Origin of the sequence: Curtobacterium sp. MCLR17_039 (assembly GCF_003234745.1) — a bacterium.
Taxonomy (GTDB): domain Bacteria; phylum Actinomycetota; class Actinomycetes; order Actinomycetales; family Microbacteriaceae; genus Curtobacterium; species Curtobacterium flaccumfaciens.
This window is the reverse complement of sequence record NZ_QKTF01000004.1, coordinates 111,584-169,254: the sequence shown is the minus strand read 5'-3', so window position 1 is coordinate 169,254 and position 57,671 is coordinate 111,584. Positions and strand designations below refer to the sequence as shown.

General features: G+C 70.6%; 49 protein-coding genes (2 of these 49 running past the window's edge). 13 read left to right on the top strand and 36 right to left on the bottom strand.

Annotation, left to right across the window (positions count from 1 at the left end; translation table 11 throughout):
• A protein-coding gene (locus tag DEJ00_RS06425; RefSeq protein ID WP_111056764.1) for an AEC family transporter crosses the window boundary here: on the bottom strand, positions 1–790 show its 5' portion. 134 nt of this gene lie to the left of the window's left edge; the window shows 790 of its 924 coding nt (coding positions 1–790); its start codon is at positions 788–790; its stop codon lies off the left edge, out of view.
• Positions 791–874: 84 nt separating this feature from the next.
• On the opposite strand from DEJ00_RS06425, the gene DEJ00_RS06420 reads away from it, so the two are divergent.
• The 3 genes from DEJ00_RS06420 (at position 875) to DEJ00_RS06410 (ending at position 2,829) form a co-directional block, all read left to right on the top strand.
• The gene (locus DEJ00_RS06420; RefSeq protein ID WP_027464865.1) at positions 875–1,471 is read left to right on the top strand and encodes a nitroreductase family protein; all 597 of its coding nucleotides are present in this window, start codon (positions 875–877) and stop codon (positions 1,469–1,471) included.
• Positions 1,472–1,553: 82 nt separating this feature from the next.
• Positions 1,554–1,988, top strand: coding sequence for an acyl-CoA thioesterase (locus DEJ00_RS06415; protein ID WP_017886352.1), 435 nt, complete (start codon positions 1,554–1,556; stop codon positions 1,986–1,988).
• An 82-nt stretch (positions 1,989–2,070) separates the two neighbouring features.
• Complete coding sequence (locus tag DEJ00_RS06410; protein ID WP_111056763.1) at positions 2,071–2,829, top strand: HAD-IIB family hydrolase; 759 nt, start codon at positions 2,071–2,073, stop codon at positions 2,827–2,829.
• A 100-nt stretch (positions 2,830–2,929) separates the two neighbouring features.
• Here the strand turns inward: DEJ00_RS06410 and DEJ00_RS06405 are convergent, their stop codons facing one another.
• Both DEJ00_RS06405 and DEJ00_RS06400 read right to left on the bottom strand, forming a co-directional pair.
• On the bottom strand, positions 2,930–3,550 hold the full coding sequence (locus DEJ00_RS06405; RefSeq protein ID WP_027464868.1) for a phosphoribosylanthranilate isomerase: 621 nt from the start codon (positions 3,548–3,550) through the stop codon (positions 2,930–2,932).
• A 55-nt stretch (positions 3,551–3,605) separates the two neighbouring features.
• Entirely contained in the window at positions 3,606–4,658 is a 1,053-nt protein-coding gene (locus DEJ00_RS06400) for a serine/threonine-protein kinase (RefSeq protein ID WP_071246475.1), read from the bottom strand.
• A gap of 198 nt (positions 4,659–4,856) precedes the next feature.
• Between DEJ00_RS06400 and DEJ00_RS06395 the strand changes: the two genes are divergently transcribed.
• Positions 4,857–5,060 (top strand): DUF2945 domain-containing protein, encoded by a 204-nt coding sequence (locus DEJ00_RS06395; RefSeq protein ID WP_027464869.1) that lies wholly within the window; start codon positions 4,857–4,859, stop codon positions 5,058–5,060.
• Between the two features lie 3 nt (positions 5,061–5,063).
• Here DEJ00_RS06395 and DEJ00_RS06390 read toward each other — a convergent pair whose 3' ends face one another.
• Positions 5,064–5,834: a DedA family protein gene (locus DEJ00_RS06390; protein WP_232536580.1), complete on the bottom strand. Its 771-nt coding sequence runs from the start codon at positions 5,832–5,834 to the stop codon at positions 5,064–5,066.
• Between the two features lie 51 nt (positions 5,835–5,885).
• Entirely contained in the window at positions 5,886–7,076 is a 1,191-nt protein-coding gene (locus tag DEJ00_RS06385; protein ID WP_181440096.1) for an ROK family transcriptional regulator, read from the bottom strand.
• Positions 7,077–7,120: 44 nt separating this feature from the next.
• Here DEJ00_RS06385 and DEJ00_RS06380 point away from each other — a divergent pair, with 44 nt between their 5' ends.
• Positions 7,121–8,818 carry a beta-N-acetylhexosaminidase gene (locus tag DEJ00_RS06380; RefSeq protein WP_111056761.1) on the top strand — a complete coding sequence of 566 codons (1,698 nt, stop codon included), beginning with the start codon at positions 7,121–7,123 and terminating at the stop codon, positions 8,816–8,818.
• 189 nt (positions 8,819–9,007) lie between these two features.
• Here DEJ00_RS06380 and DEJ00_RS06375 read toward each other — a convergent pair whose 3' ends face one another.
• From DEJ00_RS06375 to DEJ00_RS06290, 18 genes are all read right to left on the bottom strand, one after another.
• On the bottom strand, positions 9,008–11,095 hold the full coding sequence (locus DEJ00_RS06375) for a fructose-specific PTS transporter subunit EIIC (protein WP_111056760.1): 2,088 nt from the start codon (positions 11,093–11,095) through the stop codon (positions 9,008–9,010).
• Positions 11,096–11,169: 74 nt separating this feature from the next.
• Positions 11,170–12,165, bottom strand: coding sequence for a 1-phosphofructokinase family hexose kinase (locus tag DEJ00_RS06370; protein ID WP_111056759.1), 996 nt, complete (start codon positions 12,163–12,165; stop codon positions 11,170–11,172).
• The gene (locus DEJ00_RS06365) at positions 12,162–12,950 is read right to left on the bottom strand and encodes a DeoR/GlpR family DNA-binding transcription regulator (protein WP_027464875.1); all 789 of its coding nucleotides are present in this window, start codon (positions 12,948–12,950) and stop codon (positions 12,162–12,164) included. The genes DEJ00_RS06370 and DEJ00_RS06365 overlap by 4 nt, the downstream gene beginning before the upstream one ends.
• Before the next feature lie 261 nt (positions 12,951–13,211).
• Entirely contained in the window at positions 13,212–14,099 is an 888-nt protein-coding gene (locus DEJ00_RS06360; RefSeq protein WP_258373564.1) for a carbohydrate ABC transporter permease, read from the bottom strand.
• Positions 14,096–15,184: a carbohydrate ABC transporter permease gene (locus DEJ00_RS06355; RefSeq protein ID WP_220038843.1), complete on the bottom strand. Its 1,089-nt coding sequence runs from the start codon at positions 15,182–15,184 to the stop codon at positions 14,096–14,098. Before DEJ00_RS06355 ends, DEJ00_RS06360 begins: the two co-directional genes overlap by 4 nt.
• A 3-nt stretch (positions 15,185–15,187) precedes the next feature.
• The gene (locus tag DEJ00_RS06350; protein WP_220038842.1) at positions 15,188–16,513 is read right to left on the bottom strand and encodes a sugar ABC transporter substrate-binding protein; all 1,326 of its coding nucleotides are present in this window, start codon (positions 16,511–16,513) and stop codon (positions 15,188–15,190) included.
• 287 nt (positions 16,514–16,800) lie between these two features.
• Positions 16,801–17,988, bottom strand: coding sequence for an ABC transporter permease (locus DEJ00_RS06345; protein WP_181440095.1), 1,188 nt, complete (start codon positions 17,986–17,988; stop codon positions 16,801–16,803).
• Positions 17,985–18,731 carry an ABC transporter ATP-binding protein gene (locus tag DEJ00_RS06340; RefSeq protein ID WP_258373563.1) on the bottom strand — a complete coding sequence of 249 codons (747 nt, stop codon included), beginning with the start codon at positions 18,729–18,731 and terminating at the stop codon, positions 17,985–17,987. Before DEJ00_RS06340 ends, DEJ00_RS06345 begins: the two co-directional genes overlap by 4 nt.
• A complete protein-coding gene (locus tag DEJ00_RS06335; RefSeq protein ID WP_146247882.1) occupies positions 18,728–19,864 on the bottom strand; it encodes a peptidoglycan-binding protein in 1,137 nt (378 codons plus the stop codon). The genes DEJ00_RS06340 and DEJ00_RS06335 overlap by 4 nt, the downstream gene beginning before the upstream one ends.
• On the bottom strand, positions 19,861–20,364 hold the full coding sequence (locus tag DEJ00_RS06330; RefSeq protein WP_146247881.1) for a hypothetical protein: 504 nt from the start codon (positions 20,362–20,364) through the stop codon (positions 19,861–19,863). Before DEJ00_RS06330 ends, DEJ00_RS06335 begins: the two co-directional genes overlap by 4 nt.
• An 8-nt stretch (positions 20,365–20,372) precedes the next feature.
• Entirely contained in the window at positions 20,373–21,587 is a 1,215-nt protein-coding gene (locus DEJ00_RS06325) for a HAMP domain-containing sensor histidine kinase (RefSeq protein ID WP_111056755.1), read from the bottom strand.
• Positions 21,584–22,237: a response regulator transcription factor gene (locus tag DEJ00_RS06320; protein ID WP_027464882.1), complete on the bottom strand. Its 654-nt coding sequence runs from the start codon at positions 22,235–22,237 to the stop codon at positions 21,584–21,586. Before DEJ00_RS06320 ends, DEJ00_RS06325 begins: the two co-directional genes overlap by 4 nt.
• Positions 22,238–22,282: 45 nt before the next feature.
• Positions 22,283–22,837: a DUF2231 domain-containing protein gene (locus DEJ00_RS06315; protein ID WP_111056754.1), complete on the bottom strand. Its 555-nt coding sequence runs from the start codon at positions 22,835–22,837 to the stop codon at positions 22,283–22,285.
• A 74-nt stretch (positions 22,838–22,911) separates the two neighbouring features.
• Complete coding sequence (locus tag DEJ00_RS06310) at positions 22,912–25,080, bottom strand: ATP-dependent Clp protease ATP-binding subunit (protein ID WP_081827211.1); 2,169 nt, start codon at positions 25,078–25,080, stop codon at positions 22,912–22,914.
• Positions 25,081–25,133: 53 nt separating this feature from the next.
• Entirely contained in the window at positions 25,134–26,552 is a 1,419-nt protein-coding gene (locus tag DEJ00_RS06305; protein ID WP_111056753.1) for an MFS transporter, read from the bottom strand.
• 104 nt (positions 26,553–26,656) lie between these two features.
• Positions 26,657–26,941: a twin-arginine translocase TatA/TatE family subunit gene (gene tatA, locus DEJ00_RS06300; RefSeq protein WP_111056893.1), complete on the bottom strand. Its 285-nt coding sequence runs from the start codon at positions 26,939–26,941 to the stop codon at positions 26,657–26,659.
• 151 nt (positions 26,942–27,092) lie between these two features.
• Positions 27,093–28,700, bottom strand: a complete 1,608-nt coding sequence (locus DEJ00_RS06295; protein ID WP_111056752.1) for a sugar transferase — start codon at positions 28,698–28,700, stop codon at positions 27,093–27,095.
• Between the two features lie 111 nt (positions 28,701–28,811).
• Positions 28,812–31,511 (bottom strand): glycoside hydrolase family 2 protein, encoded by a 2,700-nt coding sequence (locus DEJ00_RS06290; protein ID WP_111056751.1) that lies wholly within the window; start codon positions 31,509–31,511, stop codon positions 28,812–28,814.
• 238 nt (positions 31,512–31,749) lie between these two features.
• Here DEJ00_RS06290 and DEJ00_RS06285 point away from each other — a divergent pair, with 238 nt between their 5' ends.
• Both DEJ00_RS06285 and DEJ00_RS06280 read left to right on the top strand, forming a co-directional pair.
• A complete protein-coding gene (locus DEJ00_RS06285; protein ID WP_111056750.1) occupies positions 31,750–32,169 on the top strand; it encodes a pilus assembly protein CpaE in 420 nt (139 codons plus the stop codon).
• A 73-nt stretch (positions 32,170–32,242) separates the two neighbouring features.
• Positions 32,243–33,073, top strand: coding sequence for an aldo/keto reductase (locus DEJ00_RS06280; protein WP_111056749.1), 831 nt, complete (start codon positions 32,243–32,245; stop codon positions 33,071–33,073).
• A gap of 61 nt (positions 33,074–33,134) precedes the next feature.
• On the opposite strand, the gene DEJ00_RS06275 is transcribed toward DEJ00_RS06280, so the two are convergent.
• Entirely contained in the window at positions 33,135–34,280 is a 1,146-nt protein-coding gene (locus DEJ00_RS06275; protein ID WP_258373562.1) for a class I SAM-dependent methyltransferase, read from the bottom strand.
• Positions 34,281–34,401: 121 nt separating this feature from the next.
• Here DEJ00_RS06275 and DEJ00_RS06270 point away from each other — a divergent pair, with 121 nt between their 5' ends.
• Positions 34,402–36,456, top strand: coding sequence for an Ig-like domain-containing protein (locus DEJ00_RS06270; RefSeq protein ID WP_111056747.1), 2,055 nt, complete (start codon positions 34,402–34,404; stop codon positions 36,454–36,456).
• A 66-nt stretch (positions 36,457–36,522) separates the two neighbouring features.
• Here the strand turns inward: DEJ00_RS06270 and DEJ00_RS06265 are convergent, their stop codons facing one another.
• The 4 genes from DEJ00_RS06265 to dnaK all read right to left on the bottom strand — a co-directional run bounded on the left by DEJ00_RS06265 (position 36,523) and on the right by dnaK (position 40,631).
• On the bottom strand, positions 36,523–36,933 hold the full coding sequence (locus DEJ00_RS06265) for a heat shock protein transcriptional repressor HspR (RefSeq protein ID WP_027464889.1): 411 nt from the start codon (positions 36,931–36,933) through the stop codon (positions 36,523–36,525).
• A gap of 124 nt (positions 36,934–37,057) precedes the next feature.
• On the bottom strand, positions 37,058–38,062 hold the full coding sequence (locus DEJ00_RS06260; protein WP_017886377.1) for a DnaJ C-terminal domain-containing protein: 1,005 nt from the start codon (positions 38,060–38,062) through the stop codon (positions 37,058–37,060).
• 41 nt (positions 38,063–38,103) lie between these two features.
• Positions 38,104–38,763: a nucleotide exchange factor GrpE gene (locus DEJ00_RS06255; protein ID WP_083404289.1), complete on the bottom strand. Its 660-nt coding sequence runs from the start codon at positions 38,761–38,763 to the stop codon at positions 38,104–38,106.
• Between the two features lie 2 nt (positions 38,764–38,765).
• On the bottom strand, positions 38,766–40,631 hold the full coding sequence (gene dnaK, locus DEJ00_RS06250; protein ID WP_071404963.1) for a molecular chaperone DnaK: 1,866 nt from the start codon (positions 40,629–40,631) through the stop codon (positions 38,766–38,768).
• Positions 40,632–40,894: 263 nt separating this feature from the next.
• Here dnaK and DEJ00_RS06245 point away from each other — a divergent pair, with 263 nt between their 5' ends.
• On the top strand, positions 40,895–44,698 hold the full coding sequence (locus tag DEJ00_RS06245; protein WP_146247880.1) for an Ig-like domain-containing protein: 3,804 nt from the start codon (positions 40,895–40,897) through the stop codon (positions 44,696–44,698).
• A gap of 102 nt (positions 44,699–44,800) precedes the next feature.
• On the top strand, positions 44,801–45,226 hold the full coding sequence (locus tag DEJ00_RS06240; protein ID WP_111056745.1) for a DUF3060 domain-containing protein: 426 nt from the start codon (positions 44,801–44,803) through the stop codon (positions 45,224–45,226).
• A gap of 212 nt (positions 45,227–45,438) precedes the next feature.
• Here the strand turns inward: DEJ00_RS06240 and DEJ00_RS06235 are convergent, their stop codons facing one another.
• The 5 genes from DEJ00_RS06235 to DEJ00_RS06215 form a co-directional block, all read right to left on the bottom strand.
• Positions 45,439–46,530 carry an NAD(P)-dependent oxidoreductase gene (locus DEJ00_RS06235; protein ID WP_111056744.1) on the bottom strand — a complete coding sequence of 364 codons (1,092 nt, stop codon included), beginning with the start codon at positions 46,528–46,530 and terminating at the stop codon, positions 45,439–45,441.
• The gene (locus DEJ00_RS06230) at positions 46,527–47,393 is read right to left on the bottom strand and encodes a glycosyltransferase family 2 protein (RefSeq protein ID WP_111056743.1); all 867 of its coding nucleotides are present in this window, start codon (positions 47,391–47,393) and stop codon (positions 46,527–46,529) included. The genes DEJ00_RS06235 and DEJ00_RS06230 overlap by 4 nt, the downstream gene beginning before the upstream one ends.
• The gene (locus DEJ00_RS06225; RefSeq protein ID WP_181440094.1) at positions 47,390–48,535 is read right to left on the bottom strand and encodes an O-antigen ligase; all 1,146 of its coding nucleotides are present in this window, start codon (positions 48,533–48,535) and stop codon (positions 47,390–47,392) included. The genes DEJ00_RS06230 and DEJ00_RS06225 overlap by 4 nt, the downstream gene beginning before the upstream one ends.
• 110 nt (positions 48,536–48,645) lie before the next feature.
• On the bottom strand, positions 48,646–49,689 hold the full coding sequence (locus DEJ00_RS06220) for a glycosyltransferase family 4 protein (RefSeq protein WP_181440093.1): 1,044 nt from the start codon (positions 49,687–49,689) through the stop codon (positions 48,646–48,648).
• Positions 49,690–49,730: 41 nt separating this feature from the next.
• Positions 49,731–50,483: a WecB/TagA/CpsF family glycosyltransferase gene (locus DEJ00_RS06215; protein WP_027464898.1), complete on the bottom strand. Its 753-nt coding sequence runs from the start codon at positions 50,481–50,483 to the stop codon at positions 49,731–49,733.
• Positions 50,484–50,565: 82 nt separating this feature from the next.
• Between DEJ00_RS06215 and DEJ00_RS06210 the strand changes: the two genes are divergently transcribed.
• Positions 50,566–51,828, top strand: a complete 1,263-nt coding sequence (locus DEJ00_RS06210; RefSeq protein ID WP_111056740.1) for a hypothetical protein — start codon at positions 50,566–50,568, stop codon at positions 51,826–51,828.
• Between the two features lie 76 nt (positions 51,829–51,904).
• On the opposite strand, the gene galE is transcribed toward DEJ00_RS06210, so the two are convergent.
• From galE to DEJ00_RS06195, 3 genes are all read right to left on the bottom strand, one after another.
• Complete coding sequence (gene galE / locus DEJ00_RS06205; RefSeq protein ID WP_111056739.1) at positions 51,905–52,861, bottom strand: UDP-glucose 4-epimerase GalE; 957 nt, start codon at positions 52,859–52,861, stop codon at positions 51,905–51,907.
• 76 nt (positions 52,862–52,937) lie between these two features.
• Positions 52,938–54,356 carry a polysaccharide biosynthesis tyrosine autokinase gene (locus DEJ00_RS06200; RefSeq protein WP_111056738.1) on the bottom strand — a complete coding sequence of 473 codons (1,419 nt, stop codon included), beginning with the start codon at positions 54,354–54,356 and terminating at the stop codon, positions 52,938–52,940.
• Positions 54,356–55,462, bottom strand: a complete 1,107-nt coding sequence (locus DEJ00_RS06195; protein ID WP_111056737.1) for a polysaccharide pyruvyl transferase family protein — start codon at positions 55,460–55,462, stop codon at positions 54,356–54,358. Before DEJ00_RS06195 ends, DEJ00_RS06200 begins: the two co-directional genes overlap by 1 nt.
• An 83-nt stretch (positions 55,463–55,545) precedes the next feature.
• Here DEJ00_RS06195 and DEJ00_RS06190 point away from each other — a divergent pair, with 83 nt between their 5' ends.
• Positions 55,546–56,730, top strand: a complete 1,185-nt coding sequence (locus tag DEJ00_RS06190; protein ID WP_111056736.1) for an acyltransferase — start codon at positions 55,546–55,548, stop codon at positions 56,728–56,730.
• Positions 56,731–56,816: 86 nt separating this feature from the next.
• A protein-coding gene (locus tag DEJ00_RS06185) for an ankyrin repeat domain-containing protein (protein WP_146247879.1) crosses the window boundary here: on the top strand, positions 56,817–57,671 show its 5' portion. 333 nt of this gene lie beyond the right edge of the window; only the first 855 of its 1,188 coding nucleotides appear in the window; it begins with the start codon at positions 56,817–56,819; the stop codon falls past the right edge of the window.

Below are 57,671 nucleotides of genomic sequence, written 5' to 3'. Positions count from 1 at the left end.
GCAGGGCGCCGAGGGTGGTGAGCACGAAGACCTCCTGGTCACCGAGCCCGAACACGAAGCGTGCGAACACGAACGCCACGGCCGGCATCACCACGAGCTTGATCGACGACGCGACGATGACGTCGGTGCGGATCGCCGGGTCCCGCAGCGGGGTCGCACCGTGCAGGCTCATCCCGAACGACAGCAGCACGACGGGCACCGCGGCCGCGCCGACGAGCGAGAACGGCTCGAGCACCGGGTCGGGCAGCGTGATCCTCGTCGCCGAGCACACGAGCCCGACGAGCGAGGCGATGATGATCGGGTTCCGGAACGGCCCCGCGATCCGCCGACCCCACCCGCCGCCGCCCGCGGTCGCAGCGTCCAGGATCGTCAGCGCGATCGGGGCCATCACGACGAGCTGCAGCAGGATGACGGGCACGACCGCGGTCGCCTGGCCGAGCACGTACACGGCCACCGGCAGTCCGATGTTGTTCGCGTTGACGTAGCTGGACGCCAAGGCGCCGACGGTGGTCGTGGTGACGGGGCGACGCAGCACGAGGCGGAACACGGCCGCGGCACCGAGGGCGACCACGGCGGCACTCAGCAGCGAGACCCAGAGCATCGACGACAGCAGCGACGCGATGTCGGCGGTCGCGATGGTGTGGAACAGCAGGCACGGCATCAGCACGAAGAACGCGAGCCGACTCATCACGAACTGCGCGTGCGGGCCCAGCAGACCGATGCGTCCGACGACGTACCCACCGGCGATGATCGCGCCGATGATCGCGAAGCCGGTCAACACGCCACCCATCCCGTCCATCCTGGCACCTGCCGGCAGTGATGTGACGTCACTCAGGTCGGAAATGCGTACGCATCGAATACCGTTGAGCGCATCATGACCTCGACGAACGCCGACACCCTCACCCGGTCCACCGACTCCAGCCAGCCGCTCGTGCCGCTGCTCGAGGAACGCTGGAGCCCCCGCTCCTACGACGAGACCGCGACGATCTCGGACGACCAGCTCGACGCCGTCCTCGAGGCCGCTCGCTGGGCCCCCTCGGCCATGAACTTCCAGCCCCGCCGCTTCATCGCCGGCCGCCGTGGCACCGAGACCTTCCGGAAGATCAACGAGAACCTGCTCGGCTTCAACGCCGCCTGGGCCTTCCGCGCCAGCGCCCTCGTCGTCGGCGTGCTCGAGACCGTGACCGCCGACGGTGAGGAGCGCCCCTTCGCGCAGTACGACCTCGGCCAGTCGCTCGCCGCTCTGACCGTGCAGGCGCACGCCGAGGGGCTGCACGTGCACCAGATGGCGGGCATCGACGCCGCCGGGCTCCGCGCCGCGTTCGACCTGCCCGAGCGGTTCCTGCCGTACACGGTCACGGCCGTCGGCACCGTCGCGCACCCGTCGCAGCTCGACGACAAGGCCGCCGAGCGCGAGGTCGCCCCGCGCACCCGCATCCCCCTCGACGAGGTCGTCCTCGTCAAGGAGTGAGCACCGGCGGCACCGCCGCCCGCGATCGCCACGACGGCCGCGTCCCTGCGGGGGCGCGGCCGTCGGCGTACCATGACGTGACATGGATCAGCACCAGGACGACGCCCCGCCGGAGATGAACTTCTACACCCGGAAGTGGGTGCGACCCGAGGACCTCAACGCCAACGGCACCCTGTTCGGCGGCAGCCTGCTCCGCTGGATCGACGAGGAAGCCGCGGTCTACGCGATCATCCAGCTCGGCAACGGCAAGGTCGTCACGAAGTACATGTCGGAGATCAACTTCCTGTCCTCGGCGAAGGAGGGCGACATCGTCGAGATCGGCCTCGTCGCCACCCGGTTCGGCCGGACGTCGCTGACCATGCGGGCCGAGGCGCGCAACCTCTTCACGCACCGCAGCATCCTGACGATCGACGAGGTCGTCTTCGTGAACCTCGACGAGGACGGCAACCCCGCACCGCACGGCTACACGGACATCACCTACGCCCGCGACCGGGTCCCCGCCACGCACCGCGCGTGACCCCGCAGACATCGCGCACCACCCGGGCACCCGGGTGGTCGCACCCTGCGGGTGGTCGGCGGGCTCTGGCAGGATCGGTGGCATGACCACGCCCCGCCTCGTCGCCTTCGACCTGGACGACACGCTCGCCCCGTCGAAGTCCTCCCTCGACCCCCGCATGCTCGAGACCTTCGCGTCCCTGCTCGAGGTCGTGCCGGTCGCGGTCATCTCCGGCGGCAACTTCACCCAGTTCGAGCAGCAGCTGGTCACCCCGCTCCGGCAGCGCGAGGGCCTGACGCTCGACGCCCTGCACCTCCTGCCGACCTGCGGCACCCGGTACTACCGCTGGGAGGACCAGGACTGGGCACTGCAGTACGCCGAGGACCTCACCGACGAGCAGAAGGACCGCGCCCTCGCCGCGGTCGAGGCCCGTGCGAAGGAAGCCGGGTACTGGGAGTCCGAGACCTGGGGCGCCATCCTCGAGGACCGCGGGTCGCAGATCACGTTCTCCGCCCTCGGTCAGTCGGCCCCGGTGGACGTCAAGAAGCAGTGGGACCCGACCGGCGAGAAGAAGGACCACCTGCGCCGCCTGGTGCAGCAGGACCTGCCCGACCTCGAGGTCCGCTCGGGCGGCTCCACGAGCATCGACATCACCCGCAAGGGCATCGACAAGGCCTACGGCATGCAGCGTCTGGCCGAGATCACCGGCATCGCGCTCGACGACATGCTCTTCGTCGGCGACCGGCTCGACCCCGAGGGCAACGACTACCCGGTCAAGGCGCTCGGCGTCCCCTGCCACGCGGTCGAGGGCTGGGAGGACACCGACGCGTTCCTGACGGAGCTCATCCCCACCCTGCGCTGAGCGCGCGGCGGACGGGAGGCCCGTGGCGGGCCCGCACCGAGCCTCCTGTCCGTCCGCGGTCGCGTCCAGAGCCGCGAACGCGACCGACGCAGCCGGGCACTCAGCCCAGGCTGCGGACGGCCTCGACGAAGGCGCGGATCTTCGCGGGGTCCTTGACGCCGCGCTCGGACTCGACGCCGCTCGACACGTCGACGCCGTCGGGGTCGAGTGCCTCGACCGCGGCGACCACGTTGGCCGGGGTCAGCCCACCGGCGAGGATCCAGGCCTCGTCCACGCCGTCGATCGTGGCCGGGTCGACGAGCCGCCCGCTGCCGGGCACGGCGGCGTCGAGCAGCAGCAGGTCGTGGTCGAACGCAGCGCGCTGTTCGGGCGTCTCGCGCAGGTAGTCCTCGGCCGCGATGGCCCGGATGGTGAAGAAGCCGGCATCGCGCGCGCGGGCGAAGTCGGACGCCGACTCGCCACCGTGCAGCTGCAGCGTGGTGAGCCCGACCTCGGAGGCGATGCCCACGATCTCGTCGATCTTCTGGTCGCGGAAGACCCCGACGGCGTCGATGCCGTCCGGCACCCGCTCGACCAGTTCCTTCGCCAGGTCGGCGGTGACCGTCCGGGGGCTGCCCGCCGCGAAGACGAACCCGACGGCGTCGGCACCCGCGTCGATGGCGGCGTCCACGGTGTCGGGCGTCGACAGGCCACAGATCTTGATCCAGCGCTGGTCGGTCATGCTGTCCATCCTGCCAGGGCGCTCCGGTGCTCGGAGCACGGAGCCGCCGAGCGGGTCAGTGCAGGGCACCCGCGACGTAGGCGGCCACGCAGGCCGCGGTGACGCCGAAGGCCGCGAAGGACCCGACCAGGACGTTCCGCCGGCGCCAGCGACGCACGGCGGAGAACGTGCCGCGCTTGGCGTGCCGGTGCGCGGCGCGGTGCATGCGGTGGTCGCGCTGGTGCTTCACCCGTTCCGGGCCGAGCGGCACCGGGCCGGTGATCTGGGTGGACCCGCCGCGCAGCGCGTTGGCGATGGCGACCGCCGTGGGCCGGCGCTCCGGGTCGCGGGCGGTCATCCGGCTGAGCAGCTCGCGCCACTCGTCGGCGACGTCGTCCGGGATCTCGGGATCGCGACGGAGCCGGGCGAGTGCGGCCTCGATCAGGGTGCCCGAGTACTCCTGCTTGCCGGTCAGCGCCTCGAGCAGGACGAGCCCGAGCGAGTACACGTCGGTGGCGAAGCTGATCGGTTCGCCGGCGACCTGCTCCGGGCTGAGGTAAGCGGCGGTGCCGATGACCGTGCCGTCGTTCGTCAGGCGGGAGCCGTCGACGAAGTGGGCGACGCCGAAGTCGGTGAGCTTGACCGTGCGGGCGAACCCGGACGAGCCCTCGTCGCTGATCAGGATGTTGGCGGGCTTCACGTCGCGGTGCACGATGCCGCGGGAGTGCACGTAGGCCAGGGCGTCGGCGAGCTGCGCACCGAGGTCGGCCACCTCGTAGTTGTGCAGGGCGCCCTCGGACAGGCGGCGGAGCAGCGTCGTGTCGGCGATGAGCTCCATCACGATGAACCGGTGCGGGCCGTCCTCGAACTCGTGGGTGCCGGCGTCGTACAGCGGGATGAGCCCCGGGTGGGAGAGCATGCTGAGCAGCCGGATCTCGCGCTCCTGGCGGACGCGGTCGGCGGTGGTCATCTTGTCCGGGGTCGCGAAGAGCTTCACGGCCACGGCCCGGTACGTGTGCTCGTCACGGGCTTCGTAGACGGATCCCATGCCGCCGGTGCCGATGAGCTTCACGAGCCGGTACCGCGCAGAGAGGACGGTGTCCGCCCGCGCGCTGTCCAGCAGGGTCATGGTGTCCGTCGTCCCGTCCGGAGCCCGTGGTTCCGCGGCCGCTGCCGACGTGTGGACTCAAGGGAAACGGTACGCGTCCGACTCTCGATCCGCATGGCCGTTACGACATCGTGATCGCCGTACTCCCCCGGGTTTCCGGGGATCGACGGGGTACAGTCCGACCTCCACCAGGACGAGGAATCGCGCAAGGAGGACAGCATGGCGTTGTCGAAGGGTGACGAGGTGCACTGGAACACCTCGCAGGGCAGGACGACCGGCACGCTCGTGCGCAAGCGGACGAGCGACTTCGAGTTCGACGGGCAGCACTTCAGGCCGACCGACGACGACCCGTACTGGATCGTCGAGTCGGAGAAGAGCGGCAAGCAGGCCGCCCACAAGGAGTCGGCGCTGACGAAGGCCTGAGGCTCAGTCGCGGGCGGGCTCGGCGCGACGACGACCCCGGGCACCGCCCACGGCAGGGCTGCCGGCGGCGTCGTCGTGGTCGTCGGGGCCGCCGGTGCGCCGCTCGGCGCGCACACGGCGGATCCGGCGCACGACGAAGGTCACCACGACCGCGGCGATCGCGACGTAGAGCACGCGGTCGATCCACTCGGTGTACGCCTCGACCTGGTCGTACTGCGACCCGAACGCGGCACCGAGCAGCACCAGCGCGCTGTTCCAGATGCCGCTCGCGATGATCGTGAACACCGAGAACGTGCCGAGGTGCATGCGGTCGGCGCCGGCCGGCAACGAGATGAGGCTGCGGACGATCGGGACGAACCGGCCGAAGAAGACCGCGCTCTTGCCGTGCCGGTGGAACCAGCCCGCTGCCTTGCGGAAGTCGTCCTCGTCGACGAGGGGCAGCTTGCCGAACCACCGTGTGGTGCGTTCGAACCCGATCTTCGCGCCGAGCCAGTACAGCACCAGCGCCCCGAGGTACGAGCCGATCGTCGCCAGCACCAGGACCAGCACGAGGTTCATCTGGCCGGCGCCCGCGAGGAACCCGGCCAGCGGCAGGATGACCTCGGACGGGATGGGCGGGAACACCGTCTCGACGAAGAGCATCAGCCCGACGCCCCATTCCCCCAGGGCGTCGATCAGCTGGAGCACCAGGCCGGAGAGTCCCCCGAGGTCCGAGGGAGCGGTGGAGTCGCCACTGGCGACGGTCATGGCACGGGCGGTCACGGCAGTCGTCATGCCCCCAGCATCCCTGAACGCCCTGTCAGGACCCGGCGCGCTCCCTGGGTGTCAGCCGAGTCCCATGTGGACGGATCGGACGTGCGCGAGCGACCGGGCGAGCGCACCCCGGGCCACGGCGTCCCGCCCGACGGTCGACGGGGTGAACGCCACCGGGTGCCGGAGCTGCGGCGTGACGATCTCGTCGAGCGCGGCGCAGAACACCTCCGCCGCCGGCAGGACCTCGCCACCGACGACGACGACCTCGGGGTCGATCGTCGTCACGAGCTGCACGACGCCGGGTGCCACGTCGGCCGCGAACGCACAAACGGTCTCGACGGCCGACACCGAGCCCTGGGCGGCCGCGGCGAAGACGGACTCGAGGTCCGTGTCGGACGGGATCCGGGCCTCCAGGCGGGCGGGTGCGGCGGGCCAGCCGGTCGAGGCGATGCCGCCCATCTCACCGGCGGCACCGCGCGCACCGCGCGCCAACGAGCCGTCGACCACCAGGGCGGCACCGATCTGCCGACCCATCACCAGGTACAGGCCGTCCCGGACGCCGTGGAACCGACCCCACCGGGCCTCGGCCGTGGCGGCCAGCTTGGCGTCGTTGTCGAAGAAGGTGGCGACCCCGGGGAAGAGGTCCTGGATCCGGCCGGGCACCCGTCGCTCGACCCACTCCGGCACCGCGACCGTGTAGTCGATCGCCCCGTCGCGGTCGACGACCGCCGGGACGCCGAACGTGGCACCGAGCACCGGCGCTCCACCGGCGGGGCCGCCGACCGCGCCGCCGACGGGCGACGTCAGCCGTCGGACCACGTCCTGCACGCTCGACCAGGCCTGTTCGGCGTCGGCGAGGTCGGTGTAGCGCTCCTCGACGCGGGCGAGCGTGACGCCGCGCAGGTCCGCCCGCACGCCGACGATGCCGTGCAGGCCGAGGTCCACGCCGAGCACGGAGCCGGCCGACGCGTCCGCCGCGAAGCGCTTGGCGCGACGACCGGCCTTGTTCGGGGTCGCGATCGCCTCGGCCTCGGTCACCCAGCCCTGGTCGACCAGGTCGGCGAGTGCGGCCTCGACCGTGGGGCGGGAGAGTCCGACCGTGCGGCCGAGCTCGGTGACCGTGCGGGAGACGTCGTCGCGCAGGAGCTCGTCGAGGATGGCCCGCGAGTTCATCTGCCGCAGGACGCCGGGGGTCGTCCCCACGACACCGGGGATCGAGCCCGCGACGCTCGGGGTCGTTGACACGGTCTGCTCCACGGTCATAGCCTCCACATTACGAAAGATCATTGAGGAATGGTGGCTCCGACATGCTCGTCCCACGACCGCGCCGCACCGCTCCCGGTGCCGGGGCCTTCGAGATCACCCCGTCGACCCGGATCGCCGCCGACCCGGCGAGCGAGTCCGTCCGACTGTACCTGCAGCAGACCCTGCGGGGATCGACCGGGCTGCCGGTGCGGGATGCCCTCGACGACACGGCACCGGGGGCCGGCACGATCGCGCTGCGCGTCGCCGACGACCCGTCCCTGCCCGCGGGCCCGACGACGCCGGAGGGCGACCGGGTGGAGTCGTTCCGCCTCACGGTGACACCGGACGGCATCGACGTCGTCGGCGGTTCGCCCGCCGGGGTCTTCTACGGCGTGCAGGCCCTGCTGCAGCTGCTGCCCCCGGACGTGTACCGCAGCGGCCGGGTCGCGACCGGCCCGTGGTCCGTCCCCGCCGTGGTCGTCGAGGACGCCCCGGCCTTCGCCTGGCGCGGCGTGATGCTCGACGTCGCCCGCCACTTCCGCACGAAGCACGAGGTCATGCGGGTCGTCGACCAGCTCGCCGCGCACCGGATCAACCGCCTGCACTTCCACCTCACCGAGGACCAGGGGTGGCGCATCGAGATCCGGAAGTACCCGCGCCTGACCGAGGTCGGCTCCTGGCGTCGGGAGTCCCAGGTCGGCGCGCACGTCCCGGGGCCCGACGGCACACTCGTCGTCGCTGGGTTCGACGGCCGCCCGCACGGCGGGTACTACACGCAGGACGACGTCCGCGAGATCGTGGCGTACGCGGCCGACCGGTTCGTCACCGTCGTCCCCGAGATCGAGACCCCCGGGCACGTCCGTGCGGCGCTGGCGGCCTACCCGTCGCTCGGCGTCACGGGTGAGCCGGTCGAGGTGTGGACCGAGTGGGGCATCGCCGACGACGTCCTGAACGCCGAGGACGCCACGATCGAGTTCTTCAAGGACGTCCTGGACGAGGTCATCGCGCTCTTCCCGTCCGGCTACATCGGCATCGGCGGCGACGAGTGCCCGAAGGTGCAGTGGGAGACCGACCCGCGCACCCAGGAGCGCATCCGCGAGCTCGGGCTGCAGGACGAGGAACAGCTGCAGGCCTGGATCATCGGGCAGCTCGCCGCACACGTCGAGTCGCACGGCCGGCGGGCGTTCGGGTGGGACGAGATCCTCGAGGGCGGCACGCTCGACCCCTCGGCGACCGTGGTCTCCTGGCGCGGGCTGACCGGCGCACGCACCGCCGCCCGCCGCGGGCACGACGTCATCTCGTCGCCGGACGACCAGGTGTACCTCGACTACCGCCAGAGCGACCTGCCGACCGAGCCGATCCCGGTCTCGATCGTGCTCACGGTCGACGACGTCTTCGCCTTCGACCCGGTGCCGTCCGGACTCACCGACGCCGAGCGCGCCCACGTCATCGGCGGCCAGGGCAACATGTGGACGGAGCACGTCGACTCCGCCCGTCGACTCGACTACCAGCTCTTCCCCCGCGTCGCCGCCCTCGCCGAGGCACTGTGGTCGGCGGACGTCACCGGGCCACGCGACCTCGCCGAGTTCCGCGGACGCCTGGCCGAGCACACCGCCCGGCTCGAGGCCATGGGCATCGAGTACCGGCACGAGGCCGGGCCGTTCCCGTGGGAGCAGCGACCGGGCGTGCCGGGTCGCCCGCACTCGCGCGAGGAGCGTGCGGCGTACATCGACGCGGTCACGGCGAACATCGCCGAGTAGCGCGCGTCGAGCGGTCGCGACACCCCGCTCGGTTCCGCCGAGCGGTCAGGTTCCGACGTGTGGGCGCCACGCCAGCGACGTGACGTGACCGCTCGACGCGCGGCCGGCGGTGCGTCGCGACCACACGACGGACGGGAGGCCCGGTGCCAGCTGGCACCGGGCCTCCCGTCTTCCCTGGGGTCGCGTCGACTACGCGGCGACCGGTGCGCGCTGACCCACCGTCTCGCCGGCCACGGCAGCCTCGTTGCCCGCAACGGCCTCGTCGACCGGGCGACGACGGACCCACTTCTTCAGCGCGACGAGCACCAGCGCGGACACCACGGTCCCCGCCAGGATCGCGACGACGAACATCAGGACGTCACCGATCGCGAAGAAGACGAAGATCCCGCCGTGCGGCGCTCGCGAGGTCACGCCGGCAGCCATCGAGATCGCACCCGTGATCGCGGCACCGACCATCGACGCCGGGATGACGCGCAGCGGGTCGGCAGCGGCGAACGGGATCGCACCCTCGGAGATGAAGGACGCACCGAGCAGCCACGCGGCCTTGCCGTTCTCGCGCTCCGGCTTCGTGAAGCCCTTGCGGTAGAGCACGGTCGAGGCGAGTGCGAGTGCGAGCGGCGGCACCATGCCGGCCGCCATGACGGCGGCCATGATCTCGAACGGCACCACGTTCGTGGCGGTCCCGGCACCGAGCCCGGCGACGGCGAACGCGTACGCCACCTTGTTGACCGGACCACCGAGGTCGAACGCCATCATCAGGCCGAGGATGATCCCGAGCAGCACGGCCGAGGCACCGGACAGCGAGTTGAGGAAGGCGGTGAGTTCGGTCATGACCCAGGCGATCGGGCCACCGAGCACCAGGAGCATCAGGCCCGAGGCGATGATCGAGGCGAACAGCGGGATGATCACGACCGGCATCAGGCCGCGGAGCCAGCGCCAGGTCGGGATGCGCCCGATCCAGTACGCGGCGGCACCGGCGATGAGGCCACCGACCAGACCACCGAGGAACCCGGCGTTCATGAACACGGCGATGGACCCGGCCACGAAGCCCGGTGCGATGCCGGGACGGTCGGCGATGGCGTAGGCGATGTACCCGGCGAGTGCTGCGACCAGGAACCCGAGCGACACGGACCCGATCTGGAACGCGGCGGCGCCGAGGTAGTAGCCGAGGCCCTCCGGCGGCAGGTTCAGCAGGGTGTAGTTGGTGAGCGTGAAGACGGCGTTGTTCTGGCCCGAGTCACCGTGGGTCAGCGCGATGCCGTACCCGGAGAGCAGGAAGCCGAGCGCGATGAGGAGCCCGCCGCCGGCGACGAACGGGATCATGTAGCTGACGCCCGTGAGCAGCCAGCGCTTGAGCGCCTGCCCGAAGTGCTCGTTCGACTTGTTCGTCTCGCCCTCGACGGCGGCGCCGCCCTGCACGCGTGCGGCGTGCGGGTCCTCCGAGGCGCGAATGGCCTCGGCGATCATCTTGTCGGGCTCGTCGACACCGCGCTTCACGGGTCCGGACACCAGCGGCTTGCCGGCGAACCGACCGCGGTCGCGGACGTCGACGTCGACCGCGAACACCACGGCGTCGGCCCGGGCGATGAGCGCCGGGTCGAGGGGTTCGACCTGCGAGGACCCCTGCGTCTCGATGTGCATCTCGGCACCGGCGCGCTGGGCTGCGGCGACGAGAGCGTCGGCCGCCATGTAGGTGTGCGCGATCCCGGTCGGGCAGGCGGTGACGCCGACGAAGACCTTGCGGCCCGCCTCCGGCGCGGTGGCCGGATCGGAGGCACTGCTCGCCTTCCCGACGCCGGCCTCGGCCACTTCGCCACTCACCTCGTCGTCGACCAACCGGACGATCTCGTCGGCCGTGGTCGCGGCGCGCAGCGCGGCGGTGAAGTCCTCACGGATGAGCGCGCGGGCCAGGGTCGAGAGGACCGTCAGGTGGTCCTTGTCGGCCCCCTCGGGCACGGCGATCATGAACACGATGTCGGCGTCGCCGTCCGGAGCACCGAAGGGCACCTTCCGGGCCAGGCGCGAGAACGCCAGCGTCGGCTCGGACACCGACGCCGACCGGGCGTGCGGGATGGCGATGCCACCGGGGACGCCCGTGCCGACGCTCGCCTCGCGCTTGATGGCGTCGTCGGCGAGCGTGGTGCCGTCGGCGGCGCGGCCGGTCGCGGCGACGCGGTCGGCGAGCACCCGGATCACGTCGGTCGACGTGGCGCCGAGGTCCTCGTCGAGGCCGACGAGCTGTGCGCTGATGAGGCGCGGACTCGAGTCTGCGGACATGTGCTTGCTCCTTCGCAATGGCGCTGATCGCGCGGTGGTGCAGGTGTTCGTGGGGTGATCGGGTGGGGAGGGGATCAGGCGGGTTCGGGGGCCGGGTGCGTTTCGAGCACCCGGACGGAGACCGCCGTCGGGTCGGTGTGGTCGAGTGCCGGCACGTCGCTGCCGGGCAGGGCTGCGGCCGCGGCACCGGTGGCGACGGCCTGGGCGAGACGCTGCTCGGGCGACGCTCCCGCGACCTCGGCGAGCAGGTAGCCGGCGAGCGAGGAGTCCCCCGCGCCGACCGTCGACCGGGCGACGATCTTCGGAGCGGCGGCGGCGAACGCGCCCTCGTCGGAGACCAGCACGGCGCCGGCGCTGCCCAGGGTGAGCAGGACCGTGCCGACGTTCCTCCGCCGCAGCCGCTGCGCCCCGGCCACCGCGGCGTCGAGGTCGCGCTCGTACTCCTCGGGGTCGCCGCCGACGACCTCCGCGAGTTCCTCGGCGTTCGGCTTCACCAGGTCGATCCGTTCGCCCGACTGCAGCAGCGCGGTGAACGGCACCCCGGACGAGTCGACGGCGATCCGGACGTCCGCACCGTGGCGGGCACGGACGGCTCGGACGAGCACGGCGAGCGCGTCGTCGGGCAGACCGGGCGGCAGCGACCCGGCGACCACGACCCAGCGGGCGGCGGGACCCGTGGCGGTCGCGGCGGCGGTGTCGGCGACCAGGGCGGCGAGGTCGTCGAGGCGTCCGGCGAGTGAGGGGCCGGGTTCGTTGAGCTTCGTGGTGGTGCCGGTCGGCTCGGTCACGGTGACGTTCGACCGGAGCGGCGCCCCGATCGGCAGCGATGCGGTGGGGATGCCGCGCGTGGCCAGGCCGAGCAGGACCGGGTCGAGCTCGTCGCCCGGCAGGACGGCGACGGTGTCCCCGCCGCTCGCGACGACCACGCGGGAGACGTTGACGCCCTTGCCGCCGGGTTCCGCGGTGGACCGCGTCGCACGCTGGACGGCGCCGCGCTGCAGTTCGCCGGCGAGCTCGATCGTGCGGTCGAGGGACGGGTTCGGGGTGACCGTGACGATGCGGACGTTCATGCGACGACGACCTCGACGTCGGAGCCGGCGAGCGCCTCGGCCAGGTCGGCGGGCGGCTGCTGGTCGGTGACGAGCGTGTCGATCTCGTCCAGGCGGGCGAACCGCATCAGGGCCTCCACGCCGTGCTTGGCGGCGTCGGCGAGCACCACGGCCCGTCGTGCGGCGAGCACGTAGGCGCCCTTCACGGCGGCCTCGTACTCGTCCGGGGTGCTCAGGCCGAAGCCGGCGGACAGGCCGTTCGTGCCGATGAACGCCACGTCGGGCCGGAGGGCACCGATCTGCTCGACGGTGGCCGTGCCGACCGCGGCGCTCGTGACGCCGCGCACGCGGCCGCCGAGCAGGTGCAGTTCGAGGTGCTCGCTGTGCTGCAGGGTGGCGGCGATCGGCACCGAGTTCGTGATGACGGTGATCGTCGAGCCGGCGACCTCGGGCTCCCAGCGGGCGAGTTCGGAGGCGACGGCGGCGCAGGTGGTGCCGGCGTCGAGGGCGATCGAGCCGGTGAACGTCGGCGGGACCAGGCGCATCGCGGCCCGGGCGATCGCGGACTTCGCGGAGCCGTGCTGGCCCTCCCGCTCGGCGACGCTGAGCTCGACGACGCTCGAGCGCCCGACGGGGACCGCTCCCCCGTGCACCCGACGCAGGACCCCGGCGGTCTCGAGCAGGTCGAGGTCTCGGCGCACGGTCTCGGTGGTGACGTCGAAGTGCTCGGCCAGACCGGCGACCGACACGCGGCCGGCGGACTGCAGCTCGGCGGCGATGGCGGTGTGCCGCTCGGTTGCGTACATGCCCGAACTCCTTCGTTCCGTTGGGTTTCGAGCACTGTACGTCCGAAACCCACAAGAACGCAACCGTTCCGTCACACAACCAACACGTCCACAGGTGCAGGCCGTGCGCTGCAGCGGTCACAACACGTCGCAAGCCGGAGGCCGAGAGGTCACGAAGTGTCGGCTGCGACCGCGCCAGCCGACGCTCCGTGACCGCTCGCAGGCAAGCATGCGGGGTGTTGTGACCTCGCGACACGACGCAAGTGTCGGTCGTCCGACGTGCTACCCCTTCACGGCACCCGCCGTCATCCCGCTGACCAGGCGGCGCTGCACGATGAGGAAGAACACCACGACGGGGATCGAGAACAGCACGCTCGCCGCCATCAGCCCACCGAAGTCCGTGCCCTTGTTCGTCGAGAACCCGGCGAGCCAGACCGGCAGCGTGTACATCCCCTGGTCCTTGAGCATCACGTACGCGATCAGGTAGTCGTTCCACGCCGCGATGAACGCGAACACGCTCGTGGCGATGACCCCGGGCATGACGAGTGGGAACAGCACGCTCCACAGGATCCGGAAGGTGCCGGCGCCGTCCACCTTCGCCGCCTCCTCGATCTCGACGGGGACGGCCACGAAGAAGCCGCGCATCACCCAGATCGAGAACGGCAGCACGCTCGCCACGTACGCCAGGATCAGCCCGACGTAGCTGTTCAGCAGTCCGAGGGTCTGGAACGACAGGAACAGCGGGATGAGCAGTGCACCCGACGGGATCATCTGCACGAACAGGATCGCGACCAGGATCGCCCGCCGTCCCCGGAACCGGAACCGCGACAGTGCCGCCGAGGCCAGGAACCCGACGACGATCGACAGCAGCACGGCCGCCACCACGACGATCGTGGAGTTCCGCAGGTAGACCAGGAAACCCTCCTGCGTGAGCGCCCGCGTGAAGTTGTCGAGCGTCGGGTGCAGCGGCGCCCAGATCGGGGTCATCGTGGTGACCTCGTCGGCGGGCTTGAAGGCGGTGTTCACCATCCAGTAGATCGGGAACACCCAGACCAGGCAGAACAGCACCGCGATGGTGTTCGCGACGACGCGCGGCTTGCGCTTGCGCACCCGCACGGGGCCCGGCGCGGACGCCCCGCTCGTACGAGGCGCCGTTCTCGAGACGGTCACAGGTCCTCCTCACCGCTGCGGACGAGCCGGCGGATGTAGTAGCTGGTGAGCACCCCGAGGATCAGGGTCGAGATCACGGCGATCGCCGCGCCCTGCCCGTAGGCGTTGGACACGAACGACTGCACGAAGGTCCAGATGCCGAGCGTCAGCGTGGCCTCTTCCGGTCCACCGCGGGTGAGCAGCCAGATCTGGTTGAAGACGTTGAAGTCCCAGATCACCGACAGGATCGACACGAGCAGCAGCGTCGGCGCCAGTGCCGGCAGCGTGATCGCGCGGTACATCGTCCACACCGAGGCCCCGTCGAGCGCGCCGGCCTCGTAGTACTCCGGCGCGATCTGGGACTGCGCGGCGTACAGCGTCAGCGCCACGAACGGCACGGCCTGCCAGATGACGAGGGTCAGCACGATCGTGTACGCCTGCCCCGGGTGCGACGCCCAGTTGTCCTGCGTGTGGTCCCCGAACACCCGCAGCTGCGTGATGAGCCAGTTGAGCACGCCGTAGAACGGCTGGAAGAGCCACTGCCAGACCAGGCTCGAGGCCACGTTCGGCATCGCCCAGGCCAGCACGAGCACGACGCTGACGATCGTGCGCATCGCGACGCCGAGGCGGGTGAGCAGCTGCGCCACCCCCATGCCGATGACGATCGTGCCCAGGACCATCGCGCCCGTCACGAGCACGGTGCGCAGGATGACCGGCCAGAACGACGGGTCGGTCAGGACGTCCGTGTAGTTCGTCAGCCCGGTGAACCCGGCCTGTCCGGTGAAGATCGCCCGCAGCCCGTAGTCCTGGAACGAGATGACGACGAGCCGGACGAGCGGGTAGACGACGAGGGCCAGGAGCAGCAGCGCCGCCGGGGCCAGCAGGACGAGCGGCGCCCGCGACCCGACCGGCGACCGACGACCCGCGCCGCTCCCACCCGGACGGGTCCCCCGCGACGGCCCCTGAACCGGCCCGTCGGCCCGCCGACCCCGGGCCCACCGGCCACCGGTACGCCGGCCCCCGGTACGCCGGCCGCCGGCGCCCCGCCCGCCGGTGACCCGCGCGGACTGCTCCGCGTCGGTCACCGGCTCCGCAGTGGACGTCATCGCCTACGGCTGCGCGTTCAGCGCGGTCGTGAGGTGCTTCGAGAAGCCCTCGGCGGCCTGCTCCGGCGACTTCCGGCCGGTCGCGACGTCGGCGAACATCGACTGGAACGAGGCGTCGCCCTCGATGGTGGCCCAGCCCGGCGTGGCCGGGGTCGGTCGACTCGTGCCGGCCGCCTCGAAGTAGGGCTTGTGCAGCTCGTCGACGTCGTCGGCGACCGCGTCGAGCAGCTCGGTGGAGTTCGGCTCCCAGCCGTCGACCCCGAACACCTGGTCCTGCTGGAACTCCTTCGAGGTCAGGATCTTCAGGTAGTACAGCGCGAGCTCCTGGTTCTTCGCCTTGGCCGGGATCCCCAGGTCGGAGCCGCCGAGGAACACCGGCTGCGTCTTCCCCGCCGTGGACGACGGCATCGGGAACGTGCCGATGCGATCGGCGAGCTCCGGCTTCGCCGTGGTGATCGAGCCGATCTCCCAGGCGGACCCGAGGAACGCCGAGGTGTTCCCCTGTGCGAAGACGTCGCTCTGCGAGGGCTTGTCGGTGTTGATGTCCTGGGTGGACTTCGCCGAGTACGCGTTCTGGAAGTCCTTCCAGGCGGTCAGCCCCTCGACCGCGTCCGTGGAGTCGAGCGTGCCGGTCCACTTGCCGTCCTTGTCCGTCGCGATCTCGCCGCCGGCGTCCCAGACCCACTGCAGCCCGCCGTACCAGTACTGACCGGGCATGTAGAAGGCGGAGAAGTCACTGGCCGGGTTGGCGGCCTTGACCTTGTCGAGGTCGGCGGTGAGCTCGTCGTAGGTGGTCGGCACGTCGGTCACGCCGGCGTCCTTCCAGACCTTCTTGTCGTAGACCACGGCCCGGTTGCCGGCGAACAGCGGTGCCCCGTAGAGCTTGCCGTCGACGGTGGCGGGGCCCTCGAGCCCGGTGAGCCAGGTCTGGCCGTCCTTGAGCTCGTCGCGGTACGGCGTCAGGTCGGTCAACCCGCCGGCGGCCGCGTAGACCGGCACCTGCGTGTTGCCGAGGTCGACGACGTCGGGGGCGTCGCTCTGCGCGAGCGCCGTGGTGAGCTTGGTGGTGATCCCGTCCCACTGCTGGGTCTGGATCTTCACCTTCGCCCCGGTGTCGGCGGTGAACTGCTTGCCGGCGGCGTCGAGCACCTTGTCGCTCAGGTCGCCGTTCATCATCCAGACGGTGATGGTCTTGCCCTTGCCATCGGGTGTGCCGATGGACTTCGTGCCGCCGTCGGAAGCGGCGTTGCTCCCGGCGGAGCACCCGGTGAGGGCGAGCGCGCCTGCGAGGGCGAGCGCACCGAGTGCGGCGAAACGCGTTCGTGTCACGATGACTCCCTTGGTCCGACCTTTATGAAAGGACGTTGCGTATTCGCAATAGAAGACCCTGCACGGCCCCTTGTCAACCGTTGGATCGGTCCCGGTGACCGCTTTCGATCCGCGTGTTTCCGGGGCATCACGGATGTCGAACAGATCGACGCAGATGCTTGACCAGGTGGTCATGACCAGGCATGATCTGCGACTCGCGTCCGGTGGGGGGAAGCGACCGCCTGGAGGCCCGGTGCCGGTCCGCCGGACCGGCACCGGGCCTCCCGTGCGCGCGTCCACCGCACACGTCAGACGGCCGCCAGGGCGGACGTCGGCGGGATCCGCGCCGCGCGTGCCGCCGGGTAGAGCCCGGAGACCCCGCCGATCACGACCGTGGCGCCGAGTCCCCCGACGACGGCCCACACCGGCAGTGCGACCGGCCAGCCCTGCGTGACGGCGAAGACGACCGTCACCGCGACGCCGAGCACGACGCCGGCCAGCCCGCCGAGGAACGACAGCAGCAACGACTCGACCAGGAACTGGTCGCGGATGCTCCGACGACGGGCCCCCAGCGCACGGCGGACGCCCACCTCGGCGCGGCGTTCCAGGACGGTGATCACCATCGTGTTCGCCACCCCGATGCCACCGACCAGCAGCGCCACCCCGCCGATGCCGACCAGCAGCCCGGTGAAGGAGTCGTCCGTGGCGTCCTTCGCGGCCAACGCGTCCGACGGCCGTGTCACGCCGACGTCCTGCGGTGCCCCGGGTCGGACCGCACCGGCGAGCAGGTCCCTCGACCGTTCGACGTGCGCCTGGTCGACGCGCGTGTAGACCGCGGTCGGAGCCCCGTCGAAGCCCAGCTGCCCGGCGAACCCGCGGGGCACGAACACCCGCGAGTCGAGGTCCTCGGCGAGCGCGACGGGATCGAGCACCCCGACCACCTGCACCCACCGACCGCCGATCCAGACCCGGCTGTCCGGATGCAGGTCGTCGAAGCCGAGGACCGCGGCTGCCCGCGCCCCCAGCACGACCTGCGGCGGCGCCCCGGCTGCGTCGTCGATCCACCGCCCGGCTGCGAGCTGGCCGCCGAGGACCCGTGGCACGTCGCCCCACGCGGCGAGCACCCCGAGGCCCTTCGTCTCGGGTGCCGGGACGTGGTCGTTCCGGTACACACCGGTGGCCGGCACGGTGCCGACGGCCGCGGCCGACTCGACGTCGTCCTGCCGCAGCACCGACTCGAGTGCGGTGGACGGCAACGGGACCGGTTCGCCGAGGCCCTGCGCCTGGGTGAGGGTGAGCACGTTCGTACCGAGCGTGTCGAGCACCTGGTCGACCTTCGCCTTGCTCGACGACGAGATCCCGACGACCGCGAGCATCGCCGCGATGCCGATCGCGATGCCGAGCGCCGACAACACGACGCGACCCGGACGGGTCCGCAACCCGAAGACGCCGAGGCGGAGCAGGTCGACCGCGCCCACGGACCGACGCCGGCTCATCGGGCGACCTCGTCGACGACGGGAGCGACCTCGTGCTCGATCCGGCCGTCACGCATCCGGACCTGCCGGGGCAGCGACGCCGCCAGGTCGAGGTCGTGCGTGATGACCACGACCGTCGTGCCCGCCGCGTTGAGCTCGCGCAGGAGCTCGACCACCGCGGCACCGGACGCCGTGTCGAGTGCACCCGTCGGTTCGTCGGCGAGCAGGATCGTCGGGTCACCCACGACGGCCCGCGCGATGGCGACGCGTTGGCGCTCGCCGCCGGAGAGCTGGTGCGGTCGGTGGTCCACCCGGTGCGCCAGGCCCACGCGGCCCAGGGCCTCGACCGCCAGCCGGTGCCGCTCGCGCCGGGGCACGCCCTGGTAGAGCAGGCCGTCGGCGACGTTCTCGGTGGCGGTCGCGCCGGCCTGCAGGTGGAAGTGCTGGAAGACGAACCCGATGTGGTCGGCACGGAGTCCGGACAAGTCGTCGTCGGACATCGTCGCGACGTCGTTGCCGGCGATCGTCACCGTGCCGGACGTGGGACGGTCGAGGGTCCCGACGACGTTGAGCATCGTCGACTTGCCCGACCCCGACGGGCCGACGACCGCGACGAGTTCACCCGCGGTGACCTCGAGCGACACCCCGCGCAGGGCTCCGACGTCGCCGTAGGTCTTCGTGACGTCACGGAGCGACAGGACGGAGTCGGGTGGCAGCACGGCGGCGGGTGGCAACACGACGGCGGGTGGCAGCACGGCGCTCATCCGGGCACCACCACGCGGTCGCCGGCGGCCAGGTCGCCCGTGATCGCGATCCGTCCGTCCGCGCTGAAGCCGGGCTCGACCCGGACCCGCTCCGTCGTGCCGTCCCGCTGCACGACGTCGACGGCGTACCGGCCACCGGCGCCCGCGACGAGTGCAGCCACCGGCACCGACAGGACGTCGTGCTCGGTGGTGCCCTTCGCGTCGACCTGCGCGGACGCTGCCGCGGGCAGCGTGCGTTTCCCCGGGTCGAACGACACCGAGACGTCGACGGCCGTCCCGCCGTCCTCGCTCGTCGTCGGCTGCACGTCGACGACGGAACCCGGCATGGCTGCCCCGGCGCCGTTCACCCGGACCTCGACGTCGGTGCCGACCGCGAGCCGCTCGGCGTCGCGCTGGGGCACGGTCGCCGCGACGACGCGTCGGGTGCTCGTGACCTGCAGGACGTCGGCCGCCGCACCCGCGCCGGCCGCTGCACCAGCGCCACCGGCACCCGCTCCCGTTCCCGCTCCCGCACCAGCCCCACCGGCGATCCGCTCCCCGAGCCGACCGTCGACCGAGGCGACCCGGACCGCGCCGTCCACGAAGGCGACGTCGTCCGCCGTCAGCACCGAGGTCACGTCGTGTCCGCGGTCCTGCTGCCACTGCCGGACGGCTCGTTCGGTCCGTGGACCGAACCGGTCGTCCACGGACACGTCGTACCCGAGGGCGGCCAGGTTCTCGTTGAGCTGCCGCACGTCGGCGCCCTGCAGCCCCCGTTCCAGGTCACGCCAGAGCGGCACGGTGCCGTACATCGACCGGACGTCCCGCTCGTCGACGGCGTACAGGGCCCCGTCGCGTTCGATGACGTCGCCGGCGCGGGGCAGCCAGGTGATCGTGCCGGCGGCGGCCCCGGGGACCCCGGTCGCCGCGCCGTACCCGAGCGTCCCGGCGAACACCTTCGAGTCGGTCAGGTCGCCGCGCGTGACCGTGGCGGTGGCTCCGGTCGACGCGGTCCCGCCGCGCGACCCGCTGCTGGCCGAGGCTCCCGGACCACTCGGCACCGTGGCGAGGGCCCAGGTCCCGGCCCCCGCGGCGACCGCCACGACGAGGCACACCGACACGATGGTCCTGCGTCGGGCGCGCCGGTGGCTCACGACCCGGCTCCGCCCCGGACGGCCTCGAAGGCCGCGTCGGTGCAGGTGCCGGCAGCTTCGTTGAACGCCTCTTGGTCGTCCGGCTCGAACCGGGCCTGTGCGTCCTGGTCGTCCGGGTAGTCCGGGAACCCCTGGCCCCGCAGGCACTCCGCCGTCTTCCTCGCGATCTCCTCGCTGCCCGGCATCGGCTGTGCGGCCTGCGCGTCACCCGCCGCTGCGGAGTCGTCGAGGCAGCCCTTGAGGTCCTCCTGGTACTGCTCGGGATCGACGCCGTCAGGTGCGCTGAGCTGCATCGACTCGCCACCCGTGCCGGGGTCGGGCATGTCGTAGCCGCGGTCGCGCAGGCACTCGGCGAGGGCGACGCCGGGCGCAGCACCCCCGGCCGCGGTCGTCGTGTCGTCGTTCGGTGCCGCGTCCGAGCAGCCGACCAGCAGCAGGGGCAGCAGGAAGACGGCCGCGGCCGCGCTCATCAGGGACCGGGTGCGACGTGTGGTCGTCATGGTGTGGTTCATGCCTCCAGCACACCGGAACGGCTGTTTCGCTCCGCGTACACATCGGGTTGCACTGGCGAAACACGGACCCGGACGAGCAGCCCGCCGGTCGGCCGTGCGGTGATCGACAGCTGCCACCCGTGTGCGTGCACGATGGCGGCCACGATCGACAGGCCCAGACCGCTGTGCTGCCCGCGTGCGTCGTCCGTCGCGCCGCGGCGGAACGGTTCGACGAGCAGCCCCGCCTCGTCCGCCGGGACCACCGGCCCTCCGTTCTCGACGACGAACCCGTCCGGCTCCGTGGTCACCAGGACGGCGCCGCCGGGTTCGTTGTACTCGACGGCGTTGCCGACCAGGTTGCCGAGCAGCTGCCGCAGCAGCGTCGGCTCCCCCGGTACGACCAGGCCGGGAGGCCCGGTGCGGCGCTCGTGGGTCAGCGTCACGCCCGCCTCGGCCGCGTCTCGAGCCGCCCCCGCGACGACCTCGGCGGTCACCTCGTCGAGGTCGACGGGGCGCGTCGCACCCGCCAGCCCGCGATCGGCCTCGGCGAGCACGAGCAACGACTCGACCAACCGCTCGGTCCGGCGGTTCTGCTCCAGCAGCTCCGCCCGGACCGCTCGGACGTCTGCGGGGTCGGCGTCGTCGTGCAGACCGATCTGCACCGCCGCGCGTTGCACCGCGAGGGGCGTCCGGAGTTCATGGGAAGCCTGGGCGACGAATCGACGCTGGCTCTCGAACGCGGTCTCCAGGCGGGCCAGCAGGTCGTCGACGGTGCGCGAGAGCCGCCGGAGCTCGTCGTCGGGACCGTCCAGCGCGATGCGCTCGTGCAGGTTCGACGCCGAGATGCGGTTCGTGGTCGCGGTGATCCGGTCGATGGGCCGGAGGACCCGGCGGCTGACGAGCCAGCCGATGCCCCCGGCCGCGATCCCGGCGCCCGCGATCCCGATCGCGGACCACTGCCACTGCTGCACGGCCACGAGCCGGATCACCGCGACCGCACCGTCACGCTCCGCTGCGGTCCGGTCCACCTCGATCGCGGCGGGCGCACTCGTGGCGCTCGCTGCTCCGGCCGGGGCGCGCTGCACGACCGCGGTGTCGAGGCCGGCATCGACACCAGCGAGCGACATCGTGTTCGTGAAGAGGACGACCCCGGTCGCGAGCGCCATGGCCGCGAGCGCGAACGTCAGGGCCGTCCGGGTCCGGATGCTCCAGCCCCGGGCCCACCGACTCAAAGCGAGTAACCCTGACCGGGCACCGTCCGGATCGGGTCCGGATCCCCGAGCTTCCGGCGGAGCTTCGACATCGTCACCCGGACCGCGGCGGTGAACGGGTCGGTGTTCACGTCCCAGACCTTCTCGAGCAGGTGCTCGGCGGAGACGATCCGACCGTCAGCACGGAGCAGGGTCTCGAGCACCCCGAGTTCCTTCGAGGTCAGGTCGAGCGGGCGACCGTCGCGTGTGGCCATCCGCCGGTTCGTGTCGACGACGAACCCTGCACGCTCGAGCACCGGGGCGACGGGTGCGACGCTCCGTCGACCGAGCGCGCGCACCCGGGCGACGAGTTCTGGGTACTCGAACGGCTTGGTCAGGTAGTCGTCGGCACCGAGCTCGAGCCCGTGCACACGGTCGCTCAACGTCGTCGCGGCGGTGAGCAGGAGGATCCGCGTGAGTGCGCCGCGCGCGGTGAGCCGCCGTGCGACCTCGTCGCCGTGCAGCCCGGGGACGTCACGGTCGAGCACGACGACGTCGTAGTCGTGCACCGCCAGCAGCTCGTCGGCGTCGTCGCCGCGGTAGGCGACGTCCACCGCCATGTCCTGTCGGGTCAGGCCCGTCGCGACCAGGTCGGCGAGGGCTCGTTCGTCGTCCACCACGAGTACGCGCATCGATACATCACACGTGACGTACCTTCGACGAACCTGGGAAGTGGATCAGGCGTCGAACGGCACCTCGCCGTGCGCGCTGACGCCGGCACGCTGTCGGTAGGACAGGTGCCCACCGAGGTACCCGCCGACACTGACGACGGCGAGACCCGCGAAGCCGAGCAGCTTGCCGGCGCCGTGGTTGCCGCGCTTCCGCTGCAGCCACGACAGCCCGTACAACGACAGGCCGGTCCAGTTCACGGCCTGGTGCACCCATCCGGTGCGGAGCTGCTCGCGGTTGAGCTCGGACCAGTCGACGTAGCCGGCGACCGAGGCGCTGCTCGCCGAGACGACCCCGACGCCGACCAGGGTCTTGGCGGCCTTCGCGTTGCCCTTCCCGCCGACCAGGTCGAGGACCGCGGCGGAGATCCAGGCACCGAGGGGCACCTGCACCATGAGCGGGTGGATCGGGTGGCCGAACGGCACGCCGTGCAGCAGCTGGCGCAGGGCCTTCGGCTTGGCGAGGGCGTTAACGACGGCACGGTCGATGTCGACGGCCTTGTCGAGCACGCTCGCGTGCTCGACGGCGTCGGTGAGGCGACGGATCGCGCGGATCTCAGGCATGCCGTGGACGGTAGACGAACGGCCCGTCACCGGTCCCAGGAACCGGTGACGGGCCTCCCGTCCGTCTCGGTGGGCTACTCCTCGACGATCTCGGCCAGCTCGAAGGGCTCGACCGTCAGGCCGTCCCCGTCCGCCGCGACGTCCACCCGCACGGTGTCGCCGTCGCGGACGTCACCGGACAGGATGGCGCGTGCCAACCGGTCGTCGATCTGCCGCTGCATCAGGCGACGCAGGGGCCGCGCGCCGTACAGCGGGTCGTACCCGCGCTCCGCCAGCCAGCCGCGCGCCTCGGGGGTGACGGCGAGCTCGAGCCGACGGTCGGTCAGACGGCGGGCCAGCCGGTCGACGTAGAGCGACACGATCTGCCCGAGGTCGTCGGCCGTCAGGGCCTGGAACACCACGATGTCGTCGAGACGGTTGATGAACTCCGGTCGGAACGCCTGCTGCACGAGCTCACGGACCGCCTCTTCCCGCTGCACGTCGCTCAGGGACAGGTCGGTCATGAACTGCGACCCCAGGTTCGACGTCAGCACCAGGATCGTGTTCCGGAAGTCGACCGTGCGCCCCTGGCCGTCGGTCAGTCGCCCGTCGTCGAGCACCTGCAGCAGCACGTCGAACACCTCGGGGTGCGCCTTCTCGATCTCGTCGAGCAGGATCACCGAGTACGGACGGCGGCGGACCGCCTCGGTGAGCTGTCCACCGGCCTCGTACCCGACGTACCCGGGCGGGGCACCGATCAGGCGGGCCACGGAGTGCTTCTCGCCGTACTCGCTCATGTCGATGCGGACGAGGGCCTTCTCGTCGTCGAACAGGAACTCGGCGAGCGCCTTGGCCAGCTCGGTCTTGCCGACGCCGGTCGGGCCGAGGAACAGGAACGAACCGGTCGGGCGGTCCGGGTCGGAGATGCCGGCGCGGGTGCGACGGACGGCCTCGGATACCGTGGTCACGGCGGTGCGCTGCCCGATGATGCGGCGGCCGAGCTCGCTCTCGAGGTGCAGGAGCTTCTCGGTCTCACCCTGCAGCAGTCGGCCGAGCGGGATGCCCGTCCACTGCGCGATGACCGCGGCGATGTCCTCGTCGGTGACGCTGTCGTTCACCATCCGGTCGGCGCTCTCGGCCTGTTCGGCGGCGGCGAGCTCGGCCTCGATGCGGGGCTTCTCGCCGTACTCCAGTCGGGAGACGAGTTCGTAGTCGGCCTCGCGCTGGGCTCGCTGCGACCGCATGTTCAGGTCGTCGAGCTGCTGCTTGAGCTCACCGATGCGGTTCAGGCTCGCGCGCTCGGCCTGCCAGCGCTGCTCGAGCTCGGCCAGCCGTTCCTCGCGCGTGTGCAGCTCGTTGCGCAGGGTCTCGAGGCGGGCCTTCGAGGCGTCGTCCTTCTCCTGCTTGAGCGCGAACTCCTCGACCCGCAGACGGTCGACGTTCCGCTTCAGCTCGTCGATCTCGACCGGGCTGGAGTCGATCTCCATGCGGAGTCGGCTCGCGGCCTCGTCGATCAGGTCGATGGCCTTGTCGGGCAGCTGGCGGCCGGAGATGTACCGGTTCGACAGGCTCGCGGCCGCGACCAGTGCGGAGTCGTTGATCGTCACCTTGTGGTGTGCCTCGTAGCGCTCCTTGAGCCCGCGGAGGATCGCCACGGCGTCCTCGACGCTGGGCTCACCCACGTAGACCTGCTGGAAGCGACGCTCGAGCGCGGCGTCCTTCTCGATGTACTCGCGGTACTCGTCGAGGGTCGTCGCGCCGATGAGCCGGAGCTCACCGCGGGCGAGCATCGGCTTGAGCATGTTCGACGCCGCGACGGAGCCCTCGCCGCCCCCGGCACCCATCAGCGTGTGCAGCTCGTCGATGAACGTGATGACCTGCCCGTCGGAGTCGTTGATCTCCTTGAGCACGGCCTTGAGCCGCTCCTCGAACTCGCCGCGGTACTTGGCGCCGGCGATCAGGGCGGAGATGTCGAGCGAGATGAGTCGCTTGTCCTTGAGGGAGTCGGCGACGTCGCCGGCGACGATGCGCTGCGCGAGCCCCTCGACGACGGCGGTCTTGCCGACGCCGGGCTCGCCGATGAGCACGGGGTTGTTCTTGGTGCGGCGCGTCAGCACCTGGGAGACGCGTCGGATCTCGGAGTCACGTCCGATCACGGGGTCGAGCTTGCCGCTGCGGGCGATCGCCGTGAGGTCGATGCCGTACTGCTCGAGGGCGGTCTTCTGTCGTTCTTGGGAGTCAGGAGCGCCCTGGAGGTTCGCCATGCGTTCCGTCCTTTCGTTGCGGTGGTCCTGGAGTTGAGTCTACTCCACTCAACTTACGTGCGGTCGGGGACATTCCGGATCCCGACGGCGCTGACGACGGCACCGGCCGCCAGCAGGAGCGCCATCACCACCATGGCCCGGTGCAGCCCGTCGACGCTCACCTCGCCGCCGAGCACCACACCGGCCAGTGCCACCGTGACGAGGCCGGCGATCCGCGCGACCGCGTTGTTCACGGCCGAACCGGACCCGGCCTCGGACTGCGGCACCGACCCGAGCACCGCGCTCGTCAGGGGTGTGACCATCAGGGCGATGCCCACGCCGATCAGTACCAGCCCGGGGAACACCGACCACCAGTAGCCGGTCGGGTCGTCGCCGGCGAGCAGCAGCAGGAGCGCCCCGACCGCCCCCACCGCCGGCCCGGCGGCCATGAACCACCGCGGGCCGAACCGACCCGCCGCGGAGCCCACGGCAGTGGAGAGCGCGAGCAGCATGATCGTCGGCGGCAGCGTCGCGAGTCCGGCGAGCCAGGCCGGGTACCGCCAGACCTCCTGCAGGAACAGCGTGACGACGAAGAACACCATGCCGAGCGCGCCGTAGATCGACAGTGTCGCGAGGTTGCCGACCGTGAAGTTCCGCGCCCGGAACAGCTCGAGCGGCACGAGCGGCGACCCCGTCGTCCGGGTCACCCGCAGTTCCCACGGCACGAACGCCACGAGTGCGGCCGCACCGAGCACGAGCGCGCCGACCACCACGGGCGCACCCCACCCCAGCCGCTCCTGTTCGATGAGGCCCAGCACGACACCGCCGACCCCGACCACGGCGAGCACGGCCCCGACGACGTCGATGCGTGGGCGCACCGCCGGGTGCACGTCGCCGGTGATGCGCAGGACCAGCGGGATCGTGACGGCGATCGGCACCGCGGTGAGCACGAAGACCCACCGCCACCCGATGCCGTCGACCACCAACCCGCCGACCACGGGGCCGAGGATCGTGGCCGCGCTCGACCACGCCGTCCACGTGCCGATCGCCTTCGCCTGCGCCGCCCCGCGGAACGCCGCGACGATGAGGGCGAGTGCGCTCGGCATGACGAGTGCCCCGCCGACGCCCTGCAGCGCCCGGGCGACGATGAGCACCTCGCCGGTCGGCGCGACGGCGCACACCACGGAGGCGATCCCGAAGACCACGAGCCCCCACGTGATGATCCGGACCCGGCCGAACAGGTCGGACAGGCTGCCGGCGACCAGGATGAGCGAGCCGAGGGTGACCAGGTACGCGTCGACGACCCACTGCTGCACGACGAGTCCGCCGCCGAGCTCCTGCCGGATTGCAGGGAGCGCGACGTTCACGACGCTCGAGTCGAGCCCGACGACGAACGACGCCAGGATCGCCACCACCAGCACGATCCGCCGATCGTCCCGGAGCGGCGCGACTCCGTGCGGCACGGGGGCCGGGACGGGAACGGGAGCGGTCATGTGCTCATCCTGCGGCACGGGGTGCCCGGCGGTCGATCCCGCACGACGAAGCCCCCGCGACCGATGTGGTCGCGGGGGCTGCCGACAGGACGGGGGTGGGTGTCCTAACGCCGGGAGTCGGTGTTCGGCTGCGCGCTCGGCCCCGGGTTCAGGACCGGACCGGGGGCGGGCTCGGCGGGAGCGTTCTGGACAGTGCTGTTGTGCACCGTGCCGTCCGGCGCCGTGCCGTTGGCCTGGGCCTTCTTCTCGTCGTCGGACATCTCCTTCTTGAAGATGTTGATCGACTGGCCGAGGCCCTTGGCCAGCGCCGGGAGCTTGGTCGCGCCGAACAGCAGGATGACGATCCCGAGGATGATCAGCAGGTGAATGCCGCCGAGGTTTCCGAGCATCATGACTCCTTGTTGTGGAACTGGTCGCCGTCCGGTGATCGTCGTCGACCCACGCGGCGGAAGTCCGTGTGCGTCCATCGTAACTCCCCCGCCGCTGGATGCCCAGGCCGGGCACCGGAACGGACACTGTTCGTACAGGGAAGCGCAGCGCTCAGTACGCGCCGCGGGACCGCAGCACCGACGGGACGGTGCGGGCGAGGATCACGAGGTCGTGCAGGAACGACCAGTTCTCGACGTAGTGCAGGTCGAGCCGGACCCCTTCGGCCCAGTCGAGGTCCGATCGGCCGCTGACCTGCCACAGGCCCGTGATCCCCGGGGTCACGAGGAGTCGGCGGTCCGCGAAGTCCTCGTACAGCGCGACCTCGCGCGGCAGGGCAGGCCGAGGGCCGACCAGGCTCATCGAACCGGTGAGCACGTTCCACAGCTGCGGCAGTTCGTCGAGTGAGGTCCGTCGCAGGAACGCACCGACCCGGGTCACCCGCGGGTCGTCCTTCATCTTGAACAGCGGACCGGCGCCCTCGTTCTCGGACTGCAGGGCAGCCATGCGCGCCTCGGCGTCGACGCACATGGTCCGGAACTTCAGGATCGGGAACTCCGCACCACCGCGACCGACGCGGACCTGCCGGAAGAAGACCGGCCCGCCGTCGTCGGCGCGGATCGCCAGCGCGACCACGGCGAGGACCGGGGAGAGCAGTGCCAGGCCGAACGCGGCGCCGACGACGTCGAGTGCCCGCTTGCCCGCGCGGTGGCGGTAGTCGGGCGTCTCGACGTGCATGAGCGGCAACCCGTCCACGGGGCGCTCGTGCACCCGCCCGGCGGCGATGTCGGCCAGGGGAGAGGACACGACGAGCTCGACGCCGTGCTCCTCGAGCTGCCACCCGAGCCGACGGAGGCGCGCGTGCCCACCTCGGACGGCACCCGCGACGACGACGGCCGAGACACCCTCGGCCCGGGCGTGCACGAGCACGTCCTCGATGCCGCCGACGACCGGAGCGGTGGCCACCCCCAGGTCGACCTCGGCCCCGACCGGAGCACAGTCCGTCACCACGGCACGCACCCGGTAGCCGGCGCTCGGTGCGGCGGCGATCCGAGCGCCGACGTAGCGGACGTCCTCGGCGTCGCCGACGATCAGGACGTCCTGCAGGTGCTCACCCCTGGCGCGGCTGCGGGCGAGCACGGTCCGGACCCCCTTGCGGCCGAGCGCCAGGAACGCGAGCCCCAACGGGAACGCGATCGCGACGTACCCGCGAGCCAGGTCGAGCTGGGCTGCGTACGCCACGACCGCGACACCGGCGACCGCGACGAGGCTCGCGGTGACCAGGCGGCGGTACTCGTCGCCGCCGATGCCGGCGATCCGGGGGTCGCGGGTGCGGAACGCCGAGAGCAGGAGCATCCAGACCACGACGATGGCGGGGGCCACGACGAACTCGAACCAGCCGGAGCGCGGCCGGACGGACGCGAGCTCCCAGGGGAACCGCACGACGTGGGCGATGACGAACGCTGCGAGCAGCAGCACGAGGTCGAGCAGCGCCACCGCGGGGACGAACCCCCGGCGAGCGCCCGCCGGAGCGACCGTGCGGTGCGACGCCGTGGCCCCGGCAGCCCAGGCAGGGGAGGACACGGGGACGCTCGGGTGCAGCCCGCTCGGGTGCGGCACGCTTGGGGGCAGCACGGTCGGGGGCAGCACGGTCGGGTGCAGCACGGTCGGGTGCAGCACGGTCGGCACCGCCCCGGTGGGTGGGCGCATGGCGAGCGACATGTGAGACCTCCTGTCGACCGGTCGACGAGGATGTCGATCGGACGCCGGAGTCGCTCAGATCACGACAACGAGCGGCGCAACGTCAAATATATCACCGTGCTGTTCTGCATTTCAACGCGCGAGGGCGCGGTCCAGGCTCCAGAGGACCGGCTCCGCTCGCAGCGCCGGCACGTCCGCTTCGGTCACACCACCGAGCCGGAACACCACCCGTTCTCCGGGCAGCAGCGTCATGAACCCACGGTCGACCGTGCCGCCGTCCGCGACCCGGTCCGGCTGCACCAGCAGGTCGCGCACGAGCGAGTCGGCCTCGACCGTCAGGTCCAGACCGCCGTCGACCACCGCGAACGAGGTCCGGTAGCGGGCGGGCTCCCAGCGGATCGCAGCATCGGGGCCGGGGGTCCAGACCGCACGGCGCCAGTCCATGTCCGCGACGATGAGCTCGTTCGCCGGGTCGTCGACGACACCGACCGACTCGGGCAGCGACACCACCGCGACGCCGGCACCGGACAACCGGACCGGCAGGGACACCTCGGCCAGGATCGTGCCGGCCGTGGTGACCCGGCGCACCCGCACCACGCTGTCGTGCCCGGTGCGGGTCGACCGGACGGCCACCTCGACCGGTGAGGACCCGAAGGCACCGGGCGAGACACCCAGCGAGAGCGTGTCCGCGAGCTCGCCCAGGTCGGCCGTCTCGCCGACCGCAGACGACCCACCCGGGTGATCCGGGCCTCCAGTCCGCTCCGCACCCGACGCACCAGCGGTACCTGCGGCGCCTGCGGTGCCTGCGGTGCCCGGCGTCACCGACACCGTCGACACCGGACGGATCGTCAGCAGCACGTCGTCGTACAGGCGGCGCAGCTCGTGCGCGAGCGGCTTCAGCCGCCCCGCCGAGTCGATCGCCGACCAGGACGACACCGGCCACAGGTCGTTCAGCTGCCACACCACGACACCCGTGTTGCGCGGCCAGTGCGTGCGCCAGTGCTCGATGCCGGTCGCGATCGCCCGGGCCTGCTGCAGCTGCGTCAGGTAGTGCCACGCGTCGAACGCGGCCGGGTCGACCGCGCCGAAGCGCGGCTCGAGACCGCGTGCCAGCTTGGCCATCCCGTCGGCGGCCTTCTGGTGGTGGACCACACCGGGAGAGTCGACCCGGAGCGGCGAGTCCGTGACCGCCTCGCGCAGCGTGCGCCAGGCGGGCGGCGCCTGCCAGCCGAACTCGGACACGAACCGGGGCACCGACTCGCGGTAGGCCGTGTCGGGCAGCCGGTTCCAGACGTCCCACGAATGGTGCGTCTCGTGGTCGACCTCGTTCGCGGGCAGCGACTCGGAGCCGGACCACGGCGACGCGACCGTGTAGAAGCGCGACGGGTCGACGGCGTCGACGATGGTCGGCAGCAGGTCGAGGTAGTAGTCGAGTCCCCAGCCCCGGTCGCCCAGCTCCGCACCCCAGCCGTCGGCGTCGTGCAGCCAGATGTTCTCGTTGTTGCCGTTCCAGACCACCAGCGAGGGGTGGCGGGCGAGGCGGGCGACGTTGTCGCGTGCCTCGGCGATGACCTCGCTGCGGATCGGCTCGACCTCGGGGTAGGCCGAGCACGCGAACGGGAAGTCCTGCCAGACCAGCAGACCGAGTTCGTCGCAGACCTCGTAGAAGTCGCGCGATTCGTACACTCCGCCGCCCCAGACGCGCACGAGGTTCGTGCCGAGCGAGGCCGCGGCACCCAGCCGGGACTCGAGTCGGGCGCGATCGACGCGCGAGACGATGACGTCGTCGGGGATCCAGTTGACGCCCCGGACGTCGATGAGCGTGCCGTTGACGTGCACCGCGAAGGGGCGGCCGATGCCGTCGACCTGGGTCTCGATGCGGGTCGACCGGAACCCGGTGCGGAACGTGTCGCGGTCGAGCACCTCGCCGTCGACGGTCTGCAGCTCGACCACGACGTCGTACTGCGGCTGCGCGCCGTAGCCGCGCGGCCACCAGCGCCGCGCCTCGGGGACGCGCACGGTGACGACCGTCTCGTCGTCCTTCGGGGTCAGCTGCGCGCGGGACCGCTGGCGTGTGGTGCCGCCGTCCTCGGTCTCGCCGCTGACGGTGACCACGAGCACGAGGTCGTCGTCCTCGCCGTCCTGGTCCAGGTCGTTCATGCCCGAGCGCTCGACGGTGATGTGCGCATCGAGCACGCCCTCGCCGGCCTCGACGTCGACGAGCGGGCGGACCTCGCGCAGGCGCGCGGTCGACCAACGCTCGATCGCGACCGGCCGCCAGGGGCCGCTCGTGACCGCCGTCAGCCCCCAGTCCCAGCCGAAGTTCGACGCCATCTTGCGGATGTACGGGAACGGCTCGTCGTACGGACCGGGCATGCTGCCGGCCTTCGCGGCGACCCGGCCGGCCTCGCGGTAGGGCGACTCGAACAGGATCTCGAGGTCCTTCGTGGTGCCGCCGGATCCCGTCTGCACCCGGGCGTCGAATCGGTAGCGACGGTGCATGTTGCGGGTCGTGCCCACGACGACGCCGTCCAGGCTGAGCTCCGCGACCGTGTCCAGGCCGTCGCAGACCAGGTCGACGCGCTCGTGGCCCCGCGGGTCGACGTCGACCGTGCGGCGGTAGGCCCAGTCGGCGCGGCCGACCCACTTGGCGGGCTGCTCGTTCAGGTGGAACGTCGGGTCCGGCAGCAGGCCCTCCCGTTCCAGGTCGGTGTGCACCTGGCCCGGCACCGTCGCCGGGATGGCACGGCCCGCGACACCGTCCGGCGCGCCGGTTCCCCCGGCCAGGGTCACTGTCCAGTCGTCGCGGAGTTCCTCGCGTTCGAGGGTCATGCGGGTCCTTCTCTTCGGCGGCAGGGTGTCCGTCAGCCTCGGTCGGGGACGCCGACCGGCGGTCCGGCCCACGGCCGGTTCCCACGGCCTGGAGGCTCGGCACCGGTTGCCCGGGCGTCGTCACGTCGCGCGCACGAACGGGTTGCGCTCGCGCGAGGGGTGCTCGGCGATGCTAGTACGGGATGCTTTCGGCAACCTAGGTGGTGACAGGGGCGGGTCGCGCGGGCAAGGTGGGAACGTGATCACCGTCGAACTCGCCAGGTCCCTCCGAGACGCCGGCCTCCGCTGGCACCCCGAGACCGGGGACCGGTTCGTGATCGACAAGCCCGGCATCGACGACGACGTCTACACGGTGTCCGAGATGACCGTCGAACGGCACGACTCCCCCACCGGCACGATCCTCGGCTTCAACGGCACCACCGAGTGGGCGCTCGACTCGGTCACCGCCACCGAGTCGCTCTGGCTGCCCCGCGAGGACCAGCTCCGCGAACTCCTCGGGCCCTCGTTCATCGGACTGACCCGGGTGCAGGTCGGCGGCCGCGTGGTCTTCACCGTGACGGCGACGATCGGCGGGACCGACCGCAGCTTCGCGTCCGAGGTGCCGGCCATCGCCTACGGGCAGGCCCTGCAGGCGTACATCACGGCCGCGCTCGCGTGAACGGCACGCCCGGGGTCGCCGTTCCTGGGCGTTGGCGGAATGGGCGCTGAGGGGCGTTTGGTTGCATGACACCATGACCGTTCCGAACATCACCCTGAACGACGGCAAGACCATCCCGCAGCTCGGCTTCGGTGTCTTCCAGATCGACCCCTCCGAGACGAAGGCCGCCACACTGGCCGCGCTCGAGGTCGGCTACCGCCACATCGACACCGCCGAGATGTACGGAAACGAGAAGGAGGTCGGCGAGGCGATCGCCGAGTCCGGCATCGACCGTTCCGAGATCTTCGTCACCTCCAAGCTGAACAACGGCTTCCACGACCCGGCCGCGGCGCTGGAGAACGGCAAGAAGTCGGCCGACCTGCTCGGCGGCTACACCGACCTGTTCCTCATCCACTGGCCGCTGCCCACCGTCTCGGACTTCGTCCCGACGTGGAAGGCCCTCGAGGAGCTGTACCACGCCGGCACCGCCCGCTCGATCGGCGTCTCGAACTTCCAGGCGCACCACCTGCACCGCCTGCGCGCCGAGACCGACGTCCCGCCGTCGGTCAACCAGATCGAGGTGCACCCGTACCTCGTGCAGGACGACCTCCGCGCCGTGAACCGCGAGCTCGGCATCGCGACCGAGGCGTGGTCCCCGATCGCGCAGGGCCTCGTCCTCGACGACGAGACCATCACCCGCGTCGGCGCGTCGGTCGGCAAGTCCCCGGCCCAGGTCGTCCTCCGCTGGCACATCCAGCGCGGCGACATCGTGTTCCCGAAGTCGGTCACCCGGGCCCGCGTCGAGGAGAACTTCGCGATCTTCGACTTCGAGCTCTCGGACGAGGACATGACGGACATCACCGCCCTCGACAAGGGTCACCGCACGGGCCCCGACCCCGACACGTTCGACTACGTGCCGGCCTGATCGGTCCCCCACCGCACCACGTCGCGAGAGCCGTCCGGGTCAGCCCGGGCGGCTCTCGCCGTCAGCGGTTGGTCGCGACCGAGGCCGTCACCGTGAACTTCGGGGTCCGGACGACCTCACGGGTCGGCCCGACCAGGCGCGAGAGCACCGGCCGGTAGCGCAGGTGCGTGTTCCAGACGCACCACAGTTCACCGCCGGCCTGGAGGATCGTGGCCGCGTTCCGGAACATCGCCTCGGCCGTGTCCGTGGTCACCGTCGTGTCCGCGTGGAACGGCGGGTTGCAGAGCACGAGCTGCGCGGACCCCTCGGCGAGCTCGTCGCCCGCGTCGGTCCGCAGCACCGTCACCCGGTCGGCCACGCCGTTGGCCTCCGCCGTCGCACGCGTCGACTCGACCGCGATCCGCGACACGTCGGTGGCGATCACCCGCACCGACGGTCGCCGACGAGCGACCGCAGCCGCGATGACGCCGTTGCCGCTGCCCAGGTCGACGATCGTGCGCGCGGTCGGGACCGCCTGGTCCATCGCGTCGAGCAGCACCCGCGTGCCCTGGTCGAGCGACGTCCCGGCGAACACACCGCCGTGCGCGACCAGGGTCATGCCGAGGTCGTCGACGTGCACCGACCTGGGCCAGGGGTTCGTCGTGGCGGCGCGGTTCGCCTGCGCGCGCAGGGGGTCCTGCGCGATGAGCAGCCGCGACTTGCCACGACCTCGTGATGCCGTGACCTCGCCGAACGAGCGCCGGAGCACGTCGTTCTGCGTCACGTGCATGTACTTCACGTTGCCGCCGCAGAGCAGCACCACGTCCGGCGCCGCGAACCGGGCGACCGCGCGGGCGATCTCGTCGAGGCGATCGTGCGACTTCGACAGCCGCAGCACCACGAGCCGCACGTCGCGAAAGGCGTCCTCGAGCGAGTCGGGGTGGTGGAAGCCGCGCAGCCCGAACGTGCCGGCGTTGGCCTCGAGTGCCCGCTCCCCCACCAGGGAGTCCTGCACGACGCGGATGTCGCTCGCCCCGTACTGCGTGATGAGGCCGAGCGTCAGCACCCCGTACCGGTCGTCGACGACCGCGACCTCGCCGGGCTGCCGGAGTGCGTCGCCGTGCAGGTGCGGTGCTTCGTCGAGCAGGAAGCGGTCGGTGCCGTCGATCGCGATGAGGTCGGGCGCGTCGTCGTCGCGTCGGCGGAAGAGGTCGGCGAAGTCTGGCACCGCGTCAGCGTACCCGGCGACGGCCCGTGCCGGAGCGAGTGGGGATCGCACTCGCGATATCAACAGGCTGCGTATTTCACATGTCAATACACTGGGAATCCCCCACCAGAAGGAGCCCGCCATGGCATCCACCTCGTTCCGGAGCGCCGCAGTCGTCTGCGGTGTCCTCACCGCCTCACTCGGCTTCGGCTTGCTGACGCCCGCCGTCGCCACCGCTGCCACCACCACTCCCGCAGCCGCCGCCGCAGGGACCTCGACCGACGCCGGCTACGACCTCGACTCCATCACAGTGGACCCGGCGCTGAGTGCGCCCCGTTTCCTGCAGGACTGGAGCACGCTCCATGGGGCACGGATCGTCGCCGGCGACGCCGGGGGTGACGCGGTCTGGCTGCTCGCCGGCGACGAGGTCCTCGACCACGAACCCGCGGGCGGCGCGTTCTTCCTGAACGTGCAGGACCGCCACAAGGACCTCGGGCTCGAGGTCATCCGTGTCCACACCGCCGCGGACGGCTCGCAGACCCGCACTGAGCGCGTCGCCCTCCCGCACATGCTCACGGTCTCCGGTCTCGGAACGGGCAACGCGTTCACCCCCGGCACGACCACGATCTCAGGAACGGCGACAGCCGGCGCAACCGTCGTGGCGACCGATGCCTTGTCGGGGGCAACCCTGTTCACAGCAACGGCGACGCGCACTCGCGACGGTGTCGGTACGTGGAGTGGTGACGCGCGGTTCGCCGCGGGCACGGACTACTCCGTCACCCTGACCCAGACGACGACGGACGGCCGGACAAACGCACTCCGGAGCATCGGGTTCTCGCCCGCGAAGGCAGACACCCCCGCTGCTCCGACACTCGAGACGACCGAACGCCGTCTCGATGGATCGTTCGTCCTGACGGGGCAGCACGACGACACCACGTCGTCCGTCTTCGTGGAGGACGCAGCCGGCAACCGCATCGTCCGTGCAACCCTCACCGCGACCGGCTTCGTCGCGCGCGTCCCGCAGGAGTACCTCGGGTCGACCGTCTCGTTGATCAGCCAGAACGAAGCCGAGGTGTCCTCGCCGCGGACAGCGGCGCCGCTCGCGCAGCTCCCCACCGACGCCTCGGTGCCGAAGCCGACCCTGCGATCCGTCTACGTCCACACCGACGGCCGGGTCCAGGTGGTCGGTGAGCCCGACGGGGCGCCGGGCCTCTGGATCCTCGACGGCGACCGCGTCATCGACGGCATGGCGCACAACGACCTCTGGAGCTACGTCATCCGCGCGCAGGATGCCGGCAAGCAGCTCGAGATCGCGAACCTCGGCTTCGACGGGCAGGGGTTCTCCTCCTTGTCGGAGCGCGTGGCCCTCCCCCGTCTCCTGCAGGTCGACGGCATCAAGGACGAGAACACGTACACGCCCGGCGCTCGCGCGTTCGAGGGAACGGCCGAGGCCGGCGCGACGATCACCGCCACCGACCAGAGCGGCCGCGAACTCTTCACGACGCCGGTCACCGGTGCGCGCTCCGGCGTGGGGACGTGGAAGGCCTCGGCCGACCTGACCAGCACGGCCGGGTACGACGTGACGTTCACACAGACCACGGCCGACGGCCGCACGTCGGTGATGCGGAACATCGCCTTCACCTCCGAAGACGACTCCGTTGCACCGATCGTGGTCGAGACCCCCGCGATGAACGGCACCGCGACAGGACCCCGCCCCACGTTCACCGGGACCGGCCAGGCTGGCGCCACGATCGAGATCCGCGGCACCACCCGCGTCGTCACGACCGCGAAGGTCGAGTCGAACGGCACCTGGAGCGCAGCGTCGAACATCGACCTCGCCCGCGGCAGCTACGCCCTCACCGCGAAGCAGACCGCCCCCGGCAACGCCACGACGGAAGCCCCCGTCCACTTCACCATCGCCGCCGCCGCGGCAGCGCCGATCGAGGTGACGTCGCCGGAGATGAACGGCACCACCACCGGGGCCCGACCCACGTTCACCGGGACCGGCCAGGCCGGCGCCACGATCGAGATCCGCGGCACCACCCGCGTCGTCACGACCGCGAAGGTCGAGTCGAACGGCACCTGGAGCGCAGCGTCGAACATCGACCTCGCCCGCGGCAGCTACGCCCTCACCGCGAAGCAGACCGCCCCCGGCAACGCCACGACGGAAGCCCCCGTCCGCTTCACCATCAACTGAGCCCCGGCTCGCAGAACGCCCCCGGTGACCAGATGGTCACCGGGGGCGTTCTGCGCTCTCCGAAACTCAGCGCGGCCCGCGGTACAACACGATCTGCGTGTTCCGCTGCGGCCGCGACCCCGCCTTGAGCGAGATCGCCGCACCACTCGCGGTGGCGGCGAACACCCGTGCGCCGGGCCGGTTGATGAGCTGGTCGGCCAGCGCCGACTCGAGTTCCCGCACACGATCGCGGAGCGCCTTGTTCTCGTTCTCCAGGTCGAGCACCCGCCGGATGCCCTCCAGCGACACCCCCTCGGAGCCGAGGCGCGCGATCTCGCGAAGCTGCACCACGTCGCGCATCGAGTAGCGCCGCGACCCACCCCGGGTGCGACCCGGCACGACCAGGCCGAGCCGGTCGTACTGCCGCAGCGTCTGCGGGTGCATCTCGGCGAGCTCCGCAGCCACCGCGATCGCGAAGACGGGCGAGTTCTCGTCCATGTCGGTCATGGCGCGTTCCTTTCCGTCGTCCGCGTGGGGGTGAAAACCAGCCTGGAGGCTCGGGGCGGCTTCCTGACGGAGCCGCGCCGTTCCTCCAGGCCGGGTCTACTGCTGTGGTTGCGCGCTAGTCGCGCGCCTTGGCGAGGAGGTCCTCGCGGGGGTTCTCGTCGGGCAGCGCAGCCGCGAGTGCCTCGACGGCCTCGCGCTGCTTGTCCGACAGGTGCGACGGCACCGCGACCTGGACGGTCGCGAGCAGGTCGCCCGTACCGTTCTTCGTCGTGACGCCGCGGCCCTTGACGCGCAGGACGCGACCCGACGGCGTGCCGGGGGCGACCTTGAGCTTCACGGGCGAACCGCCGAGCGTCGGGACCTCGATCGTCGCGCCGAGCGCTGCCTCGGTGAACGTCACGGGGACGTCCACGCGCAGGTTGAGCCCGTCGCGCTCGAACACCGGGTGCTTCCGCACCGACACGGCGACCACGAGGTCACCGGCCTCACCGCCATCGGGCGAGGGCTCGCCGCGGCCGCGCAGACGGATCTTCTGACCGTCGGCGACACCCGCGGGGATGCGGACGTTCACCGGTCGGCCGTTGCCCTGCGACAGCTTGACGGTGTCACCGGCGATCGCCGTCGTGAAGTCGAGGGTCGTCGACGCCGTGACGTCGCGGCCCTTCGTCGGCCCACCGAAGCCGCGGTAGCCGCCGGAGGTCTGGCCGAAGCCACCACCCCCGCCGAACATCCCGCCGAGGATGTCCTCGAAACCGCCGGCACCGCCGGGGCCGCCCTGGCCGAAGCGGACGCGCTGTCCGCCACCGCCCTGCTGCCCGAACATCCCGCCGAAGACGTCCTCGAACCCGCCCTGGCCCCCGCCGCCCGCCGTGAAGCGAGCGCCGGAGCCCATGGCGCGGACCTGGTCGTACTCCTGGCGCTGCTCCTTGTCGGAGAGCACCGAGTACGCCTCACTGATCTCCTTGAAACGGTTCTCGGCGGCGGCGTCACCCGGGTTGGAGTCCGGGTGGAACTGCCGCGCGAGCTTCCGGTACGTCTTCTTCAGCTCGGCGTCGGAGGCGTCCTTGGACACGCCGAGGACCTTGTAGAAGTCCTTGTCGAACCAATCCTGACTGGCCATGGATCACCTGCCTTCTTCTGTCGTCACCGTGGGGAGCCGGCTCAGGCCGGGACCGCCACCGCGACCTTGGCCGCGCGGAGGACGCGCTCACCGAGCTTGTAGCCCGGCTCGACGACGTCCGCGACGGTCTGTCCGGTGGCACCCGGGGTGGGGAGCTGGACGATCGCCTCGTGGATGTTCGGGTCGAACGCCTCGCCCTTCTCGCCGATCTGCACGAGCTTGAACTTCTCGAAGCCCCCGCGGATCTTCTGGCCGATGACCTGCATCGGACCCTCCGCGAGGTCACCGTGGGCCTCGGCCCGGGTGAGGTCGTCGAGCGCCGGCAGCAGTGCCCGAACCACTTCGGCGATGGCGACCTCGCGGTTGGCCTCACGGTCACGCTCGACGCGCTTCCGGAAGTTCACCAGCTCGGCCTGCGCACGGAGCATGTCCGCACGCATCTCGGCGACGAGGTCGCGGTCCTCGGTGCTCAGCTTGTCCTCGGCGATGCCGCGGGCGGCGTCGGCGAGCAGCGCTTCGTCCTCCGGGGAGAGGTCGTTCGCTGCATCCGCCGCCGGGCCCCCGGCGGCGGGGCCGTCAGTCGGTACTTCGACGTCGGGCCCCTCCGCCTCGATGAGGTCCTCGGGCTCGGCAGCGTTCGTGGCGTCGCCCTCGACCTGGGGCTCGTCCTCGTTGGGCGCGTTGTCCTTGGGATCCGTCATCGTTACTTCTTGTCCTTGTCGTCTTCGTCGTCCACGACCTCGGCGTCGACGATGTCCTCGTCGTCGGCCGGCTGCTCACCCGCGGGCTGCTCGCCACCGGCGGTGCCGGCTGCTGCGTCCTGCTGGCTGTAGATGGCCTGGCCGAGCTTGCCCTGCGACTCGTTGAGCTTGTCGAAGGCGGACTTCACGGCGTCGTCGTCCTCGCCCGCGAGAGCGGACTTGAGCGCGTCGACGTCGGCCTGCACCTCGGACTTGACGTCCGCGGGGAGCTTCTCGTCGTTCTCCTTGATCAGCTTCTCGATCGAGTAGACGAGCTGCTCGGCCTGGTTGCGACGCTCGTTGGCCTCGCGACGAGCCTTGTCCTCGGCAGCGTGCTCCTCGGCCTCGCGGACCATGCGCTCGATGTCCTCCTTCGGCAGCGACGAGCCGCCGGAGATGACCATCGACTGCTCCTTGCCGGTGCCCTTGTCCTTCGCGGACACGTGCACGATGCCGTTGGCGTCGATGTCGAAGGTGACCTCGACCTGCGGGACGCCACGGGGAGCCGGTGCGATGCCGGTGAGCTCGAAGGTGCCGAGCGGCTTGTTGTCGCGGGTGAACTCGCGCTCGCCCTGGAAGACCTGGATGGCGACCGACGGCTGGTTGTCGTCAGCGGTCGTGAAGGTCTCGCTCCGCTTGGTCGGGATCGCGGTGTTGCGGTCGATGAGCTTCGTCATCAGGCCGCCCTTGGTCTCGATGCCGAGCGACAGCGGCGTGACGTCGATGAGCAGGACGTCCTTGCGCTCGCCCTTCAGGACACCGGCCTGCAGTGCGGCGCCGACGGCGACGACCTCGTCCGGGTTGACGCCCTGGTTCGGGGACTTGCCACCGGTCAGCGACTTGACGACCTCGGCCACGGCGGGCATGCGGGTCGAGCCACCGACGAGCACCACGTGGGCGATGTCGTTGACCGAGACACCGGCTTCCTTGATGACGTCGTTGAACGGCTTCTTGGTGCGGTCGAGCAGGTCGGAGGTCATCTGCTCGAACTGTGCGCGCGAGATGGTCTCGTCCAGGTTCAGCGGGCCCTCGGCGGTGAGCGTCAGGTACGGGAGCTGGATGTTCGCCGACATCTGCGACGACAGTTCCTTCTTGGCCTGCTCAGCCGCTTCCTTCAGGCGCTGCTTGGCGATCTTGTCCGTGGACAGGTCGACGCCGTGCTCGTCCTTGAACTTCTTGACCAGGTAGTCGACGATGCGCTGGTCCCAGTCGTCGCCACCGAGGCGGTTGTCACCGGAGGTCGCGCGGACCTGGATCGTCGAGAAGTCGTCGTCCTTGCCCACCTCGAGCAGGGAGACGTCGAACGTGCCGCCACCGAGGTCGAAGACCAGGATGAGCTCGTCTTCCTTGCCCTTGTCGAGGCCGTAGGCCAGAGCGGCGGCAGTCGGCTCGTTGATGATGCGGAGGACGTTGAGGCCGGCGATCTCACCGGCGTCCTTCGTGGCCTGGCGCTCGGCGTCGTTGAAGTACGCCGGCACGGTGATGACCGCGTCGGTGACGTCTTCGCCGAGGTACTGCTCGGCGTCGCGCTTGAGCTTGCCGAGGGTGCGGGCCGAGATCTCCTGCGGCGTGTACTTCTTGCCGTCGATCTCGGTGGTCCAGTCGGTGCCGACGTGACGCTTGACCGACGCGATGGTGCGGTCGACGTTCGTCACGGCCTGGCGCTTGGCGGTCTCGCCGACCAGGACCTCGCCGTCCTTGGTGAAGGCCACGATCGAGGGCGTCGTGCGCATGCCCTCGGCGTTGGCGATGACGGTGGGCTCGCCACCTTCGAGAACTGCGACGACGGAGTTGGTGGTTCCGAGGTCGATGCCTACTGCACGTCCCATGTGTTGCTCCTCTTGCTTGGGGGTAAGTCGTTGGACTTGCGTCCGATGGACTCAACTCTACTCCTGAGTCGCCTGGAGTCAACTTCGGGACGGCGAACTTGCGCCGGTCTCACTCAACTCACAGGCGCCCCCCGCCAGGGCTAGCACGTGCGTATGTTGGTATTTCACGTGATATTCTGAATACACATGCGCCGTCGGAGTCTACCGACGGGCGTGCCCCTTCCCGCGCGGCCGCTGCCTGCGGCCTGTCCTGAAAGATGCACATGTCTCACAAGAAGAGGGCATCGACTGCCCTCAAGTCCATGGGTGCGGCCGGACTGGCCGCAGCCACCATCGTGTCCGGCCTCTCCTTCGGCGCGACGGCGGCGACGGCGTCCCCCGTCCAGACGGATTCGTTCTCCACGCCCTTGGTGTTCAAGGCGGGCAACAGCTACCGCGCTTACACCATTTCCGGGACGGAGGCCTTCACCACGAAGTTCACTGCAACCGACTACAGCACGTACAGCGCAGCGGCAGCCCGCGCGACGTCGGCAACGTTCCCGGACGTTGGAACAACCGGGTACATCAACGTGGGCTCCGTCGGGTGTCTCGGGCTCCTGTACGCCACCAGCACTTTCATCTCCGCGGACCCGGCGTACTGCACGACCGACAACCCCGTGCGTTGGTCAGTTTCACGATCCGGCGCTGTCTACAGCGCAACCGTGAACAAGTTCGCCGGGGGTAGCGTCACCGACGCCGGCAGGACCTGGGCCGCTCCTGGATCCGAGGCAACCCCGCTGGCTGGCTCTCGGTTCGAGCAAGTTGCGCTCACCGCGCAGGTGACGAAGGTGAACAACATCGCGAAGAGCGCTGAGGTGTCGGGCACCGCAACGCCGAACGGCACGGTGACGATCGGCAGCAAGGTCGCCAACGTCAACGCGAGCGGCAACTGGTCGATGACGGTCGAAGGGCTCTCCGTCGGAGCCAACTCCCTCACCGCGACGCAGCGGTTCAACAACGCGCAGGTCGACCAGAAGACCGTCACCGCGACCATCGTCGCGGGTGGCACGCTCGTCGGTGTCGACCAGGGCCCGATCGAGCTCGAGCGCGGGGAGAGCACCCAGGTGCCCTTCGTGGTCGAGAACCGCGAAGCGCGCACGAACACGGACGGGACTGTCACGCTCGAGGCGCCCGAGGGCACGACCTTCGATGAGCAGACCACGGTGCAGGGCCAGTGGCGCCAGGTCGGTGGGACCGGTTGGGAGAACTCGACCTCGATTCCGCTGACGAACGGCTCGCCCTCGAGCGACGGCAAGACCATCACGTTCGACGTTGACTGGGCCGCCAACCACGGCGCGAATGAGCAGTATCGCTTCATGGTCGGCGTCACCGCTGCCGGTGACGCCCCCGCCGGTTCCGACGCAATGGACTTCTCCATGCCGGGTACCAGCAGCAAGGGTGACTTCCTGGCCGAGGGTACGACGACCACGACGATCGAGACGAACGTCGTCGACCTCGTGGCGAACATTGCGTCGATCGACCACGCAGGCAAGACCGCGGTCATTTCGGGTACCGCAACCCCGGGCGCGACGATCACGATCGGCGACAAGCGCGTCGAAGCCGACGCCGAGACCGGCGCGTGGAGCATCACGGTCGACGATCTCGACCGCGGGACGAACCCGCTGCACATCGTGCAGGAGATCGACGGCGAGGAGCACGACTCGAAGGACCTCGACGTCGTCATCAACGATGCCGCAATCTCGGGCCAGGACGGCACCGCTGTCACCCTCGAGCGTGGCGAGGTCACCTCGGTGGAGTCCCTGTTCAAGACCAACGGTTCGATCAGTCGCCCGCAGGGCAAGGTCGAGTTCACCGCGCCCGAGGGTACGACCTTCGCCGCGGACCAGGGCACGATCGAAGGTTCGTTCAAGAAGCCGGGTGAGGACGCCTGGACGAACGCCGCCATGACCCTGACCAACGGGGTCCGCTCCGAGGACGGCACGAAGTACACCTACGACTTCGCGACCACCACCACGACCTGGAACCTCCCCGACGCATCGCTGATGCGCTGGAACATCAACGTGAGCACCCCCGAGGACGCCGACGCCGGCACCTTCCCGATGCGCACCGTCCTCAGCGGCACCGCCGTGGAGGGCGCGTTCAACACCACGAGCACCACGCAGGCCACGATCGATGAGGCCGTGAACCCGGTCGCTCCGATCGTCGTGGAGACCCCGGCGAACGGATCGACCGCGACCGACAAGCGTCCGGTGTTCTCCGGTACGGGCGACGAAGGTGCCACGATCGAGATCACGGGCTCGACCGGCAGAGTCGTCGCCACCACCACCGTCAAGGACGGCAAGTGGAGTGTCCCGGCCGGCTTCGACCTCGTGGACGGCAGCTACATGCTCATCGCGACGCAGACGCCGCTCGAGGGGGAGAAGACGTCCGCGCCGATCAACTTCGTGGTCAAGGCGATGGTCCCGGTCACGCTGACTGCTCCTGCGATCGGCTCGGACGTCTCGACGCCGAACCCGGTCTTCCAGGGCCGCGGCACGCCCGGGGCGACCGTCGTCGTGAAGGGCACCTACGGCAGCGTCCTCGCTACGACCGAGGTCAAGGCGGACGGCACCTGGACGGTCCCATCGGCCATTGCGCTCGCAACCGGTAGCTACGCCGGGACGGCAACCCAGACCGTCGACGGCAAGACCACGACGGCACCGTTCAGGTTCACCGTCGGCCAGAACCTCGCCCCGGTGACGCTGGAGACCCCGGCGATCGGTGCTGAGGTCGAAGACACCAAGCCCGTGTTCACCGGCACGGGCCAGCCCGGCGCGACCATCGAGGTCAAGGGCACCTACGGCACCCTCCTCGCCACCGCGACCGTGAAGGACGACGGCACCTGGGAAGCTCCCTCGGACGTCACCCTCGCCAACGGCACCTACGCCGGCAAGGCATGGCAGACCGTCAACGACAAGACCACCTCGGCGGACTTCCGGTTCACCGTCGTGCAGGCGATCGCCCCGGTGACGCTCGAGACCCCGGCGATCGGCGCCGAGGTCACCGACACCAAGCCCGTGTTCACCGGCACGGGCCAGCCCGGCGCGACCATCGAGGTCAAGGGCACCTACGGCACCCTCCTCGCCACCGCCGTCGTGAAGGACGACGGCACCTGGGAAGCTCCCTCGGACGTCACCCTCGCCAACGGCACCTACGCCGGCAAGGCATGGCAGACCGTCAACGACAAGACCACCTCGGCGGACTTCCGGTTCACCGTCGTGCAGGCGATCGCCCCGGTGACGCTGGAGACCCCGGCGATCGGCGCCGAGGTCACCGACACCAAGCCCGTGTTCACCGGCACGGGCCAGCCCGGCGCGACCGTCGAGGTCAAGGGCACCTACGGCACCCTCCTCGCCACCGCCGTCGTGAAGGACGACGGCACCTGGGAAGCTCCCTCGGACGTCACCCTCGCTCGAGGTAGCTACGCCGGCAAGGCGTGGCAGACCGTCAACGGCAAGACCACCTCGGCGGACTTCCGGTTCGCCGTCGTCGCACCGATGATCCCCGTCTCGCTGACCACTCCCGCGCAGGACGCGGTGGTCTCCACCCCGAACCCGGTCTTCAGCGGTAAGGGGACTCCGGACGCCGACATCACCGTCACCGGCGCTTCCGGGACCCAGCTCGCCGCGGGCAAGGTGCGCAGCAACGGCGAGTTCGACCTCACCTCGACGATCGCGCTCGGAGCCGGTACCTACTCCGGGACCGTCCGACAGGTCGCTGACGGCAAGGTGACCACCGCCCCGTTCCAGTTCCGCATCCAGTTCACTGCGGTGACGCTGGAGAGCCCGGCGATCGGCGGGACGGTGACCAGCGGCACGCCGGTGTTCTCCGGAACGGGCACGCCCAACGCTCCGCTGGTCATCAAGGGTTCCGGCGGTACCACCCTGGCCACGGGATCGGTCAAGAACGACGGCACCTGGACGCTGACGTCGACCGTGACGCTGGCGCCCGGAAGCTACTCGGGCGAGGTGCTGCAGTCCCTGCCCGGTGCGGACACGAGGGCGCGGTTCTCCTTCACGGTGAGCTGAGCACTCCGAATCCGGAGCACTCGTCGAGGCCCAGGCTCGCTCACCGCGACCTGGGCCTCGACCCTTCCCATCCACACAACGCAATCGACGTCAGGATCCCTCATGCAGTTCATCAAGCCGCTCGCCATCGCCACCGCCGCGTTCGCCATCGCCACACTCGCGGGCTGCACGGCGGCTGAGACGAACACGGCGAAGCCCAGTTCCAGTCCGACGTCCACGTCGACGGCCCCGCCTGTGGTCAAGAAGGACGTCGCATGCAAGGACGGGACCGCGAAGGTCACCGACGACAGCGCTGAGCTCACCGTGCAGGGCGACTGCGAGAACGTCGAGATCTCCGCGTCCAATTCGCTCGTCACGGTGTCCGGAGCCGTCGGACACGTTTCGATCAGCGGTGCCATCAACTCGGTCCATGCGAAGTCCGTCGGGTCGGTGACCATCGGTGCCGGCTCGAACGGCAACCTCGTGAAGGCCGGGAACACCCCCACGGTCGACGACAAGGGCGAGCAGAACGAGATCACCGCGGAGTAGCACGCGCACGAGCGTGTTGTTCCCGCACACCACGAGATGCCCCGGCTGCTCATCGCGAGCAGCCGGGGCATCTTCGTGTGCGTGCTAGTGCTCGCCTCGGTCTCTTCGGCGGGCGACGCGTGTGACGATCAACGACCGCCGGCCTTCCGCGGGACAGCAAGAAGCCCCGACCGCTCCACACGGGAGCGGTCGGGGCTTCTTGTGCGAGCGCCTCAGCCAGCCAGCAGTGCCTCGACCGGCGTGCCGAGCTGGCCGTCGATCCAGTCCTGCAGGCGCACGACGCCGGCGTCCAGCTTCCACTGCGGCTGCCAGTCGAGCGCAGCGACCGTCGGAGCAACGTCACACGCGGCGAACCGGACGTCGCCGTCACGGAACGCCCCGGTGATGTGCGGCGCGGGTGCTCCGTGGTGATGAGCGATCGTCCGAGCGAGATCGTTGATCGTCGAAGGCACGCCGGACCCCACGTCGAACGTCGTCGTCCCGACCGAGCGAGCGGTCCCGAGTGCAGCGACGAAGGCGTCGGCGATGTCGTCGATGAAGACGAAGTCGCGGGTGATCTCGCCGTCCTCGTAGATCGGGATGCTCCGACCGGCACGGGCGAGCTGCGAGAACAACGAGACGATCCCGGTGTAGCTGTTCGTCAGCGACTGGCCGGGCCCGAACACGTTCTGCAGGCGCAGCACGGTCAACGCCGTGTCGCGCGCGCCCACCCATGCCGCGAGGATCTGCTCCTGCGACAGCTTGGTCGACCCGTAGACGCTCGTCGGATGCGGGACGTTGTCGCCGGCGCGGGCGGGGAGCGGCACAAGTCCGTCGAAGTCCCACGCCCCACGCTCGAGCTGCCCGTGACTGCGCTGGCCCGGGTACCGGACGTCCCCCCGCTCGGAGATCCAGCGGCCCTCGCCGTACACGGCTCGACTGCTGCTGAGCAGGATCCGCTCGGGGACGATGCCGTGACGACCGAACCCGTCGAGCATGCGCGTGGTGCCGACGACGTTCACCTCGGCATGACGCGAAGCCTCGTCGAGCGATTGCGCTGTTCCCGTCTCTGCGGCGAGGTGGATCACGATGTCCGGGCGGATGTCCGAGAGCACACGGTCCCAGGTCGCGCTCTTCGTGATGTCGCCAACCACGAGCTCTGCCGAGTCGTGGAGTCCATCCGGTCGGACCCGCTCGGGGTGCACCTGTGGGTGCAGCGAGTCGACCACCACCCAGCGGGTGAACGAACTCGCGAGCCGCTGGGACAGGGCGCAGCCGATGAAGCCGGCACCCCCGGTGATGAGGACGGTCTTGGTGGTGTTCATCTGTTTCCGCTTCCTTCTTCTGTGGGACGGTGGAGACGCCGACGTTCGCGAACGGCGTCGCGAGCTGACACAGCGACGTACCGGAGCACCTCGACGGCGCGACGTGGTGGGGCGCTGGCAGCACGGAGGTAGGGCGCGATGGGAGTCGCACCGGCTCGAGAGCGGCCGGCCGCGAGGACACGGGCGGTGATCGCACGACGGTGCCGCTCGTTCTCCCACCAGTAACGCCACGGCCGGACGGCTCCAGGGGACGCGTAGACCACGACGGTCGCGGGGTCGGGGACGACGGCTCCTGGGCGCCATCCGCGTGCGAACAGGTCGTAGTCCTCGCACCAGCGGATCTGTGGGTCGTACCCGCCGGTGTCGAGGTACCACTCGCGGCGGAACGCACTCGCCGGGTGCGCCACCGGCATCTGACCGCGCTCGAACATCGCGTCGACGGCATCGGAGTCGGGCGGGAACCGATCGGCGAGGATCGTCCGCGAGCCGCGCTGCTCGACGAGCCTGCCGAACGTCGCGACCGCGTGCGGGTTTCCCCGGAGCTGTCGGACGTGTGCCGCGAGCCTTCCGGGAAGCGCGACATCGTCCGCGTCAGCGATCGCGATCACCGCTGCGGTCGTCGCTCGGATGGCGCGGTCGCGTCCGACCGATCGACCGACGTTGTGCGGGGAGCGGATCACGCGGAGCCTCGGATCGACGAGTGATCCCAGCGCGAGATCGGTCCCGTCGGTCGATCCGTCGTCGAACACCACGACCTCTACGGCGACCTCGGTCTGGTCGAGGAGCGAGCGCACGGCGGGGATGATCGTGTCGACGGCGTTGTACGCGCTCATCACGACTGCGATGTCGGGGCGACCGGTCATCGGGATGCTCCGAGGAGTCCGCGGTCGCCGGTTCGAGGCTCTCGTGCGCGCGCTCCCGTCGTCGGTTGCTCGGAGAGACCGACCGGGAGACCGAGCGACAGCCCGATGAGGACCGAGGCGGGAAGCAGGACGAACGGGTAGACGAGGACGTTGTCCGTGGCGGCGGCAGCGAGTGTCGCCGTCAGGGCGAACAGCGCGGCCCAGTGGATCGGTTGGTCCGTCCGTGCGATCCGCTTGATGACACGGACGAGCACGAGCAGACAGCCCAGGACGAACGGGACCAGTCCGACGAGGCCCTCGTCGTGCAGGACGCGGAGGTACTCGTTGTGCGGCTGGGTGATCCCACCGAACCGCTCCGTCACGAAGACGACCGCCGACCCCGGGCCGTGGCCGAGGAAGGGCGCGTGCATCGCGTTCTGGCTGACTGCTTCCCAGAGCGCCGAACGGCCGGAGGTGTTGATCGCGAGGCCACCGACCTCGACCGCGTTGTCACCGACGAGGAAGCGATCACGCAGCGGTGCGAACGTCGACAGGAGCGCCCACGTGGCGAGCGCGACGCCGGTCACCGCGCCACAGGCGAGCAGGAGCCGGTGTCCTCGGCGGAGCCGGACGACGAGTCCCACCAACATCAGGATGCTGATCGCGGACGCCGTCCGGGACAGGCTGAGCACGATGGCCCCGACGATCACGAACGGAGCGGCACGGGCGAGGAGGTCCGTCGGTGGCAGCACCACCGCAGCGGCCAGCAGCACGAGAGCAGTGAGGGCGAACGCACGGGTCATGTAGACGTCCGCACCCGACACACTGCCGACGGCGAACACGACGGCGACCAGGACACCGACACCGGCGAACACCCGGAGCGTCGCGCCGGCGACCTCCACCGTCGCCGACCGCGCCGAGAACGCGATGCCGAAGGTGAACATGGTGAGGATCGCTGCGTTCTGGAGCCCGTCGGGGTTGGGCGCGAAGACGAGACGGACGACGACGAAGCCGTAGAACAGGAGGAACGGCAGGGGGACGGCTGCGAGGCCCGCTCCCACGACGAGCGGGGCCAGCGCGATGAGCACCGCCATGACGCCGAGCGAGATGAACGCCGAGAGGCTCACCGACCCCAGACCGACACGGCCACTCGTGTCGATCACGATCGCCATCGTCACCGCTACCCAGGTGAGCCAGGGAAGCGCCGGGGCTCGCCAGCGGTGCCCTCGGAACGATCGACGGCTCGGAAGGAACGCCGTGGCGGGACGGACGCTCATCGGGTGCTCTCGTCGAGGACGTGTCGCCAGGCGTCCGTGTAGGCGAGCTCGGACAGACGAGCCGAGAAGGTCCGGGAGGCGCCAGCGGACAGACGTTCGCGGAGTGCAGGGTCTCCGATCAGGGACTCGAGTGCATCGGCGAACGCTTCCTCGTCGCCGACGTCGACGAGGAAGCCGTTGACACCGTGCTCGATGAGGTCCGGAACGCCGCCGACGCGGTACGCGACCACAGGCGTGCCGCTCGCGAACGCCTCGACGATCGTCAACGGCTGCGCCTCTTCGAGCGACGACGTGAAGGCAAGACACGTCGACACCGCCAAGGCTTGCCACTTCTCCGCCGCACCGAGCGCACCCACGACCGCGACACGCGCCGTGGCGTCAGCGTCGACCAGTTCTCGTTCGACCGCTGCGACGACGGCTGCATCGGCGGGCGAACCCGCCAGCGTGAAACGCCAGGGCTCGGTCCCGGTGCGACGGAGGAGGAGCCCGGCGATCCGCGCGAAGTCCTCGGCACCCTTACCGGGGATGAGGTTCGACAGGAAGAGGACGCTGCACGGGTCGGCTGCGGTGGTCACTGCCGGCACCGGGCCCGGCGTGTTGGCGAGACACAGTGCAGCGCGGCCAGGCAGGTCTGCGAGCAGGGACGGACCGAGTGTGACGATCCGGTCGCTCGAGCCGAGGAGACGGTCCACACACCACGCCCACAACCGACCTCGACGACGGAGGTCCTCGAAGCCGACCGAGTGCACGTAGAGCACCAGAGAACTCCGGAAGAGCCGCAGGAGCTCGGACACGGCCCAGTCGACGAGGAACGATCCGCCCCGGGTGGTGACGAACACCACGACCACCTCGGGTCGGAAACGGACGCTCGTCCAGACGACACGGGTGAGCAGTCCGACCACCGCGACCACCTTGCGCAGCGACGGCACACCGACCTCGGCGACCGTCGCACTGAACCGTCGGTCGATGAGTCGTGACGGTCGCCCCAGCCGCTCGAGCACGTCGAAGAAGCGGAGGGTCATCACGGTCTGGCCGTGCACGGGCGGAGGAACCTGGCTGACGACCGCCACGCGTCCGCCGGTCATCGGCGTCGCCGCAAGGCCGCGCGGAGGAACACGAAGTTCCCGATGAGGTAGCGCTTCCAGAGACGGCGCGGTTCGCTCGCGAGCCGGAAGACCCACTCCAGTCCGACACGGGTCATCCACTCCGGCGCCACTGGCTTCGTCCCCGCGATGAAGTCGAACGCCACCCCGACCCCGATCGCGACCTTCCCGAGGTGTTCGGCGATCCGTCGCGTCTCGACGTCCTGCAGCGGTGTGCCGAGGCCGACCCAGATGATGTCCGGATCAGCGGCGACGATGTCGGCGTCCTGCGCGGCGAGCTCGTCGTCGGTCAGCGGCCGGAAGTACGAGCGGTGCGTCCCGACGATCGAGACGCCCGGGTACCGCCGCTCGAGTTCGGCGCGGAGGGAGGCCAGCACCTCGTCCGTGTTGCCGAGCAAGAAGTGCCGGAGTCCCCGGCTCCGCCCCCGGTCCATCATGTCCGGGAACAGCGACGGGCCCCTGACCTGCGACAGCGCGCGGCCCGGGAGCACTCTCGACACCCACGTGAGGGGCTTCCCGTCCGGGTAGACGGCAGCCCCGGAGGCGATGAGCCGGTGGTAGTCCTCGTCCTGCGCGGTGAGGGAGATCACGTACGAGTTCGCCAGGTGGACGTCACCGGCACCACCGCTCTGCGCGACCGCCGCGATCTGTTCGATCGCTTCATCACGGGTCGCGACGATGATCGGCACGCCCGCGATCTCGGTTCGCTCGAACTCGGCAAATGTCAGCATCTCGGTCCTTCACTCATCAGGCGGGTCACCCCGGGTCGGTGATATACTAACACGTGACATCCATAATGAGAGAGGCGCGAACATGCAGCGACTCGGCCGACTCGCGCTCCCCTTCGCCGCTCAGGCGATGCTGAGCCTGGGCCAGATGGGCATCACGATCGTCGGCACCGTCCGCCTCACTCCCGACGGATGGGGCCGTTTCGCCGTTCTGCTCTCCGTGTTCTTCATGGCGGCCGGCTTCGTGCGCGGATTCGGAGCACTGCCCGTCGTCATCTACCTGTCAGGCGACCCGGAACGGTCTCGAGCAGCACGCCGCGCTGCGGTGCTGCTCACCCTCGTCGCAGCGGCTCCCGCCTCGATCACGATCGCGGTCGTCGGTCTCGGTCTCGCAACCGCCGCATCCGGACTCGCGCTCGCAGCCGCACTCGTCACGTACGCCCTGTACGACACGACACGATCGGTCGAGATGTCGGCCGTCCGCTACGGCCGCGTCGTCTCGACCGACGCCGTGGTGATGGTGGTCCTGGCGGGACTCTGTGCTGTCGGGCTGTTGCCCGGCGTCGACGCGTCGGTGGGGCTGCCGGTGGCGATGACGATCGCGTACGGAGTGGGTGCCGCAGGACTCGCACTGCGCGGACGCCCGACCCGGTCGTGGAGCGTCCGGGCCTTCCTCGACGAGTACCGGCGGGACATCCCGTTCCTCGCGCTCGACGGCGTCCTCATCGGCACCACGATGAGCGCGGTGGTGATCGCGCTCGGTGCATCGACGTCACTCGCCGTGGCCGGCGCGTTCCGGAGCTGCACCACCCTCATCGCGGGACCGTTCCAGATGCTGCAGACAGGACTCTCCCCGACCGTCATCCGCTCGATGCGAGGCCGAGCGATCGAGGAGCGATCGGCCGATCACCGGGATCCCACTCGAGCTGTGCCGTCGACCTTCCGCGCACGGATGCGGTCGCTCGCCTTCCCCGCCACGATCGCTGCGAGCGCGATCCTGGCCGGCGTGCTCTGGGGCACGACGGCCGCTGCGGTCGTGCCCTTCGTCCTGAGCGCCATCCAGCTGACCGCGCTCTCCGACGCAGTCCCGTTCAGCGTCGTCGCTTGCCTCCTGGTGTCAGCACTGTGGACCAGCACCGTGTTCTCGACGTTCCAGCGCTACCGCCGATCGAACGCCGAGCTCACGATTGCGCGGGTCGTCACGCTCGCGTGTTCGCTCGGCATCCTCGTCGCCGTACCGTCGGACATCGCTGTGCCCGTCCGGCTGATCGCCGCGACCGCGCCGTGGGTTGTCTTCCCTGCGCTCCATGCCGTGCTCCGCTGGGCGCCCGTATCGCGGCGACTCTGACGGGTCCCGAGCCGAGAACGCAGCGGATCCCGAGCGCTCCGCGCGTCGATGCGGACAGCGCGCTCATCAGCGTGCGTCAGGAGTGGACTGCTCCGAGGGCGGACCGGACGATCGCGTCGAGACCGTGACGAGCCCGCCACCCGAGCTGATCGGCTGCGACGGACGGGTCCGCGACGACCGCGGCGGGATCGCCAGCACGAGCTGCGGCGACCCGCAGGGTGCTCGGTCGTCCGAGGGCGCTGCTCACCTCGGCCACGACCTCTCGGACGGACGCCCCCTTGCCCGTGCCGATGTTGACCGGGCCGGCGAAGTCGCTGGCGTCGCGGAGCGTGTCGACCGCAGCGAGGTGCGCCTGTGCGAGGTCTGCGACGTGGATGTAGTCGCGGATGCAGGTGCCGTCCGGGGTGTCATGGTCGTCGCCGTAGACGACCGGTGACTCACCGCGAAGGATCCGATCCACCACGATCGGGATGAGGTTCTTGGCAGCCGTGTCCGCGAGGTCGTCCCATCCGGCGCCGGCGACGTTGAAGTAGCGCAGCGAGATCGCCCGCAGCCCCCAGGCGTCGTGCGCTGCGTCGAGCATCCACTCACCGATCAGCTTCGTCTGGCCGTACGGATTGATCGGCGAACACGGAGTCCGCTCCGTGACGACGACGTCCTGCACATCGCCGTACACGGCAGCCGAGGACGAGAAGACGATTCGAGTGACTCCGACGGACCGCATCGCTTCGAGCAGGTGCCCGAGCCCTCCGACGTTGACGCTGTAGTAGCGCTCCGGCTCGGCGACCGATTCCGCGACGTCCTTGAGGGCCGCGAGGTGGATGACAGAGGACACGTCGTGCTCGTGCATGATGGCGATGAGTGCTGACGTGGCATCGGCGGCCGCGAGGTCGAGTTGGACGACGGCTCCGACCCGCGACCTGAGGCCGCTCGAGAAGTCGTCGACCACGATGACCGACTCGCCTCGCTCCTCGAGGAGGCGCACCACGTGCGAGCCGATGTACCCGGCGCCGCCGGTGACGAGGATTGACAAGTTCAGCTCCCAGAGGGTTCGGGGTCGGTGAGGGCGGCGCCGACCGGGCGCGCGACGGTCGAGCCGACACCGTGGGTCATGTGGTCAGACCGCGCCGGCTGCGCCGCTCCTCGGGCACCGGCTCGATGACCGGGGTGTCGCCGTCGTAGTAGGCGTACTTGCCGTAGGACCCGCCACCGGCACCGCGCATCGGCAGCATCTGGCCGACCACTCCGAACGTGACCGCCTTGACCGCATCGAGCGCCCGGAGTGCTGCGACGACATCCGCCTTGCGGACCTTGCCGGCGGCGGCCACGAAGAGGATGCCGGCGACCGCGCTGAGCACGGCGGCATCGGCGACCAGCAGGACCGGCGGCGCATCGATCACGACGTAGTCGAAGTTGCGCTCCAGGTGTTCCACGGTCGCACGCATCGCAGCGGAGCCGAGCATCTCGCTCGGGTTCGGGGGGATGCGTCCGGACGGGAGCACCGAGAGCGCTTGCTCACCCCACGGCTGCAGGACGTCGGCGATCTCCGCACGTCCGATGAGCAGGTCCGTCAGCCCGGCGTTCCCCTCGATGCCGAGGTAGTCCGCCACACGGGGGCGCCGGAGGTCCGCATCGACGAGGACGACACTCGCTCCGGTCTCAGCAAGGGCGATGGCCAGGTTCGCCGCGACGTAACTCTTGCCCTCGCCCGGCCCGGAACTGGTCACCACGAACGAGCGGCCAGCGTCGCCGAGGCCGACGAACTGCAGACTCGTCCGGAGTCGACGGAAGGCTTCCGACCGCGGGCTCCTCGGGTCGGCGTGGACGATGAGGGGACGTTTCTGGGCGTCCGGATCGACGAAGATCCCGCCCAGGTAGGGGCGACGCGCGACTGCCTCGATCTGCTCCGCGGTCCGGACCCTCGTGTCCAGGTTCGTCCGGAGCACCGCGATCCCGACCCCGGTCACGAGACCCACCGCGAGGCCGATCGCGAGCATCAGCGGGATCCGTGGAGCACTCGGCGCGCTCGGTACGGTTGCCGGCGCGATCGTCTTCACGGCGATGAGGGACGGCCCGACGCTCGGTTTCTCGAGGTCCTCGGACACGACGCGTGCGAAGGACTCCCCGACGGCGTTCGCGATCGCTGCCGCACGCTTCGCGCTGGTGTCCGTCACGGAGACCTCGAGGAGCACGGTGTTGGCAGGGGACGAGGCGCTGACGAGCGGCGCGAGTTCGGCTGCCGTCATGCGCGGCTCCAGCTCGCGTCCGGCGCGATCGAGGACGATCGGGCTGTTCACGACGTCGACGTAGGTGGAGATCGCTTGTCGCGCGAAGCTCGTCCCCTGGTTCAGATCCGTACTGGCGGCGCCTTCTTGCGCACGGACGGAGACGTAGAGACGGGTCGCCGCGGTGTAGGCGGGTGTCGCCGCAGCAGCGAGCGCACCACCGCTGAGGATGCCGAGCAGCGCCGTCGCCGTGATGAGGAGCCAGCTCTTGCGCAGGATCCGGACGTACTCCTGAGCTTCCATCAGGCAACTCCTCGGTGGGCACCAGCGGGTTCGACCGTCTCGAACGGGAGCGGCTCGCGGAGCTGGTCGGTCGTGGTGACGCCCTCGCGCCAGTCGGCGATCCGTTGCACCCCGACCACGAGGCGCTGGCGGAGCGTGCTCGCCAGCGCCTGGGTCGCCGAGCGCTCGAGGGGGTCGAGCGCCCGGATCGCAGCATCGACGATCTGCTGCTTCGTCGAGCCAGGAACGACCGCAGGCCGTTCCCCCGTGACGCTGAGCCAGAAGTCGTCGCACTTCGAGGCGTAGGCGAGCGGCACCGTGGGGACGCCCAGGCCGACCGCGGCGACGGCACCGTGCAGTCGCTCGGTGAGCATGAGACTGCACCGGCTGATCTCCGAGGTCGTTGCGCGGACGTCGCCGTCGAACCGGTGGATCCGCGACGGGCGGTGCAGTTCGGACTGCAGGGTTCGACAGGCGGCGAGGTCGTTCGGGGACAGCGCGAACAACACGATCTCGGTGTCCGCTCCGGTCATCCCGCGCACCGCCGCTGCAACCGACCGCGGGTCGAACCGCGACACCGGATCAGCGCCGACGCTCACACCGACCGGGCCGTCGGCGTCGTGGACGTGTTCGATACCCGCCACGACCGGGTACAGCAGAGCGGGGTCGCCGACGACCGCAGGACGACCCCAGGCCCGCTCGCACTCCACCGCTGTGAGCGGACCGCGGACACCGAGCAAGATCGATCGGAGCTCCGACCAGCGCCGCCAGTCGTGCCCCTGCAGGCCCAGGGCGAACGTGTCGGTCGACTCAGCCGCCCCGGCTCCGAGTGCGACCACTGCGTCTGCGCGGTACACCCGAGCAGCATCTGCCACGTGCCGTGCCCAGTTCTGGAAGCCGAGCACCGTCCCGCCACCGAGGAGGAGCATCCGCTCGGTACGACCTCCGGTGCGGTACGAGTGGATCGCGCTCCGGACGTCGGCGAGTCGCTCCCGTCGAGTCACCGGCGAGACGGCGTCGATCCCGAGGGCGAGACGCCAGGTCTCGAGGAGGAGTTCATCGCCGTAGTTGCCGTGCCCCGTCCAGCCGAGGTAGACGACCTCGCGCGCTGCGGTTCGTGTGGTCATGTCATTAGTATATCACGTGCGATATCCATAGCACGCGCCCGATATCATCACGTATGTTTGTATTTTGCATGTAGAATTGCGACATGCCGACGCGACAGCAGCCCTTCCGTCTCATCCAGGGCCTGCGGTACGTCGCAGCCGCCCTCGTGGTGATCGTCCACGCGTGCTACTACTCGGCGGAGCGCTTCGACGAGCACACCCCGCAGCTCGACCGGATCGGCGGACTGGGCGTCTGGCTGTTCTTCGCGATCAGCGGTTTCGTGATGGTGCTCGTCGGCGACGACCTCGGTCAGGCGCCGGGGTCCTGGCACCGGTTCGCCCGGGCTCGGCTCGCGCGGGTCGTCCCGCTCTACTGGCTGATGACCACCATCAAGGTCGCCGCGGTGGTCCTGGCCGGCTCGTTGGTGGTCAACTCGGCCCTCAGCCCGGGCACGGTCCTCGCGTCGTACCTGTTCATCCCCGGTCACGATGAAGCCGGTGCCATCCATCCGCTCTGGGGCGTCGGGTGGACGCTGGTCTTCGAGATGGCGTTCTACGCGCTGATGACGCTCGCCCTGGCCATCCGGGTCGACCCGCTGGCACTCTGCGCACCGATCCTCACGATCGCGGCCGCCGCGTCACTCCTGCGCCCGGCCACCGGGTCAGCATGGTGGTTCTACGCCGATGACGTGACGCTCTACTTCCTCGCCGGGATGGTCATCGCCCGCGGGTGGCGAGCACGACGCCCGGCGCTGACCGTCTTGTCGCTCGGCGGCATCGCGGTCTGCATGGGCACATTGGCCTCGTTGCGCGTCGAACGCCTGGAGGTCTCGGCGGCCGTCGTCCCGCTCGTGATCTCCGCTGTCGTGTTCTCGGCGGTCTGGCTGGACGATCGGATCGGCCGGTTCGTGCCCCGCTGGGTGATGGCCGGCGGCGCTGCCTCGTACGCGCTGTACCTCGTCCATCCGCTCCTGGCGCCGGTGGTGCCCGCAGCACTCGCCGCCGTGGGCGCGTACTGGGTGCCGTGGTTCGTGGTCGTCACCATCACCGTCGGTGCCATGCTCGCCGTGGCGCCGCTCGCCCACCGCTTCGTCGACCGTCCGCTCACTCGCGGAGCCAGCCGCCTGCTGCTCCCCGGGGCTCGCTCCGGCCGTGGCCGCAGGTCCTCGAGCCGAGCAGTCGCGGGATCAGGACCTCTGGACGCAGTCCGTACCGCAAGTCGGGGGACGGTCCGCGGCGGCATGTCTTCAACATCTCACATCCCGGACGGCGCTGCTCCGGAAGGGTGACACCTGTGGAGAACTGCGGAGCTGGACGAGAGCACGCGACGAGACCCTCCGCGGGGAGACGGACCGCTGCCGGGTAGGGTCGTCCCGTGCGATGGAGTCGAGTGAACTGGCCCTCCGTTGGCTACGTCTCCCTCGAGGACTTCGACGGCCAGCGCGAACACGTGACCCGGCTGCTCGAGGACGCCCCGCCCACGATCGCCGCGCTCCTGACGGTCAAGTGGACGGACTCACGGATCGAACGCTGGGTCGTGGAGTCCGCCGACGCCGTCGTCGACCCGGACGCCGACGAGGACGACGTGACGACCCCCGTCGACCTGCCCGGCCACGGTGTGCCCGACCCGGTCGTCGTGCACGCCGACATCGTGGTCCGCAACGACGAGGTGCTCGACACCCCGAGCGGCCTGTGGCGCCGCTGGAACCACGCCAGGGTGTCGCTCCGGCTCCGGGACGCCGTCATCGACCCACCGGGTGTCGACGCCGCGGCACTGCTCGCCGGTGACGCGCACGTCGCCCGGGGCGAGCTCGAGTACCTGAACGAGCACGATGCCTGGGAGCTCCGCCTGCTGATCTCCCCCGTCGGTGAGGTCGCGATCCGGTTCCGGGGCGTCCGGGTGGCGATCCGGAGCGTCGCCGAGTCGGTGTACTCCGGCCTCGAGTCGCGTCCGGCACGCGGCTGGCACGGCCCGGTGCCGGACGGTTGGGTGGAGTGGGCGACCGAGGTGGTGCGCGCCGCGGCGTACGGCGACCTCGGCGGGTTGCACCTGGCCGACGACGCGAGCGACGTCGACGACGTCGACCCCCGCTGGGGCTTCGCCCCGCTGCACGCCGCCGCGTGGTTCGACCACCCCGAGATGCTCGAGGAACTCCTGCGCCGCGGAGCGACCCTGCAGCTGGAGGACACCGAGGGGCGGACGCCGCTGACGCTGGCGATCGACCGCGAC

Bases quoted from the DNA above. Each gene is read 5' to 3' on its own strand.
- DEJ00_RS06195 (WP_111056737.1), bottom strand. From the start codon at position 55,462: ATGACCACACGAACCGCAGCGCGCGAGGTCGTCTACCTCGGCTGGACG.
- DEJ00_RS06380 (WP_111056761.1), top strand. From the start codon at position 7,121: ATGCTCGTCCCACGACCGCGCCGCACCGCTCCCGGTGCCGGGGCCTTC.
- DEJ00_RS06385 (WP_181440096.1), bottom strand. From the start codon at position 7,076: ATGACCGTGGAGCAGACCGTGTCAACGACCCCGAGCGTCGCGGGCTCG.
- DEJ00_RS06330 (WP_146247881.1), bottom strand. From the start codon at position 20,364: ATGACGACCACACGTCGCACCCGGTCCCTGATGAGCGCGGCCGCGGCC.
- DEJ00_RS06210 (WP_111056740.1), top strand. From the start codon at position 50,566: ATGCAGCGACTCGGCCGACTCGCGCTCCCCTTCGCCGCTCAGGCGATG.
- DEJ00_RS06405 (WP_027464868.1), bottom strand. From the start codon at position 3,550: ATGACCGACCAGCGCTGGATCAAGATCTGTGGCCTGTCGACGCCCGAC.
- DEJ00_RS06375 (WP_111056760.1), bottom strand. From the start codon at position 11,095: ATGTCCGCAGACTCGAGTCCGCGCCTCATCAGCGCACAGCTCGTCGGC.
- dnaK (WP_071404963.1), bottom strand. From the start codon at position 40,631: ATGGGACGTGCAGTAGGCATCGACCTCGGAACCACCAACTCCGTCGTC.
- DEJ00_RS06235 (WP_111056744.1), bottom strand. From the start codon at position 46,530: ATGAACACCACCAAGACCGTCCTCATCACCGGGGGTGCCGGCTTCATC.
- DEJ00_RS06320 (WP_027464882.1), bottom strand. From the start codon at position 22,237: ATGCGCGTACTCGTGGTGGACGACGAACGAGCCCTCGCCGACCTGGTC.
- DEJ00_RS06395 (WP_027464869.1), top strand. From the start codon at position 4,857: ATGGCGTTGTCGAAGGGTGACGAGGTGCACTGGAACACCTCGCAGGGC.
- DEJ00_RS06410 (WP_111056763.1), top strand. From the start codon at position 2,071: ATGACCACGCCCCGCCTCGTCGCCTTCGACCTGGACGACACGCTCGCC.
- DEJ00_RS06270 (WP_111056747.1), top strand. From the start codon at position 34,402: ATGGCATCCACCTCGTTCCGGAGCGCCGCAGTCGTCTGCGGTGTCCTC.
- DEJ00_RS06415 (WP_017886352.1), top strand. From the start codon at position 1,554: ATGGATCAGCACCAGGACGACGCCCCGCCGGAGATGAACTTCTACACC.
- DEJ00_RS06355 (WP_220038843.1), bottom strand. From the start codon at position 15,184: ATGACGTCCACTGCGGAGCCGGTGACCGACGCGGAGCAGTCCGCGCGG.
- tatA (WP_111056893.1), bottom strand. From the start codon at position 26,941: ATGCTCGGAAACCTCGGCGGCATTCACCTGCTGATCATCCTCGGGATC.
- DEJ00_RS06310 (WP_081827211.1), bottom strand. From the start codon at position 25,080: ATGGCGAACCTCCAGGGCGCTCCTGACTCCCAAGAACGACAGAAGACC.
- DEJ00_RS06390 (WP_232536580.1), bottom strand. From the start codon at position 5,834: ATGACGACTGCCGTGACCGCCCGTGCCATGACCGTCGCCAGTGGCGAC.
- DEJ00_RS06215 (WP_027464898.1), bottom strand. From the start codon at position 50,483: ATGCTGACATTTGCCGAGTTCGAGCGAACCGAGATCGCGGGCGTGCCG.
- DEJ00_RS06280 (WP_111056749.1), top strand. From the start codon at position 32,243: ATGACCGTTCCGAACATCACCCTGAACGACGGCAAGACCATCCCGCAG.
- DEJ00_RS06345 (WP_181440095.1), bottom strand. From the start codon at position 17,988: ATGAGCCGGCGTCGGTCCGTGGGCGCGGTCGACCTGCTCCGCCTCGGC.
- DEJ00_RS06420 (WP_027464865.1), top strand. From the start codon at position 875: ATGACCTCGACGAACGCCGACACCCTCACCCGGTCCACCGACTCCAGC.
- DEJ00_RS06190 (WP_111056736.1), top strand. From the start codon at position 55,546: ATGCCGACGCGACAGCAGCCCTTCCGTCTCATCCAGGGCCTGCGGTAC.
- DEJ00_RS06255 (WP_083404289.1), bottom strand. From the start codon at position 38,763: ATGACGGATCCCAAGGACAACGCGCCCAACGAGGACGAGCCCCAGGTC.
- DEJ00_RS06340 (WP_258373563.1), bottom strand. From the start codon at position 18,731: ATGAGCGCCGTGCTGCCACCCGCCGTCGTGTTGCCACCCGCCGCCGTG.
- DEJ00_RS06265 (WP_027464889.1), bottom strand. From the start codon at position 36,933: ATGGACGAGAACTCGCCCGTCTTCGCGATCGCGGTGGCTGCGGAGCTC.
- DEJ00_RS06245 (WP_146247880.1), top strand. From the start codon at position 40,895: ATGTCTCACAAGAAGAGGGCATCGACTGCCCTCAAGTCCATGGGTGCG.
- DEJ00_RS06240 (WP_111056745.1), top strand. From the start codon at position 44,801: ATGCAGTTCATCAAGCCGCTCGCCATCGCCACCGCCGCGTTCGCCATC.
- DEJ00_RS06295 (WP_111056752.1), bottom strand. From the start codon at position 28,700: ATGTCGCTCGCCATGCGCCCACCCACCGGGGCGGTGCCGACCGTGCTG.
- DEJ00_RS06230 (WP_111056743.1), bottom strand. From the start codon at position 47,393: ATGACCGGTCGCCCCGACATCGCAGTCGTGATGAGCGCGTACAACGCC.
- DEJ00_RS06200 (WP_111056738.1), bottom strand. From the start codon at position 54,356: ATGGAAGCTCAGGAGTACGTCCGGATCCTGCGCAAGAGCTGGCTCCTC.
- DEJ00_RS06290 (WP_111056751.1), bottom strand. From the start codon at position 31,511: ATGACCCTCGAACGCGAGGAACTCCGCGACGACTGGACAGTGACCCTG.
- DEJ00_RS06365 (WP_027464875.1), bottom strand. From the start codon at position 12,950: ATGTACGCAACCGAGCGGCACACCGCCATCGCCGCCGAGCTGCAGTCC.
- DEJ00_RS06260 (WP_017886377.1), bottom strand. From the start codon at position 38,062: ATGGCCAGTCAGGATTGGTTCGACAAGGACTTCTACAAGGTCCTCGGC.
- DEJ00_RS06315 (WP_111056754.1), bottom strand. From the start codon at position 22,837: ATGCCTGAGATCCGCGCGATCCGTCGCCTCACCGACGCCGTCGAGCAC.
- DEJ00_RS06305 (WP_111056753.1), bottom strand. From the start codon at position 26,552: ATGACCGCTCCCGTTCCCGTCCCGGCCCCCGTGCCGCACGGAGTCGCG.
- DEJ00_RS06370 (WP_111056759.1), bottom strand. From the start codon at position 12,165: ATGAACGTCCGCATCGTCACGGTCACCCCGAACCCGTCCCTCGACCGC.
- DEJ00_RS06400 (WP_071246475.1), bottom strand. From the start codon at position 4,658: ATGACCCTGCTGGACAGCGCGCGGGCGGACACCGTCCTCTCTGCGCGG.